Source organism: Brevibacterium aurantiacum, from assembly GCF_900169065.1.
Taxonomy (GTDB): Bacteria; Actinomycetota; Actinomycetes; order Actinomycetales; family Brevibacteriaceae; genus Brevibacterium; species Brevibacterium aurantiacum.
The window spans coordinates 55,093-112,763 of record NZ_FXZB01000013.1 but is presented as its reverse complement, the minus strand read 5'-3'; the positions used below and the strand labels follow the sequence as shown (position 1 = coordinate 112,763).

At 61.9% G+C, this 57,671-nt stretch carries 49 protein-coding genes and 1 other RNA gene (2 of these 50 only partly in view); 24 read left to right on the top strand and 26 right to left on the bottom strand.

Translation table 11 applies throughout. The features are described 5' to 3' along the window. Positions 1–1,235: the 5' portion of a uracil-xanthine permease family protein gene (locus BAUR9175_RS10670; RefSeq protein WP_371860659.1), read on the bottom strand. It extends 25 nt beyond the left edge of the window; only the first 1,235 of its 1,260 coding nucleotides appear in the window; the start codon lies at positions 1,233–1,235; its stop codon lies off the left edge, out of view. A 331-nt stretch (positions 1,236–1,566) separates the two neighbouring features. Here BAUR9175_RS10670 and bioB point away from each other — a divergent pair, with 331 nt between their 5' ends. Then, on the top strand, positions 1,567–2,622 hold the full coding sequence (bioB, locus tag BAUR9175_RS10665; protein WP_096158720.1) for a biotin synthase BioB: 1,056 nt from the start codon (positions 1,567–1,569) through the stop codon (positions 2,620–2,622). 44 nt (positions 2,623–2,666) lie between these two features. Here bioB and BAUR9175_RS10660 read toward each other — a convergent pair whose 3' ends face one another. After that, positions 2,667–4,208: a fatty acyl-CoA synthetase gene (locus BAUR9175_RS10660; protein ID WP_009885201.1), complete on the bottom strand. Its 1,542-nt coding sequence runs from the start codon at positions 4,206–4,208 to the stop codon at positions 2,667–2,669. A gap of 188 nt (positions 4,209–4,396) precedes the next feature. Between BAUR9175_RS10660 and BAUR9175_RS10655 the strand changes: the two genes are divergently transcribed. Further along, positions 4,397–5,230 (top strand): Nif3-like dinuclear metal center hexameric protein, encoded by an 834-nt coding sequence (locus tag BAUR9175_RS10655; protein WP_009885202.1) that lies wholly within the window; start codon positions 4,397–4,399, stop codon positions 5,228–5,230. A gap of 45 nt (positions 5,231–5,275) precedes the next feature. Continuing rightward, on the top strand, positions 5,276–6,004 hold the full coding sequence (locus tag BAUR9175_RS10650; RefSeq protein ID WP_096161985.1) for a zinc ribbon domain-containing protein: 729 nt from the start codon (positions 5,276–5,278) through the stop codon (positions 6,002–6,004). A gap of 66 nt (positions 6,005–6,070) precedes the next feature. Here the strand turns inward: BAUR9175_RS10650 and BAUR9175_RS10645 are convergent, their stop codons facing one another. Further along, a complete protein-coding gene (locus BAUR9175_RS10645) occupies positions 6,071–6,847 on the bottom strand; it encodes a YaaA family protein (RefSeq protein WP_165770290.1) in 777 nt (258 codons plus the stop codon). Between the two features lie 121 nt (positions 6,848–6,968). On the opposite strand from BAUR9175_RS10645, the gene rnpB reads away from it, so the two are divergent. Then, an RNA gene (gene rnpB / locus BAUR9175_RS10640) (RNase P RNA component class A) lies at positions 6,969–7,336 on the top strand. A gap of 46 nt (positions 7,337–7,382) precedes the next feature. On the opposite strand, the gene BAUR9175_RS10635 is transcribed toward rnpB, so the two are convergent. The 3 genes from BAUR9175_RS10635 to map are packed head-to-tail and all read right to left on the bottom strand — an operon-like array spanning position 7,383 to position 9,802. After that, complete coding sequence (locus BAUR9175_RS10635; protein ID WP_096166970.1) at positions 7,383–8,048, bottom strand: hypothetical protein; 666 nt, start codon at positions 8,046–8,048, stop codon at positions 7,383–7,385. 1 nt (position 8,049) lies between these two features. Continuing rightward, positions 8,050–8,883 (bottom strand): polyphosphate--glucose phosphotransferase, encoded by an 834-nt coding sequence (ppgK, locus tag BAUR9175_RS10630; RefSeq protein ID WP_096166969.1) that lies wholly within the window; start codon positions 8,881–8,883, stop codon positions 8,050–8,052. 10 nt (positions 8,884–8,893) lie between these two features. Continuing rightward, positions 8,894–9,802: a type I methionyl aminopeptidase gene (map, locus tag BAUR9175_RS10625; RefSeq protein ID WP_009885207.1), complete on the bottom strand. Its 909-nt coding sequence runs from the start codon at positions 9,800–9,802 to the stop codon at positions 8,894–8,896. A 138-nt stretch (positions 9,803–9,940) separates the two neighbouring features. Here map and BAUR9175_RS10620 point away from each other — a divergent pair, with 138 nt between their 5' ends. Beyond that, positions 9,941–10,666: a FadR/GntR family transcriptional regulator gene (locus tag BAUR9175_RS10620; RefSeq protein ID WP_009885208.1), complete on the top strand. Its 726-nt coding sequence runs from the start codon at positions 9,941–9,943 to the stop codon at positions 10,664–10,666. A 168-nt stretch (positions 10,667–10,834) separates the two neighbouring features. On the opposite strand, the gene ald is transcribed toward BAUR9175_RS10620, so the two are convergent. Beyond that, entirely contained in the window at positions 10,835–11,953 is a 1,119-nt protein-coding gene (gene ald, locus BAUR9175_RS10615; protein WP_009885209.1) for an alanine dehydrogenase, read from the bottom strand. 328 nt (positions 11,954–12,281) lie between these two features. On the opposite strand from ald, the gene BAUR9175_RS10610 reads away from it, so the two are divergent. From BAUR9175_RS10610 to BAUR9175_RS10600, 3 genes are read left to right on the top strand one after another with little or no spacing between them, the layout of a single operon-like run. Next, positions 12,282–12,485: a hypothetical protein gene (locus BAUR9175_RS10610; protein WP_009885210.1), complete on the top strand. Its 204-nt coding sequence runs from the start codon at positions 12,282–12,284 to the stop codon at positions 12,483–12,485. 3 nt (positions 12,486–12,488) lie between these two features. After that, positions 12,489–13,847, top strand: coding sequence for a type I glutamate--ammonia ligase (gene glnA / locus BAUR9175_RS10605; protein ID WP_009885211.1), 1,359 nt, complete (start codon positions 12,489–12,491; stop codon positions 13,845–13,847). A 4-nt stretch (positions 13,848–13,851) separates the two neighbouring features. Continuing rightward, a complete protein-coding gene (locus BAUR9175_RS10600) occupies positions 13,852–16,893 on the top strand; it encodes a bifunctional [glutamine synthetase] adenylyltransferase/[glutamine synthetase]-adenylyl-L-tyrosine phosphorylase (protein ID WP_069600123.1) in 3,042 nt (1,013 codons plus the stop codon). 9 nt (positions 16,894–16,902) lie between these two features. On the opposite strand, the gene BAUR9175_RS10595 is transcribed toward BAUR9175_RS10600, so the two are convergent. Next, a complete protein-coding gene (locus BAUR9175_RS10595; RefSeq protein WP_009884663.1) occupies positions 16,903–18,372 on the bottom strand; it encodes a mycothione reductase in 1,470 nt (489 codons plus the stop codon). Positions 18,373–18,530: 158 nt separating this feature from the next. After that, positions 18,531–19,955 (bottom strand): type I glutamate--ammonia ligase, encoded by a 1,425-nt coding sequence (glnA, locus tag BAUR9175_RS10590; protein ID WP_101583693.1) that lies wholly within the window; start codon positions 19,953–19,955, stop codon positions 18,531–18,533. Between the two features lie 143 nt (positions 19,956–20,098). Here glnA (BAUR9175_RS10590) and BAUR9175_RS10585 point away from each other — a divergent pair, with 143 nt between their 5' ends. Then, a complete protein-coding gene (locus tag BAUR9175_RS10585) occupies positions 20,099–20,539 on the top strand; it encodes an RDD family protein (RefSeq protein WP_009884661.1) in 441 nt (146 codons plus the stop codon). A 248-nt stretch (positions 20,540–20,787) separates the two neighbouring features. Here the strand turns inward: BAUR9175_RS10585 and BAUR9175_RS10580 are convergent, their stop codons facing one another. Genes BAUR9175_RS10580 through lipB form a run of 3 tightly spaced genes read right to left on the bottom strand, consistent with a single transcriptional unit; the run spans position 20,788 to position 23,276 of the window. Next, positions 20,788–21,519 (bottom strand): DUF4191 domain-containing protein, encoded by a 732-nt coding sequence (locus BAUR9175_RS10580; RefSeq protein ID WP_009884660.1) that lies wholly within the window; start codon positions 21,517–21,519, stop codon positions 20,788–20,790. Positions 21,520–21,574: 55 nt separating this feature from the next. Beyond that, on the bottom strand, positions 21,575–22,627 hold the full coding sequence (lipA, locus tag BAUR9175_RS10575; protein WP_009884659.1) for a lipoyl synthase: 1,053 nt from the start codon (positions 22,625–22,627) through the stop codon (positions 21,575–21,577). A gap of 10 nt (positions 22,628–22,637) precedes the next feature. Continuing rightward, entirely contained in the window at positions 22,638–23,276 is a 639-nt protein-coding gene (gene lipB / locus BAUR9175_RS10570) for a lipoyl(octanoyl) transferase LipB (protein ID WP_009884658.1), read from the bottom strand. A gap of 178 nt (positions 23,277–23,454) precedes the next feature. Here lipB and BAUR9175_RS10565 point away from each other — a divergent pair, with 178 nt between their 5' ends. Further along, complete coding sequence (locus BAUR9175_RS10565; RefSeq protein WP_009884657.1) at positions 23,455–24,978, top strand: hypothetical protein; 1,524 nt, start codon at positions 23,455–23,457, stop codon at positions 24,976–24,978. A gap of 112 nt (positions 24,979–25,090) precedes the next feature. Here the strand turns inward: BAUR9175_RS10565 and sucB are convergent, their stop codons facing one another. The 3 genes from sucB to BAUR9175_RS10550 form a co-directional block, all read right to left on the bottom strand. After that, positions 25,091–26,956, bottom strand: coding sequence for a 2-oxoglutarate dehydrogenase, E2 component, dihydrolipoamide succinyltransferase (sucB, locus tag BAUR9175_RS10560; RefSeq protein WP_009884656.1), 1,866 nt, complete (start codon positions 26,954–26,956; stop codon positions 25,091–25,093). A gap of 20 nt (positions 26,957–26,976) precedes the next feature. Further along, the gene (gene lpdA / locus BAUR9175_RS10555; RefSeq protein ID WP_009884655.1) at positions 26,977–28,365 is read right to left on the bottom strand and encodes a dihydrolipoyl dehydrogenase; all 1,389 of its coding nucleotides are present in this window, start codon (positions 28,363–28,365) and stop codon (positions 26,977–26,979) included. A gap of 152 nt (positions 28,366–28,517) precedes the next feature. Continuing rightward, positions 28,518–30,008 (bottom strand): leucyl aminopeptidase, encoded by a 1,491-nt coding sequence (locus BAUR9175_RS10550; RefSeq protein WP_069600142.1) that lies wholly within the window; start codon positions 30,006–30,008, stop codon positions 28,518–28,520. Positions 30,009–30,170: 162 nt separating this feature from the next. On the opposite strand from BAUR9175_RS10550, the gene BAUR9175_RS10545 reads away from it, so the two are divergent. Then, on the top strand, positions 30,171–31,277 hold the full coding sequence (locus BAUR9175_RS10545) for a quinone-dependent dihydroorotate dehydrogenase (RefSeq protein ID WP_009884653.1): 1,107 nt from the start codon (positions 30,171–30,173) through the stop codon (positions 31,275–31,277). Here the strand turns inward: BAUR9175_RS10545 and BAUR9175_RS10540 are convergent. Further along, positions 31,252–31,812: a DUF3043 domain-containing protein gene (locus BAUR9175_RS10540; protein ID WP_236850376.1), complete on the bottom strand. Its 561-nt coding sequence runs from the start codon at positions 31,810–31,812 to the stop codon at positions 31,252–31,254. The two genes, BAUR9175_RS10545 and BAUR9175_RS10540, sit on opposite strands and share 26 nt — an antisense overlap. Before the next feature lie 77 nt (positions 31,813–31,889). Between BAUR9175_RS10540 and BAUR9175_RS10535 the strand changes: the two genes are divergently transcribed. The 6 genes from BAUR9175_RS10535 (at position 31,890) to BAUR9175_RS10510 (ending at position 37,515) form a co-directional block, all read left to right on the top strand. Continuing rightward, positions 31,890–33,263: a dipeptidase gene (locus BAUR9175_RS10535; protein WP_009884651.1), complete on the top strand. Its 1,374-nt coding sequence runs from the start codon at positions 31,890–31,892 to the stop codon at positions 33,261–33,263. Between the two features lie 84 nt (positions 33,264–33,347). Continuing rightward, on the top strand, positions 33,348–33,701 hold the full coding sequence (locus BAUR9175_RS10530; protein ID WP_009884650.1) for a HesB/IscA family protein: 354 nt from the start codon (positions 33,348–33,350) through the stop codon (positions 33,699–33,701). A gap of 36 nt (positions 33,702–33,737) precedes the next feature. Beyond that, positions 33,738–34,442 carry a leucyl/phenylalanyl-tRNA--protein transferase gene (locus BAUR9175_RS10525; RefSeq protein ID WP_009884649.1) on the top strand — a complete coding sequence of 235 codons (705 nt, stop codon included), beginning with the start codon at positions 33,738–33,740 and terminating at the stop codon, positions 34,440–34,442. Positions 34,443–34,550: 108 nt separating this feature from the next. Further along, positions 34,551–35,423, top strand: coding sequence for an aa3-type cytochrome oxidase subunit II (gene ctaC / locus BAUR9175_RS10520; protein WP_009884648.1), 873 nt, complete (start codon positions 34,551–34,553; stop codon positions 35,421–35,423). After that, entirely contained in the window at positions 35,420–37,117 is a 1,698-nt protein-coding gene (ctaD, locus tag BAUR9175_RS10515; protein WP_069600143.1) for an aa3-type cytochrome oxidase subunit I, read from the top strand. Before ctaC ends, ctaD begins: the two co-directional genes overlap by 4 nt. After that, a complete protein-coding gene (locus tag BAUR9175_RS10510) occupies positions 37,114–37,515 on the top strand; it encodes a cytochrome c oxidase subunit 4 (protein ID WP_101583691.1) in 402 nt (133 codons plus the stop codon). The genes ctaD and BAUR9175_RS10510 overlap by 4 nt, the downstream gene beginning before the upstream one ends. A gap of 1,335 nt (positions 37,516–38,850) precedes the next feature. On the opposite strand, the gene qcrB is transcribed toward BAUR9175_RS10510, so the two are convergent. The 4 genes from qcrB to ctaE are packed head-to-tail and all read right to left on the bottom strand — an operon-like array spanning position 38,851 to position 43,083. Further along, positions 38,851–40,476 carry a cytochrome bc1 complex cytochrome b subunit gene (qcrB, locus tag BAUR9175_RS10500; protein ID WP_069600146.1) on the bottom strand — a complete coding sequence of 542 codons (1,626 nt, stop codon included), beginning with the start codon at positions 40,474–40,476 and terminating at the stop codon, positions 38,851–38,853. Next, positions 40,473–41,516, bottom strand: coding sequence for a cytochrome bc1 complex Rieske iron-sulfur subunit (gene qcrA, locus BAUR9175_RS10495; protein ID WP_009884641.1), 1,044 nt, complete (start codon positions 41,514–41,516; stop codon positions 40,473–40,475). The genes qcrB and qcrA overlap by 4 nt, the downstream gene beginning before the upstream one ends. A gap of 49 nt (positions 41,517–41,565) precedes the next feature. Further along, entirely contained in the window at positions 41,566–42,351 is a 786-nt protein-coding gene (gene qcrC / locus BAUR9175_RS10490; RefSeq protein WP_029417563.1) for a cytochrome bc1 complex diheme cytochrome c subunit, read from the bottom strand. Positions 42,352–42,408: 57 nt separating this feature from the next. Further along, entirely contained in the window at positions 42,409–43,083 is a 675-nt protein-coding gene (gene ctaE, locus BAUR9175_RS10485) for an aa3-type cytochrome oxidase subunit III (protein ID WP_439951946.1), read from the bottom strand. A gap of 180 nt (positions 43,084–43,263) precedes the next feature. Here ctaE and trpD point away from each other — a divergent pair, with 180 nt between their 5' ends. Then, complete coding sequence (gene trpD / locus BAUR9175_RS10480; protein ID WP_069600148.1) at positions 43,264–44,385, top strand: anthranilate phosphoribosyltransferase; 1,122 nt, start codon at positions 43,264–43,266, stop codon at positions 44,383–44,385. On the opposite strand, the gene BAUR9175_RS10475 is transcribed toward trpD, so the two are convergent. The 3 genes from BAUR9175_RS10475 to BAUR9175_RS10465 are packed head-to-tail and all read right to left on the bottom strand — an operon-like array spanning position 44,353 to position 47,401. Beyond that, a complete protein-coding gene (locus BAUR9175_RS10475; RefSeq protein WP_009884637.1) occupies positions 44,353–46,098 on the bottom strand; it encodes a DEDD exonuclease domain-containing protein in 1,746 nt (581 codons plus the stop codon). The genes trpD and BAUR9175_RS10475 overlap by 33 nt on opposite strands. A gap of 59 nt (positions 46,099–46,157) precedes the next feature. After that, a complete protein-coding gene (locus BAUR9175_RS10470; RefSeq protein ID WP_009884636.1) occupies positions 46,158–46,580 on the bottom strand; it encodes a hypothetical protein in 423 nt (140 codons plus the stop codon). Between the two features lie 29 nt (positions 46,581–46,609). Further along, entirely contained in the window at positions 46,610–47,401 is a 792-nt protein-coding gene (locus BAUR9175_RS10465; RefSeq protein ID WP_009884635.1) for an alpha/beta hydrolase, read from the bottom strand. A 67-nt stretch (positions 47,402–47,468) separates the two neighbouring features. Here BAUR9175_RS10465 and BAUR9175_RS10460 point away from each other — a divergent pair, with 67 nt between their 5' ends. Together BAUR9175_RS10460 and BAUR9175_RS10455 are read left to right on the top strand one after the other, a co-directional pair. After that, positions 47,469–48,266: a lysophospholipid acyltransferase family protein gene (locus tag BAUR9175_RS10460; protein ID WP_009884634.1), complete on the top strand. Its 798-nt coding sequence runs from the start codon at positions 47,469–47,471 to the stop codon at positions 48,264–48,266. A 240-nt stretch (positions 48,267–48,506) separates the two neighbouring features. Continuing rightward, on the top strand, positions 48,507–49,088 hold the full coding sequence (locus BAUR9175_RS10455; protein ID WP_009884633.1) for a MerR family transcriptional regulator: 582 nt from the start codon (positions 48,507–48,509) through the stop codon (positions 49,086–49,088). A gap of 294 nt (positions 49,089–49,382) precedes the next feature. Here BAUR9175_RS10455 and BAUR9175_RS10450 read toward each other — a convergent pair whose 3' ends face one another. Next, on the bottom strand, positions 49,383–50,195 hold the full coding sequence (locus BAUR9175_RS10450; protein ID WP_029417561.1) for a ParA family protein: 813 nt from the start codon (positions 50,193–50,195) through the stop codon (positions 49,383–49,385). Between the two features lie 174 nt (positions 50,196–50,369). Here BAUR9175_RS10450 and BAUR9175_RS10445 point away from each other — a divergent pair, with 174 nt between their 5' ends. From BAUR9175_RS10445 to BAUR9175_RS10435, 3 genes are read left to right on the top strand one after another with little or no spacing between them, the layout of a single operon-like run. Next, on the top strand, positions 50,370–53,771 hold the full coding sequence (locus BAUR9175_RS10445) for a pyruvate carboxylase (RefSeq protein WP_009884631.1): 3,402 nt from the start codon (positions 50,370–50,372) through the stop codon (positions 53,769–53,771). Next, positions 53,764–54,270 carry a peptide deformylase gene (locus BAUR9175_RS10440; RefSeq protein ID WP_009884630.1) on the top strand — a complete coding sequence of 169 codons (507 nt, stop codon included), beginning with the start codon at positions 53,764–53,766 and terminating at the stop codon, positions 54,268–54,270. Before BAUR9175_RS10445 ends, BAUR9175_RS10440 begins: the two co-directional genes overlap by 8 nt. A 41-nt stretch (positions 54,271–54,311) precedes the next feature. Then, complete coding sequence (locus BAUR9175_RS10435; RefSeq protein ID WP_009884629.1) at positions 54,312–55,166, top strand: 3-hydroxybutyryl-CoA dehydrogenase; 855 nt, start codon at positions 54,312–54,314, stop codon at positions 55,164–55,166. 96 nt (positions 55,167–55,262) lie between these two features. Here the strand turns inward: BAUR9175_RS10435 and BAUR9175_RS10430 are convergent, their stop codons facing one another. Beyond that, positions 55,263–56,522, bottom strand: coding sequence for an aspartate aminotransferase type Ic (locus BAUR9175_RS10430; RefSeq protein ID WP_101583688.1), 1,260 nt, complete (start codon positions 56,520–56,522; stop codon positions 55,263–55,265). A 135-nt stretch (positions 56,523–56,657) separates the two neighbouring features. Here BAUR9175_RS10430 and BAUR9175_RS10425 point away from each other — a divergent pair, with 135 nt between their 5' ends. Further along, positions 56,658–57,377 (top strand): class I SAM-dependent methyltransferase, encoded by a 720-nt coding sequence (locus BAUR9175_RS10425; protein ID WP_257944311.1) that lies wholly within the window; start codon positions 56,658–56,660, stop codon positions 57,375–57,377. A gap of 134 nt (positions 57,378–57,511) precedes the next feature. On the opposite strand, the gene BAUR9175_RS10420 is transcribed toward BAUR9175_RS10425, so the two are convergent. Continuing rightward, positions 57,512–57,671: the end of an Hsp20/alpha crystallin family protein gene (locus tag BAUR9175_RS10420; RefSeq protein WP_009884626.1), read on the bottom strand. Its footprint extends 305 nt past the window's final position; 160 of the gene's 465 nt are visible here — the last part of the coding sequence; its start codon lies off the right edge, out of view — the gene reads right to left on this strand; it ends in the stop codon at positions 57,512–57,514.

The window sequence follows — 57,671 nt, the reverse complement described above, 5'->3', positions numbered from 1 at the left end:
TTCTCATCATCGGGGGAAGAACCTCCGTGCCCGTCCAGGTTCTGGTCGGTGCCGCGCCATTTCGCGATGCCGCGCATGACCTGATAGATGATGATCGCCGAGGCTGATCCAAGTGCGATGCCTTCGAACTGAAGGTCACCGGGAGTCCAGGTGAAGTTGGCGATTGCCACGATCAGTGCCACCGCTGCCGTGTTGAGGTTGATGGGATTGGAGAAATCGACCTTGCTCTCCACCCAGATGCGCACGCCCAGCATTCCGATCATCCCGTAGAGCACGGTCGCGGCTCCGCCGAGGACCCCGGGTGGAATGGTTGCGATGATCTCCCCGAACTTCGGCAACAGGCTTAAGATCAGGGCGATGACGCCTGCACACAGGTAGGCGGCCGTTGAGAAGATGCGGGTCGCTGCCATGACTCCGATGTTCTCCGCATAGGTCGTCGTTCCCGAACCTCCGCCGGACCCGGCGAGGACCGTGGAGATACCATCAGCGAACAGCGTGCGGCCCGTGATCGAATCGAGGTCACGTCCGGTCATCGCCGACACCGATTTCACATGTCCGATGTTCTCGGCGATGAGGACGAAGACGACGGGGAGGAAGAGCCCCAGATAGCCCAGGTCGAATACGGGAGCGTGGAAGGCAGGTAGCCCTACCCAGTCGGCGGCGCCGACAGTCGAGAAGTCGATCTGCCCTTGCACCCATGCAGCGACGTAGCCGACGAGGACGCCGATGAGGATGGACAGTCGGCCGAGCATCCCGCGAAACAGCACGCTGGTGACCAGGATGGTGACGATCGTGATCACCGCAGTCAGAGGGGCCTCCTTCACCCAGTCCCACGCCGCCGGTGCGAGGTTGAGTCCGATGAGGGCGACGATGGCGCCGGTGACGACCGGGGGCATGGTGACCTCGATCCACCGCACTCCGGCGAAGTGGACGACGACGCCCACCAGCGCCAGAGTCACGCCCACGGAGATGATTCCGCCCTGTGCCAGTGCCATGGCATGGGAGTCGAGGTCCTCTCCCGAGGTGGCTGCGAATCCGGTCACGGCACCGATAGGCGCCAGCAGACCGAAGGACGATCCCAGGTACGAGGGCATCATGCCCTTGGTGATAAGCAGGAACAGCAGTGTTCCGATGGCGGTGAAGAACAGCGTCGTCGAGGGAGGGAACCCGGTCAGCAGCGGCACGAGGAATGTCGCGCCGAACATGGCGACCACGTGCTGAGCTCCGATTCCCACGGTCCGCGGCCAGCTCAGTCGCTCCTCGGGCAGAACGGCCTCACCGGGACGAATCGTCTTTCCATCCCCGTGCTGCCTCCAACCCACCTTGCCTTTGAAAGGACTGGATGCAGGTGTCGTCTCGTTGGGGGATGCCACCACTTGTCTCCTCATTCGTCCGCCCGAAGGCGGCGACGTCTGTTCGTCATGCGTTCTCTGCCGTGAGCAGTCTATTCGCTTTCGCCCACCCTGCATGAGCCTGCCCAGCCAAGCACCGCTACGCTATTGAACACTGTTCAGGAGCAGGTGCCTGCACCACACGCTCATCCGCCGTAAAGAGGAGACTGCACCGATGACCAGCTGGTTCGACTACCTTGCCGACTCGATACTCGATGGTGGCGTGATCACCGAGGAACAGGCGGTGGCAATACTGGCCACGCCCGATGCCGACCTCCTCGCACTCGTTGCCGCAGGATCCAGACTCAGACGCAGGCATTTCGGGATGACCATCAAGCTCAACTATCTGGTCAATCTCAAATCGGGTCTGTGCCCCGAAAGCTGCAGCTATTGCTCACAGGCACTTGGATCGGCGGCACCGATCCTGAAGTACTCGTGGTTGAAAACCGAAGAAGCGGTGAAGCAGGCAGATTTCGGGATCCGCGGGGGCGCCTCTCGGGTCTGCCTGGTCGCCAGTGGACGAGGACCAGGAAATCGAGACGTGGAACGCGTCAATGACATCGTCACACGACTCAAAGACGATCATCACGATCTCGAGGTCTGCGCATGCCTGGGAATCCTCAAGGATGGGCAGGCAGAATCTCTCGAAGAAGCCGGTGTCGATGCCTACAACCACAACATCAACACTGCTGAGTCGTTTCACGACACAATCGTGAAATCACACACCTACGCGGATAGGACCAACACGGTCGCCAAGGCGAAGACGGCCGGGCTCTCTCCGTGCAGCGGACTCATCGTCGGCATGGGCGAAAGCGACGAGCAGGTCGTCGAAGCCCTGTTCGCACTGCGCGAGCTCGACTCCGACTCCATCCCCATCAACTTCCTGGTCCCATTCGACGGAACGCCTATGGAGGGACAGTGGAATCTCACTCCCGCCCAATGCCTGCGAATCGTCGTCACAGCACGATTCGTCTGCCCCGACAAGGAGATCCGACTTGCCGGCGGGCGAGAGATCCACCTGCGGTCGCTGCAGGCCCAGGCACTGCACGTGGCGAACTCCATCTTCCTCGGCGACTACCTCACAGCGGAGGGGCAGGCTGCCGAGGACGACATTCCTCTCATCCGAGACAACGGGTTCACCATCATCGGCCAGGAGAAAGGTCCCAACGGCACACACACTCCCACGATCAGGGCACGGGGCGCGGGCACAGAGCAGGGTGCCAACGCATGACCGCGACCCTGCCGCCTGTACGCGGCAGGAACCTTCTATAAGCCTCAGGCCTCACGCAGCTGACGTTTGAGGATCTTGCCTGCCGAGTTCTTGGGCAGCTCGGTCACGAAGTCGACTCGCTTGGGGACCTTGAAGCCAGCGAGACGATCCTTGACATGGGCCAGCACATCCGCCTCGGTGATCTCGGGCTGCTCAGGCTTGGTCACGACGAAGGCGGTGACTGCCTCGATCCACTTCTCGTCGGCGACTCCGACGACCGCAACCTCGGCGACCTGGGGGAGTTCGAAGATCGCATCCTCGACCTGTCGGCTGGCGACGAGAACGCCGCCGGTGTTGATGACGTCCTTCACTCGGTCGATGACTTCGATGAAACCGGATTCGTCCACCGTCACGAGGTCTCCGGAATGGAACCAGCCGTTGTCGAAGGCCTCGGCGGTGGCCTCTGGCTTGTTCCAGTAGCCCTGGCACAGCTGCGGTGACCGGTAGAGGATCTCACCCTGCTCTCCTACTCCGACATCATTGCCCTCGCCGTCGACGACCCTGGTTTCGACGAAGAAGACGGACCGGCCGGCCGATGATGCGTGGTCATCGTGTTCCTCCGGCCTGAGGACCGTGCACAGCGGACCCATCTCGGACTGGCCGAAGCAGTTGTAGAAGCCGAGCTTGGGCAGACGCTGCCGCAGCTTCGCAAGCACCGGTCCGGGCATGATCGAGGCACCGTAGTAGGCCTTGCGCAGACTCTCCAAGTTACGGGTATCGAGGTCGGGACTGTTGGCCAGGGCAACCCATACCGTGGGGGCGGCGAAGAAGGAGTTGATCTCACGTTCTTCGAACAGCGCCAGCAGCTGGTCGGGGACCGGTGCGGGCACAACGATGTTGTGCGCGCCGATGGCCAGGAGCGGGATCAGGAAGACGTGCATCTGGGCCGAATGGTAGAGCGGCAGGGCGTGCACGACCCGGTCAGTGGGTGCGAAGTCGAGGCTCATCAGCGCCGACATGTATTCGTGGACGAGTGCCCGATGGGTCATGATCGCTCCCTTGGGCGCCGAGGTGGTGCCCGAGGTGTAGAGCAGCTGTGCGACGTCGGTGTCCACGACGTCGAATTCCCCGGTGCCGGCCGGCGCTGTGTCCGTGGCGGTGGCCGATTCCAGAAGTGTGGCGAAATCCTTGGACTGGACGCCCGCGCCGGTCGTGGTTGCTGCCACGGCGTCGAGAAGATCGGCATCGGCGAAGACGAGCTTTGCACCCGAGTTGTCCAGAATGTAGTCGAGTTCGTCGTTCTTGAGCTGGTAGTTCACCGGCACGTGGATGAGTCCCGCGCGTGCACATCCGAGGTAGAGGAGAAGGTAGAGATCGGAATTCTTCCCGTAGGCTGCGATGCGGTCGCCCTGCTGCACGCCGAGGCTCATAAGTTCACGTGCAACGGCCGTGACCGCGGTGTCCAGCGCGGAATAGGTCCAGATGCGATCACCGAACTCGACGGCGACATCGTTGCCGAAGCGTCCGGCGCTGCGACGCACGATGTCGGCAACGGTCGAGGAGAAGTGAAGATCGGGCGCTGGTGAATTCGTCTCATTGGTAGTCATGTGCCAAATCTATCGCCGAGCTCCCGTCAGATGTACCCCGGGTCACATTTTCTGGGAGCGTCTCAGGCAATTCTCTGCCACGAACCCCAGCTGAGGTGACGACGCCCGCGACCGGCCAGTGGTGCTCCGTGGTCGTCCGCCGGTCAGTACCGCCTGACCGAAATGTTCGGATGTAATACTGTGGTGGCATGAGATACCCGAAGGTCAGCGAATGTGTGGATGTGTTCGAAGCACTGTGGCCGACGGCCCTGGCGGAGAGTTGGGATTCGGTGGGTCTGGCTGTGGGTGATCCCGATGCGGAAGTGCGGTCGATCCTGCTCGCTCTCGACCCGATGGACGCGGTCATCGCCGAGGCGGTGGTCCTGGGATCTGACCTGGTGTTCAACCATCATCCGCTCATGCTCAAACCCGTGAAGTCGGTGAATGCGTCCACTCTCAAGGGCGGCGCCGTGCACACCCTGATCAGCAACGACATCGCGCTCTTCAACGCTCACACGAATGCGGACTCCGCACGTGGGGGAGTCTCCGACGTCCTCATCTCCCTGCTCGGCATCGACAACGCGCAGCCACTCGTCCCGCACGCCGAGGGGTCGCCCACCGGAATCGGACGAGTCGGTGACCTGCCGACGCCGACGCCTGTGCGCGATATCGCCCGCACCCTCTCGAACCGACTTCCACGGACAACGACCGGTGTGCGCATCGCCGGAGACCCGGCAGCCACAGTCACACGGGTCGCCGTCTGCGGTGGAGCAGGCGACTCCTTGTTCGACGAGGTTCGGGCCAGCGGCGCGGAGGTCTACATCACCGCCGACCTCCGCCACCATCCCGCGACCGAGGCTCGCGATACCGCAAACAGAAACGACGGCCGCCCACAACTCATCGATGTCTCCCACTGGGCTTCCGAGACAGTCTGGCTGACTGCGGCGGCCGAACAGTTGGAGACCGAATTCGCCGAGCGCGGGCTCAGCGTCGCCCTGCAGCATTCGGCGGTCAACACCGACCCCTGGGTCGAACGCTATTGACTCCCTGCCCACGCCCCCACACGCTTCGCTGACAAGGAACCGACAATGCTGATCACCGCCGAACAACGCACCGAACTCGAATCGCTCATCGAACTCGCCTCCCACGGACGTGCACTGCGACATGAACACGACAACCCGGCTCAAGCCTCGGCGCTGAAGGACCTGGTCTCCCAGCACAAGGAACTCGAAACCAAGAAGACAGAAGCCGCCGAGGTGGTGGAGAAGTTCCGCGCAGAGGTCGCCGAACATGCAGCAGCCATCGAGACTCAGAACTCTCAGATCGCGAAGAAGACCGTCGAACTCAACGACGGCACCGGCCTGACCAGCCGAGACCTTGTGAATCTGCAGAACGAGATCTCCGGTCACGAGGAACGAGTGTCGGAACTGGAAGAGGCTGAGCTCGGTTCGATGGAGGAACTCGAGTCCGCTGAGACTGCTCTGTCGGACGTTGAGTCCTCTCTCGCCGAGGTGATCGCATCGGGCCGTGCCACGCAGACGGCCATCAAGGACCGCAAAGCGGAGTTGGCCGCACAGCTGGAGGCCAACAGTGCTTCGGCTGCGAAGCTCAAATCCGATCTCCCCGATGCTCTGGTTCGTCAGTTCGACCAGAACGTCGCTCAGGGCGGACCTGGGGCCGCCGTGCTCAGTGGCCCGAATTGTCAGGCTTGTGGCCAGGAAATCAGCGGCATGGCGTGGAAGGGCATGCTGCTGGAGGACCCGAACCAGACCTACGAATGCGAAGAGTGCGAGGCTGTTCTGCTGCGCAAGGGCTGAGACGCACCTCCGCTGGCGACTCAGGCACGTTCCGCTCGAGCCGCTCGTCCCGGTCGAACCGCTCGCTCAGTCCCGCAGGATGATGGTCAGCGCCGCCGGTCGGTTCTTGGCATGCGGGGTGAACTCGACCTCGTAGGACTCTTCTGCTCGTGATACCAGATCTGCAGAGTTCGCCGGCAGCTCACGATCGTCTGCGAGCAATCGGCCGACGAGTTCGCCGCGATAGTACTTTGCCCAGTGAGAGACAACGCTGCGCTTGGCACCGGTGACCTTGACGGCTCCCAGGGTCACGACCTGCTCATGAGGGCCCGGCCAGGCGGCCCGGTAGTCACTGGAGCGGCAGTCGAGGATCACCTCGGCGGGGTCGACCGTGAAAGATTTGGCCAGAACAGGCTTCCACCAGGACGAGAGTTTGCCCAGGGTGCCCAGGTCCGTCTTCATCGCCAGTCGATAGGCAGGGATTGGATCGAGACCGTTGACCTGACCGAAGAGGGCAGAGAAGACGTGCACACTCCGCAGTCGCTGCGCCAGGGTTTCGTTCGTCGGAGCATCGGCGACGAGGTCGGGGGCGCCCATCGCCTCATAGAGGACACCTGAGTAGGTGAGCAGAGCAGGCGCGCAGGGCAGCGAGTCGAGGCTGACGTTGCGTTCGACATCGGCTGACAGTGAGGCACCCACGCCCAACTGCTTGAGAGCGTCCTTACGTTTGGAGACCCGCTGCAGGGCAGTGAGGACCTTCTTCCGCTGGGGATTGAGGTCGGGTGCCGAGAGTTCTGGCAGATCGAGCGGGGAGCCCGAAGTTGCGGGAGTCTTTCCCTCAGAGGGCGGCAGTAGGATCTTCACCTCACCATGGTAGGCCGCCAACGCTTCGGCCCCGATTCGCCGTCCACGTTAGTTTGATCACTCCCGGGACGAGGCCGCGACGAATGGTCCCGGCGTTGCGGGTAGACTCTTGAACTCGAGGACAGGTCACCAGACGGTCGCGGCTCTCTCACGAGGGCTGAGGAACGTCCGGGCTCCGCAGAGCAGGGATGGTGGGTAACACCCACCCGGGGCAACCCGCGGGCCAGTGCAACAGAAAGCAGACCGCCCAGTTTCGACTGGGTAAGGGTGAAACGGTGGTGTAAGAGACCACCAGGGTGTCGGGTGACCGGCGCCGCTGGGTAAACCCCATCCGGAGCAAGATCAGACAGACGACGTTCGAGGCTGCTCGCCGAGTCGTCGGGTGGATTGCTTGAGGCCGGTGGCAACATCGGTCCCAGATAGATGACCGTCCGTCGAGAAGGGTAACCGACTCGATGACAGAACCCGGCGTATCGGTGGCCTGTCCTCACACAAACATCGTCAGCGCATCAGCTCCGTCAGGGCATCAGCTCCGTCAGTCCATCATCCACGGTGCCGCGCCCCACCGATCTTCCCTGTATCTCCGGTTTCCGAAGAGCAGCAGCAGTGCGCACATGAGATAGACACCGGCGCTCAAGAGCACTCCCACGACGAGAATCGCGATATCGTCGGCGAAATCGATGCTTTCGGCCGGCTCGATGGGGGCATTGCCGTCGGCGCCGATGAGCACGCTGATCGTATCGCCCGTGTCGAACTCTTCGAACCCGTCCTTACCGCGATAGATCATCGGCTCCTCGATCGGTGATCCGTCGGTGTGCTGCAGGGTGTATTCGTGTGTGTAGACCTTCCGACCTCCTGGGTCGGTCGAGTCGTGAACCGTCTTGACCTCGGACGTATGGTCGACGACGACCACTTCAGTGAGTTCGCCGACGCGGCTGATGCCGAGGTCCTCGGCCAGCATGATCGATCCGAGTCCTGCCAGCGCGAATGCCGGCACCGCGAACCAGAGCACCCAACGCCGATCGAGGATCCGGCCGATGCCGACCAGGGCAACGAGGACTGAGCAGCACCCGATGATGATGCCGGCCAGCAGAAGGTTCGGCCAGAGGACGATGATCGCAGCGCCCACAGCCAGCAGAATCACCGTCGCGGCCATGACGATGAGCAGGCTGAGCTGACCGCGAAGACTGTGTGAGTCCATGCTACGAGCGGCTCTTCTTGACCTTCGCCTTGCCGTTGTTGATTGCGAGGATCGCGGCCCCGACGATGCCAGCGTTGTTGAACAGCTTGGCCGGCTTCATCTCGGCACGCGTCTTGATGTGATGGAGGAAGTCCGCATGCGACTTCGAGACTCCGCCGCCCACGAGGATGACGTCCGGGGACACGAGGAGCTCGATCTGCTGATAGTACTGCTGCAGCCGAGCCGCCCACTCCTCATAGCTGAGGTTCTCACGGACCTTGACGGACTCAGCGGCCTGAGTCTCCGCATCACGGCCGTTCATCTCGATGTGGCCCAACTCGGTGTAGGGCACCAGCCGTCCCTGCGTGAACAGTGCGGTGCCGATCCCGGTCCCCAGCGTCGTCATCAGGACGGTCTTCTTGCGATGCTTGCGTCCTGCGCCGAACACCATCTCGGCGAGGCCGGCGGCATCGGCGTCATTCATGATGAAGAAGCGACGACCTGTGTGTTCGGAGAGGATCTTGACGATGCTCGAACCGATCCACGACTGGTCGAGGTTCGCCGCGAAGTGCACCTCATCATCGAGGATGACGCCGGGGAAGCCGCACCCGATCGGCAGTGCGTCGAGCACTGCACGGTCGTCGACGATCTCAAGCTCGAGCGCCTTATCAGCCAGGTGTTCGAGGAGCTGCCCGATGGCCTCTGCCACAGCGGTCGGGGCGCTCGGCTTCGGGGTGAGCACTCGCACCCGCTTGAAGGCGAGGCTCCCCGTGGCCGTGTCGACGAGTGCGGCCTTGATTCCCGTGCCGCCGACGTCGACTCCGATGGCGAAGCGTCCCTGCGTATCGTCAGTCATGTCTGTCCTGTCAGTCTTCTCGGGCAATCGGTCCCTCGGCGATGGCGGTGTCCGCATCGGGGAGGGTGAGGATCTCGGCACCGGTCTCGGTGACGACAAGAGTGTGCTCGAACTGGGCGGAGCGCTTCCTGTCCTTTGTGACCACAGTCCAGGCGTCGTCCCAGACGTCCCAATCGACGGTTCCGAGGTTGAGCATCGGTTCGATGGTGAAGATCATTCCCGGTTCCATCACCTCGGCGTGGGCAGGTGCGGCGTCGTAGTGGGGGACGATGAGGCCGGAGTGGAACTCGCGGCCGACACCGTGCCCGCTGTAGTCGCGGACGACTCCGTACTCGAAGCGCTTCGCGTACTTCTCGATGACTCGTCCGATCACGTTGATCTCGCGGCCGGGTTTGACGGCTTTGATGCCGCGCATGGTGGCTTCCCACGTCCGTTCGACGAGGAGTCGGGACTCCTCGTCAACGTCTCCGGCGTAGAAGGTGTAGTTCGTGTCTCCGTGCATGCCGTCGATGTAGGCGGTGATGTCGACGTTGACGATGTCGCCGTCGGCGATGACCGTGGAATCGGGAATCCCGTGGCAGATGACCTCGTTGAGTGAGGTGCACACGGACTTCGGGAATCCCCGATAGCCCAGCGTCGACGGATAGGCCCCGTGGTCGCACATGTACTCATGGGCAACACGGTCGATGGCGTCGGTTGTGATCCCGGGCTCGATGATCTCGCCGACAGCAGCCAGAGCATTTGCTGCGATCCTGCCCGCAACGCGGACCTTTTCGATCTCCTCGGCTGAGTAGAAGTTGTTTCCCCGACCTTCGTCGGCATCGGCGCGTCCGACATATTCGGGTCGCGTGATGCTGCGGGGGGCTGGCAGTTCGGCAGAGATGGTGCCGGGCGTGAGCAGGCGAGGCGTATCAGTCATGGTGCCTTCGATTCTAGAGCGGTTGAACCCAGATATTCCACAATTGCGGTGCCTGTCGGTGCGGGCCTGCCGTGGGAGAGGATAATAGAGTGAAAGGAACGGCCAGCGAAGGCCACAATGTTGAGCAAAGGGGGAGTGATGAGCGAACGGGCAGATGTGACCGGTCCCGAATTCTCCGGACTCAGCGACGTGGTGAGCCTGACGAGTGCACCGCAGCAGATCGCAGACCACATCCTCTCCGGCATCGCCGTCGGTGCATTGCCCGAAGGCACGCTGCTGCCCGGGGAGAGAGCTCTGGCCGCCGATCTTCAGGTTTCACGCTCAAGTGTGCGTGCGGCGCTGCTGCGTTTGGAGCGCCTCGGTGTCGTCGAACGGCGGCGCGGACGCGGCGGCGGCACCTTCGTCTCCAACGCGGAACCGACTGCGCTGGCTCCCATGGCCGATCGCATCGGTGAGTTCCATGCCGAACGCAGAAATCTCCTCGATGCCCGCGCGGTCTTCCAGAACAGTCTGGCTGCGACTGCTGCACTGCGGCGAACCGATGAGGAGCTCACCGAGCTTCGGCAGTTGGCGCAGAGATACTCCGAACGCGCCGAGGCGGGGGTGGCCAGAACAGCTGACGCGCAGTTCCATTTCGCCATCGCTCGGGCCGGGCATAACCCGGAGCTCGTTCGCATGGCCATCGACATCGACACCAGGATCAACGCCGGGTTCCGTCACGATCCCTTCTCCCATGAACTCTTCGATCATGCCGTTGCCGATCACGCTGCCATCGTCGAGGCGATCGCTGGTCAGGACGCGCAGGCGGCGGGGAGGCTGTGTGAGGAGCACTTCCGGTCGACGACGATGCCCCCGCGCAGCTGAGACCAATCCAGCTCCGGTGCGGCTGACGCTTCCCGCATCCCCTGTGATCTCAGAGGTACCCCCTCACATCGAGGAGCGCCCCTTAACAACGCCGAAGGCCGACACCACAACGATGGTGTCGGCCTTCCGCGTGTGCGTTTCAGGTGATATTCACCGGAACGTGTGCGCTCAGTTCGCCAGGGCGTGTTCGACGGAGACTGCCTCGAGTCCGAAGGCCTCGGCGACGTTGTCATTGGTCACGTGTCCGTTGTGGATGTTGAGTCCACGGGCCAGTGCCGAATCCTTCGACAGGGCCGCGTGCCACCCCTGGTTGGCGATCTTGACCGCGAACGGCAGGGTCGCGTTCGTCAATGCCGCTGTGGCTGTGTTCGGTACCGCTCCGGGCATGTTCGCCACGCAGTAGTAGATCGAGTTGTGGACCTCGAACGTCGGATCGTCATGCGTCGTCGGTCGCGAGTTCTCGAAGCAGCCGCCCTGATCGATGGCGATATCGACGAGCACGGAACCTGGCTTCATGCCGGCTACCATCTCGTCGGTGACGAGCTTCGGCGCCTTCTTGCCCGGGATGAGGACCGAGCCGATGACCAGGTCTGCAGAGGCCAGGGACTTCGTGATCTCGTACTTGTTCGACACCTTGGTGGCGATGGCACCGGCAAAGGTCTCATCGATCTGGCGCAGTCGGGGGATGTTGATATCGATGACCTCGACTGCGGCGCCCAGGCCCAATGCCATGCGCGCGGCATTCGTGCCGGCGACGCCGGCACCGATGACGACGACGTTGGCCCGTTCTACTCCGGGGACTCCGGAGAGCAGGATCCCGCGCCCGCCCGAGGCCTTGAGCAGACTGTGGGCTCCGACCTGGGTGGAGAGTCGACCGGCGATCTCACTCATCGGAGCCAGCAGGGGAAGGCCTCCGGCGTCGGGCTGGACCGTCTCGTAGGCGATGGCTGTGGTGCCTGCGTTCATGAGCGCCTGAGTCAGCGCTTCATCTGCAGCCAGGTGCAGGTAGGTGAAGAGAATCAGATCCTTGCGCAGGAATCCGTATTCTTCGGCGATGGGCTCTTTGACCTTGAGGACCATGTCTCCGGCGGCCCAGGTGGTCTTCGCGTCGGGAGCGATGGTGGCGCCGGCTTCGGTGTACTCATCATCGGTGATGAATGATCCTTCGCCGGCACCGGCCTGAACTGTGACGTCGTGTCCGTGGGCAACGAGCTCGTGGACGCCGGCAGCGGTGATGGCGACGCGGAACTCGTTGTTCTTGACCTCTGTGGGCACTGAAATGCGCATAGCTTTCCTTCTCTCATGTTGCCCCATGGGCAGTTCCAGCCAGTTCGAACTGTGGCTGAGGATACATCTCACTGTATTCCTTAGAAGGTCTGGAGGGCAAACCTTTATATCCAGTATTCGTGACGAATTTTGCGGAATCGGTGGAAAATTGGTCGCCTTGATACGAAATGTTGAACTTTTGTCGCTGACCGACGCAATTAAGACGAACTTTTTGGAGGCACCGACCATCGGGCGACTGGCAGGGACGACCAAGTCATGGCGGCAACGGGCAGAACCGGTAAGCTGAAATCTGTCAGGGATTCACCACACCCGCGATGGAGGGCTCGACATGGGACTGTTCAAGGATATCGACGACGCTGATTCGAAGTACTACTTCAATCTCAAGACCAACAAGGTCGAACGCGGCCTGGTCAGCGATGCGGACCATCGCATGGGCCCCTATGAGACAGAGGAAGTGGCCCAAGCCGCCCTCGAGCGTGCTCAGGCTCGCAATGAGGAGTGGGAAGAAGACGACAAGAAGTGGAACGGCTGAGGAATGTCGCGTCAGGAAGAATTCGTTCTTCGCACCGTCGAGGATCGTGAAGTCCGCTTCATCCGGCTCTGGTTCACCGACGTCCTCGGGGGCCTGAAGTCCGTCGCGGTCGTTCCCGCAGAACTCGAGGGGGCGTTCTCCGAGGGGATCGGGTTCGACGGTTCCGCTGTCGAAGGACTCTCACGTGTCTATGAGGCCGATATGGTGCTCAAGCCGGACCCTTCGACCTTCTCGCTGCTGCCTTGGCGCGGAGAGAAGGAACCCACGGGGAGGATGTTCTGCGACATCCATGTGCCCGGGGGCGAGCCGGCGCAGGCCGATCCGCGCAATGTCCTCAAACGGACGCTGGCGAAGGCTGCCGAGAAGGGCTTCTCCTTCTATGTTCACCCGGAGATCGAGTTCTACCTCTTCCAGACGTCCAACCTCGATCCCGTCAGCGGCATCCTCGAGGGCACGACTCCCATCCCCGTCGACACCGCAGGGTACTTCGACCACGTCAACGGCGGGACAGCCAACGATTTCCGACGCTCGGCAGTCACCATGCTCGAAGCCATGGGGCTGTCCGTGGAGTTCTCACACCACGAGGCCGGACCAGGTCAGAACGAGATCGACCTGCGCTACGCAGACGCCCTGACCATGGCCGACAACATCATGACCTTCCGATCGGTGATCAAGGAGGTGGCGATCTCCCAGGGCGTGTACGCCTCGTTCATGCCCAAACCCCTCAATGATCATCCAGGCAGCGGAATGCACACACACGTCTCACTCTTCGAAGGTGAGAACAACGCCTTCTTCGAGCCCGGGGCCATGTACCAGCTGTCGAAGACCGGCAGGCAGTTCATCGCCGGAGTCCTCACCCACGCCGCGGAGATCACCGCGGTGACGAACCAGCATGTGAACTCCTACAAGCGACTGTGGACCGGTCATGAGGCCCCGTCCTATATCTCGTGGGGACATCGGAACCGGTCCGCGCTGGTCCGGGTGCCGCAGTACAACTCGGGCAAGTCCTCTTCGGCTCGCATCGAGTACCGGGCCCTTGACTCCTCGGCAAACCCGTATCTGTCCTATGCGCTCCTGCTCGCCGCGGGGCTCAAGGGCATCGAGGAGGACTACGAACTGCCAGAGGAGGCAGAGGACAACGTCTGGCAGCTCTCGGACACGGAACGCCGGGCCATGGGAATTCAGGCCCTGCCGACCAGTCTGTCGCACGCCTTGGAGATCATGGAGCAGTCCGATCTCGTTGCAGAGACCCTGGGCGAGGAGGTCTTCGATTTCTTCCTGCGCAACAAACGACAGGAATGGAATGACTACCGCGCTCAGGTGACGCCGTTCGAGCTCAGCAAACACTTCACCTCGATGTAGACCCATGGCACGAATCACTTCGCGCACCTCCGTCGTCTCCTCGTCAGCGGCCCGCTTCCTCGATGAGATCGATGAGCTCGTCGGCGAGCCTCTGGCCACCGATTCTCGGTTCATCGATCTCCTCGAAGCGACCCCGGATCCCCACGCGGCCGCACTGGGCCTGCTCCGGGTCCTGGAGGCGGCGGGGGAGTCGGCACCTCAGTTCCTGTCCGCCATCCGTTCCGGGGCCGGGGAGGATCTGGCTGAGGACGAACTCGACCGTGCGCTGCTGCGTCGAGTGCTGGCGGTCATGGGCACCTCAGAAGCGATGGTCGACCACCTCGTGCGGCATCCTGAGTCTCTGCCGCAGCTGGTGGAGCAGTCACCGTTCCTCATGATCTCCACCCCGGCGGCTTCGGCGGCAGCGCTGCGCAGAGATCTGCTGAGCGCCGTGGGCGCCGACCCTGATTCACCGGCGCCTACGGCGGACCACCTCGGCGATGAGGCGATCAAGGACCTTCGTCGCACCTATCGCGATGCCCAGCTGCGGCTGGTCGCCGATGATCTCGTCGCCGAGGCGCCCGAGGAGATCGTCGACCACGTGATGGCTGTGCTCTCTGACCTGGCGGCGGCGGCGATGGATGCCGCACTGGCCATCGCCCGGGCAGAGCTCGATCCTCAGGGCACGGTTCGCATTGCGGTGATCGCCCTGGGCAAGACTGGGGCTCGTGAACTCAACTATGTCTCAGACGTCGATGTGGTCTTCGTCCTCGACTCCTCGACGAACGATGAACAGCGCGAACTGGCCACTGAACTGGCCCAACGTATGCGCAGCATCCTCTCCGACGCCGGAGCAGAACCTGCCCTGTGGGAGGTCGATACCGCGCTGCGCCCCGAAGGCAAAGCGGGGGCATTGGTGCGCACCATGTCCGAGTTCACGCGCTACTACGCCGACATCGCAAAGAACTGGGAGTTCCAGGCTCTTCTCAAGGCACGGCCCGTGGCCGGTGATGTGGGAGTGGGCGAGGAGTTCGTCGAAACGCTCCTGCCGCTCGTGTGGGAGTCCGCCAGCAGGCAGGGATTCATCGACGGAATCCGTTCGATGCGTCGTCGTGTCGTGGATCTCATTCCCGCCGCCGAGGCGCCCAGGCAGATCAAGCTCGGACGTGGGGGACTGCGTGACGTGGAGTTCTCCGCGCAGCTGCTCCAACTCGTCCACGGGCGCACGGACGAGGAGATCCGGACTCCGAATACTCTCGTGGCGTTGGAGGAGTTGGGAGAGCACGGGTACATCGGAAAAGAGGATGCCTACGTCTTCTCCTCCGCCTACCGTTTCATGCGCGTGGTCGAACACCGGGTCCAGATTCCGCGGATGCTGCGCAATGCACTCATCCCCGACGACGATGAGAAGCTGCGCATTCTCGCGCGCTCGGTCTTCACCTCGGGTTCACGCACCGGCGCCCGGCTGGAGGACACCCGCAAGGACTACGCGAAACAGGTCACCCGCCTCCACGAGCAGATCTTCTACCGCCCCATCCTCGATGCGGCGGTCGGCGTCCACGGTGCCGTGGTCGATGCACACAATCGCGGCAGCAGCATGCAGGCTGCCGCCGATCGGCTCCAGGCATTCGGGTACCGCGACCCGCAGGGGGCTCTGGCCCACATCAAGGCGCTGACGTCTGGTATGTCGCGCACCGCGCTGGTCATCAAGCAGGTCCTGCCGGCGCTGCTGGACTGGTTCTCAGACGGTGTCAGTCCCGATGCCGCGCTGTTGGCATTTCGTCGGCTCACAGACTCACTGTCATCATCCGGTTGGTTCCTCAAGATGCTCCGGGACTCCGGACTGGCGGCGAAGTCCGTAGCGGAGGTCCTCTCGCTGTCCGGCTATGCCAGCGAACTGCTGCTGCGCCAGCCTGCCGCCGTTGCCTGGTTGGACAACTTCGACAACCTCAAGTCCCGCGATTCGAAGGCACTTGCCGCCGAGGTCGCAGGGCTGCTCAAACGGCATGGGGCAGCGTCGATCACACCGATACGCGAAACCTACAGTCGTGAACTTCTGCGCATCGCTCTGCGCGATGTCCTCGATGTCGGCGATCGAGCCGAAATCCCCGGCGATCTCTCTGCCCTGATGGATCTGACGGTCAGCGGTGCGCTGCAGGCCGTGCGGCTTGACCTCGATGGGCCAGAGACTCCGCCCTACGAGTTCGCGATCATCGCAATGGGCCGCTGGGGCGGAAATGAGATCGGGTACTTCTCCGATGCTGATGTGACCTTCGTCTTCCGCTCCGTCGGTGAGGAGCTGGGTGCCGAGGATAAGGCCAAGCTGAGCAAGCACGTCAACAAGGTTGCCCTCGGGTTGGGGAGCCGACTCAAGGCCAGCGATGCCGCGCAGGGTGTGGATCTCGACGCAGATCTGCGTCCGGAGGGCAAGAACGGGCCTTTGGTCCGTGCGCTCTCGTCCTACCGGGCCTACTATGCGAAGTGGTCCCAACCGTGGGAGGCGCAGGCGCTGCTGAGGGCGCGTCCGGTCGCCGGTGACTCCGGCCTCATCGAAGACTTCACGGAGCTGATCGATCCGCTGCGCTATCCGGTGGAGATGCCGACGAAGTCGCTGACGCAGGTTCGCACCCTCAAGGCACGGATGGAGGACGAGCGTCTGCCCCGCAATGCGGACAAACGTCGCCACCTCAAGCTCGGCCGAGGCAGCCTCTCCGACGTCGAGTGGACCGTCCAGCTCCTGCAGCTTCAGCACGCCCACAGGATTCCTGGCCTGCGCACGACATCGACGCTGACAGCCCTCAGTGTCGCAGCCGAGGAAGGGCTCATCCCCACGGATGATGCCGAGGAGCTGGCGGCCGCATGGCAGCTGGCCACCAACGTCCGCTCAGCCGTGATGCTGTATCGAGGGCGAACCGCCCAATCACTGCCGGAGGAGCACTTCGAGCTGGAGGCCACGGCCCGGCTGCTCGGATATCCGGCGGGTGGCGGTCACGAACTCGAAGACGACTATCTGCGCACCACCCGCCATGCCAGGAACATCATGGAGGAACACTTCTACGGCTTCTGACGCCCGTCCTCAGGCGTCGTTGAACTCCAGGCCCAGCAGCGCGTTCTCAACGACCTCAGGCAGAGCCGGATGAATCCAGTACTGTCCCTTGGCCACCTCGTCGGCTCGCTGGTCGAACGCCATCGCCTGGATCAGCGGCTGGATGATCATGGACGCTTCATGACCGACGATGTGCGCGCCCAGGATCTTGCGCGTTGCACGGTCGGCGACGATCTTCACGATCCCGGGGTCATCGGCCATCGCCCACCCGTAGGCCACGTCGGCATACTTCTGCACCTTCACGCTCACGTCATGGCCGGCCCGCCGGGCTTCCTCCTCGGTGATGCCGACATAGGCGACCTGCGGCGAGGTGAACACCGCACCGGGAACGGCGTGATGGTTGACCTCCCGCAGCTGCGCCTCGGCGCCGCTTCCCGGTGCACCGGCTGCCACGTCCACGGCCAGGTTGTCACCGACGACGGCAGCTTCGTGATTGGCGACGTGCTTGAGCTGGTGCGGCGAGCTGATGTCACCGAGGGCGAACACGCCGGGAACCGGACGGCCCTGGGACAGCACGCGCTGACGTGAGTCGACGCTGAGTCGCGCATCATCGAGGATGTCGAAACCGGCGTCGCCCACGCGCAGGCTCGTGGTGTTCGGTGTGCGCCCGGTGGCGATGAGAACCGCATCCGCGTCCAGCTGCGCAGGCAGATCGACATCGCCGAGGCGGCCGCTGGGTCGCAGTGTCACGCTCACCTGGTCGTTGTCGAAGCTGTAGGACGCCACCTCTGCTCCGCGGTGGACAGTATGGTTGCGTTCGAAGAGTTCGGTGAACTCCGTTGAGACTTCCTCATCGATGGTGCCGAGCAGACGTGGACCACGGGCGATCACGGTCACCTCGGTGCCGAGTCCGGCGAAGACGTGGGCGAACTCCATGGCGATGATGCCGGACCCGATGATGACCAGGCGTTCGGGTCTCTGGGGAATGCGCATGATCGAGTTGGAGGTGAAGACGGGGTAGCCATCGGTGTCCACCAGCTTCGGCTCGAGTCCTGTGGCCTCGGGGATGACGGGGGAGGCCCCGGCCGCGATGACGATTCGATCGGCTGTGATCGTCTCACCTGAGGCCGTTCGCACCGTTTTCTCTCCGACGAACTCGACGTGTTCGGCGACGACGCTCACATTGGGTTGCCGGTCGCCGCTGCGGTAGTCCCGACCTCCGGATTCGATGGCGTCGACCCGGTCGAAGATGCGTTTCTGCAGCGCGGGCCAATCCACGCCGTGAAAGTCGGTCGAGAGGTTGTAGCGGTTCGCCTCGGCTGCCTGTTCGGCGATTGTGGCGGGATAGACGAACATCTTCGTCGGTATGCATCCCACGTTGAGGCAGGTGCCGCCGAAGTGCCATTCTTCGGCAATCGCGACGTTGAGTCCGGAGAAGCGGTCGTCGAGGAACATGTTCCCCGACCCTGTGCCGATCAGTAGGAGATCGAAATGCGTCATTGTCCATCCCTGTATCAGTTGTGGTCACAATCGAATGCGGCCCTGGTCAGATGCACTGAAGGGCGCCACGGGTGAAACCCGTGACGCCCCCACTGTATTCCCTCAGTCCGTGGCTCACCTGCTCTGTGGCAGGAGCCGACTAGGTCTGGGGCCGTGGCTCAGAGTCCGTAGTAGAGCTCGAATTCTGTCGGAGTCGGACGCAGACGTGCAACGTCGATCTCGTTCTCCCGTTTGATCCGAATCCACGTCTCGATCAGGTCGGAGGTGAAGACGTCGCCCGCGGTGAGGAAGTCGTGGTCCTTTTCGAGCTCGATGAGCGCCTCATCGAGGGAGCCGGGGACCAGCTTGATGTCCTTGGCCTCCTCTGGTGGGAGCTCGTAGAGGTCCTTGTCGATGGGCTCCGGGGGCTCGATGCGATTGCGGATTCCGTCGAGGCCGGCCATCAGCTGGGCCGAGAAGGCCAAGTAGGGGTTGGACGACGGGTCCGGCACGCGGAACTCGAGACGCTTGGCCTTCGGCGAGCTGCCGGTGACCGGGATGCGGATCGCGGCGGAGCGGTTGCGAGCCGAGTAGACGAGGTTGACGGGAGCTTCGTATCCGGGCACGAGACGACGGTACGAGTTGATCGTCGGGTTGGTGAAGGCCAGCACTGCGCCTGCGTGTTCGATGAGGCCGCCGATGTACCAGCGAGCCAGATCGGAGAGCCCACCATAGCCGTTCTCGTCGTAGAACAGCGGTTCACCGTTCTTCCACAGCGACTGGTGGCAGTGCATGCCCGAACCGTTGTCATCGAAGAGCGGCTTGGGCATGAAGGTGGCCGATTTGCCGAGTTCGTAGGCGGTGTTCTTGATCACGTACTTGAAGTCGAGGAGCTGATCGCCGGCATGCTGCAGGGTCTTGAACTTGTAGTTGATCTCCTGCTGACCTGCGGTGCCGACCTCATGGTGGGCCCGCTCCATCTCGAAACCGATCTGCTCCAGCGTCAGCGACATCTGATCGCGGATGTCGGCGAACTTATCCTGGGGTGAGACAGGGAAGTATCCGCCCTTGAACGGGGTCTTGTAGCCGAGGTTGCCGCCGGGCTCGTCTTCGCCCGTGCTCCAGGCGGCTTCTTCAGAGTCGATCTTGTAGAAGCTGCTGCCCGGGGTGTTCTGGTAGCGGATGGAGTCGAAGAGGTAGAACTCCGCCTCGGCTCCGAAGAATACGGTGTCGGCGATTCCAGTGCTTTCGAGGTAGGCCTCGGCCTTGGCCGCAACCTGGCGCGGATCACGGGAGTAGGGCTCATCGGTGAAGGGATCGACGATTGAGTGAGTGATGACCAATGTTTTGGCCTCACGGAATGGGTCGATGTAGGCCGATGAGACATCGGCGAGCAGCTTCATATCCGACTCGTGAATACCCTGGAAGCCCGTGATTGAGGAACCGTCGAAGAGCAGCCCTTCGGTGATCTCTTCCGTGCCGTATGAGGCCGCTGGAAGGTTGAAATGCTGGACGACACCGGGGAGGTCGCAGAAGCGAACGTCAACGAATTTGACGTCGTTCTCCGAGATGTAGTTGACGAGTTCTTCAGCAGACGAGAACACTTAGTCTCCTAGTTAGGTTATGGTGGTCGTTTGTCTTGACCACCCCCAATCTTAGTTGCAAGCGGGTGAAGTGGTGATGTCGTCCGTGTTTCGGGCATGTTTCCTGAGGATTCGTCCAGGATCGACTTGGGTAAGCTGGGTCCGTGATTAATCGTGATGACCTCGGCTCCTGGCTTGAGGGACCCAAGATCGAACGAGAAGACGGAGACTGGCCTGGCCGGCGTTTGGGCTTGCCGGAGACCGGTTCTCATTCGGTGGCTCCGGCCTGGCGAAGGCTGCTGGGACTGATGGTCGATTGGTTCATGTGCCTGGCCATCGCCAATCTCATCGGTTCGTCCAATCCGTTCCTGGTACCCGGGCTCTTCGCCCTTGAGCATTTCCTGCTCGTGTCGACGCTCGGCTACACGGTGGGCCACCGGATCTTCGGCATCGAAGTCCGTCGCCTCGACGGTCATATGCCTGGGTTGGTCAAGACCCTCATCCGCACGGTTCTGGTCGTTCTCGTCATCCCCGCGCTGATCTTTAACCGCGACAATCGTGGTCTCCATGATCTGGCTGCCGGCACACTCATTCTCAAACGCTGAACAGTTGAGCCGCGGATTCGGTGACGAACAACCTCGGTGACGAACAACCTGGGTGACGACCTGGCTGGGGCGAGGACTGGATCGACCGAGAGCCGAAAGCAGTAAGCGCACCGTCCAGGTACGGCAGAGGGCACCGACTCATTCGAGTCGGTGCCCTCTGCTTTGTGTTCAAGACTTGAAGTCTTCGCGCAACCGGAGGACTGTCGTCCCCTGTGGCCGTCTGCTGGCTCAAGTCAGGCCAGGTTGGATCAGCGTCCGCGCATCGCCTTGTGATTCGGGCGAGCCTTGTTCGGATCGATGCCCTTCGGAATCGGGGGACGGGTGCCCTGAGTGCCGAGAGCAGCGAGGCGGTTTCGCACGGCCAGGACCTCGGTCTTATTGAGCTTACGAGGCAGCTTCTGCACGGCAGGAACGACCTGCTTCATCTTCAGCTGTCCCTCTTCGTTGCCACCCTGGAACGTATGGACCGGGACGTTGGGCAGAATGCGCTCGTGACGCTTCCTCTCCTTGGCCAGCAGTTTCGCACTGCGTCCCTTCGGTCCTTCGCTGAGCAGAACGACACCCGCACGACCCGTTGACCGAAACACGAGGTCACGGCTCTTCGGATCGATGGCGATGGGCTTGTCGTCCATCAGGTAACCGCGGCGGGCGGTGTTGAGGACGGCGCCGAAGGCTCCGGGCTGACCATCCATCTGTGCGAAGGCGGCAGTCTCAGCGAACCGACCGAGCATGAACATGCCGAGGAGCAGACCCACCATGAAGCCGAGGATCGTGGTGAAGACCGCTCCACCGAACAGAAGCCCGGCCAGCAGGCCGAGCAGTGTGCAGCCGAGGATCGCTGCGGCCAGCAGCCACGGAGTGGCCTTATTATGTTTGGCCGACAGCTCATAGACCTGCTTCATCTGCGCCAGACGGCCCGGCTTCTTGTTCGGGTCCTTGGGCTTCCGGCGGAAAAGTCCCTTGCGCGGTTCTTCGCTCATGCTCTCACTTGCTCTTGAATGGCGTGTCGACGTCGAGGCCGGGCCTCAAACGTTCTCATTGCTCAGCAGTCAAGTCTACCTCTTCGCCCGGACCGAATGTATCCACAACGGCCTGAGCCTCCTGCTTCGCGGGAGTGTGCTTGTCCAGGTGCGAGAGATGGGCTGGGATCTGCTGTCCCCGGTGGCGCATCGCGGTTGCCCACAGGCGGCCGGCACGGTACGAGGAACGCACCAGCGGACCAGACATGACACCCGAGAATCCGATCTCCTCCGCGGCATCGCGCAGCATGACGAAGTCGGCAGGTTTGACCCACCGCGTCACGGGGTGGTGGCGAGGCGAGGGACGCAGGTACTGGTTGATCGTGATGAGATCGCAACCTGCCTCGTGGAGGTCGCGCAGAGTTGCGATGATCTCGTCATTCGTCTCACCCATGCCCAACATCAGGTTGGACTTCGTGATCAGACCTGCATCGCGGGCCTGAGTGATCACGGACAGAGACCGTTCATAGCGAAATGCCGGACGGATGCGCTTGAAGATCCGGGGGACCGTCTCAACGTTGTGAGCCAGCACCTCAGGACGAGAGGAGAAGACTTCGGCGAGCTGATCCGGCTCGGCGTTGAAGTCCGGGATGAGGAGTTCGACACCGGTGCCGCTGCCGTCGGAGTAGTCGAGGTTGTGGATCTGGCGCACAGTCTCCGCGTAGAGCCATGCACCTCCGTCCTCAAGGTCGTCGCGGGCAACGCCGGTTATCGTTGAGTAGCGCAGTCCCATCTCGCTCACCGAGGCGGCCACACGACGGGGCTCGTCGGCATCGAAGTCGGCAGGCTTGCCGGTGTCGATCTGACAGAAGTCACAGCGCCTGGTGCACTGCTCGCCGCCGATGAGGAACGTCGCCTCACGGTCTTCCCAGCATTCGAAGATGTTGGGGCAGCCGGCTTCCTCGCAGACCGTGTGCAGCTCCTGCTTGCGGACCAGCGACTTCAGAGAGGTGTATTCGGGTCCGATATGGGCCTTCGCCTTGATCCAGGCGGGCTTGTCTTCGATTGGCGTCTCTGAGTTCCGTGCCTCGACACGGAGCATGCGGCGGCCTTCTGGCGCTATGGTCACGTCAATTCTCCTAGGCTGTGATGTGGTTGTGCAGGATCTCGTCAAGGCGGTTCGCGACATCCTCAGGTGTCACGTTGCGGCCGAGTTCTGCACTCATGGTCGTGGTGTCGGCGTCCGCGATACCGCAGGCGATGATCGATTCGTAGGCAGCCAGGTCGTTGCTGCAGTTGAGTGCCAGGCCGTGCATGGTGACACCTTCGTGGATGCGGATGCCGATGGCCCCGATCTTCCGGTCGCGGCGGGTTCCGTCTCCGAGGATCCAAACTCCTGCGCGTCCCTCAACGGTGGTGGCTTCGATGTCGTATTCGGCGAGGAGTTCGATCATCGAGTCCTCGAGCTGCGATACGAAGAGCCTGACCTCTTTGGGATCGTGGAGTTTGTACACGAGGTAGGCCACGAGCTGGCCCGGACCGTGCCAGGTGATCTTCCCTCCACGATCGACGTCGACGACCTCAGTGCCGTCGGTGGGTCTTTCATGGTCTTCCGTGCGTTTCCCGGCCGTGTAGACCGGTGGATGTTCGAGCAGGAGAACCGTAGATTCGCGATCTTCAGCGAGCACTTCTTCGTGGTATCTCTTCTGCAAGTCCCAGGTTCGCTGATAATCCGAATAGTCGGGCGCGAAACCCAGCGTTTCTGTGACCAGAGGCATGCACCCAGACTATGTCTCTTGTCCCGGGGGTTCAATTTCAGAGGAGATGAGCCTCGACACCTTTGCGCACCCCACGGCTATTGACATACGGACCAACATCAAACAGTATTAAATGCACACAAACGCTACTGAACGTTTCTGATGAAGCCACGCAATCCATCGACGGAGATGACGAACAATGACGTGGGAACTCCAATCACCGGTCTCTGATGACATCTACCGACTCGTGAACGAACAGGGCCGGACGCTGTGGGGAGTCGCCCATCGAGGCTTCGACGTCGATCACCCTCAGGCTCTCGGCTTCGTCGAAGTCGCTCTGCCCACCGGCCCCACCTCTCTTCTCCTCGTCGAACCATTCGCCGGCGGGTTCGTCCTCGATGCCGTCCGTTCCTACCAGGGACTGGTCGAGGGGGAGCTGCGTACGCTCTTCCTCGGGATCGTCGACGAACTGCTGTCCAGCAGCGATGCCCAGTCTCGGCTCTGCCTCGAATGCATCGGACTCGATGCCGATGGACACCCGCGGATCATTCCCGGAATCAGCCGTACCCAGTCATCATCGATGCGCTTCGCCGTCGGAGAGATGATCTATCACGCGGCGTACGGTCGTCCGTGGGCGCAGAGTCCACTGCCGGTCACCGTTGCACTCTCCGACTTCTCCCAGCCCGTTCAGACCTTGGTGGCGCAGCTGTTGGACGAATCAGTCTCGGATACCGGCCTGTCCGCCACCCTCGCCGAGGTGAGCGGAACTCTTCGTCGAACCGGGACACCGAGTGCCCTTCCGCTTTTGCCTGCCGAACGCGATCTCGATCCCGGGTTGGCGCTGACGGCTCGGCTGCGCGCGGCCAAGGCACCCGGCGCCGATACTCGTTCCGCGCCGAGAGCGCTGCCTGAGCCTCCCGCGCCCACCACGGATTCCACCCGGTCGGTTGAGACAGATGGCGCGGCTGGCCGCCTGCGAGCCGCCAGTCGCGACCACGCTCGCAGGAAGGGGCAGAGAACGCGTCGCAGCCGTCGGAGTCGAGGGAGTCCATCCTGGTTCAGGCTCGTCACCTCGTGGCTGGCAACGAACAGGTCCAGCTTGGTCAGACGACTGTCTGAAAGAGATCAAAGTGAGCGAGGGTGGAGGTTCGGCACACGCACCTGGGCCATCCTTGCTGTGAGCCTCACGGTCATCGGAGGCTTCGTCATGGTCAGGTCATGGAGTTCGGGGGATAGTCCTGCCTCAGTCAGTTCCACTCAGGGGACTGGTGCCGAAGCCGAGTCGAAGCCCTCCCACGAATCGACCCCGTCTCCTGCGGAGAGTCCGAATCGAGACTCGGACCTGGACCAGGGTGGTGTGGATCGGCTCTCCGAGACTCAGATTCTCGACCTCCTGGAGGATCTCTGTCAACGGCGCTCGGAGGCACTGAGCGCTGGGGACGACCAGGCCCTGGCGGCACTGACCGTTCCCGACTCGGCGGCCGCAGCCGCCGATGAACTGCTCGACCTGCAGGCCTTCGTCGGCAATGCCTACACGATCGAAGTCGATGACCTCGTCATCACCAAGCAGACAGAGACACGCATCCTCGTTGACGCGCAGATGTCGACGAAAGTGACCGTCGACGGCGAGATCTCAGACTTCGAGCCCACCCAGGTCGAGTTCGAGCTGGAGTCCCACACCGGCGAATGGAAGATCGGCACAGTCACCGAGATCGAAGACTGAACAGTCGCAGCCGCTGGGAACATGGAGACGGGCCGGTCACAACTGTGACCGGCCCTTCTCGCCCCTTTGGTGGGTCTCGCGACTCACCGAGAGAGACAGCTCATGAAGCGGCTCAGAGTTCGAGGTCCGCTTCGAAGTTTCCTTCTTCCAGACGAGCCTTGATCGTCTGCAGGAATCGTCCTGCATCCGCGCCATCGACCAACTGGTGGTTGTAGGTCAGCGGCAGGTAGACCATGTCACGGATGGCAATCGACTCTTCGCCGTCCTCAGTCTTGACGACGATCGGGCGACGCACGATCGTACCGGTGCCGAGAATACCCATCTGCGGCTGGTTGATGATCGGAGTGTCGAACAGTGCTCCCACCGAGCCGATGTTGGTGATGGTGAACGTTCCGCCGGACAGTTCATCAGGCATGATCTTGTTGTTGCGGGTGCGGTCCGCAACATCGTCAATGGACTTCGACAGCCCCGCGATACTCAGGTCACCCGCATCCTTGATCACAGGAACCAGGAGTCCGCGTGGGGTGTCCACTGCGATCGCCAGGTGCTCGTGGTCGAAGTACGAGATCTGCTGAGATTCCAGATCGTACTGTGCGTTGACCTTGGGGTGCTGCTTGAGAGCCTCGACGACTGCCTTGCCGAAGAACGGCAGGTAGGTCAGCTTCGAGCCGTGCTTGGACTGGAAGGCCTCTTTGTTGGCCTTGCGCAGCTTGACGACGCGGGTCATATCGACCTCGACCACCTGGGTGAGCTGAGCCGATACCTCGAGGGATTCGCTCATCCGCTTGGCGATGGTCTGGCGGATGCGAGAAGCCTTCTCCGTGGTGCCGCGAAGCTTGGCGGCCTCCTCGGGGATCTCGAGCTTGAACGGCTCCTTCGCGCCGCCGGCTGCTGGAGCAGCAGACCCTGCCGGAGCAGACGAACGGTTGGCCGCTGCGGCCACGACGTCCTGCTTGCGGATGCGTCCACCCACGCCGGTGCCGGTGACCGAGCTCAGATCGACACCCTCATCGCGTGCCAGGCGGCGCACGAGGGGAGTCACATATGCGGCATTCTCACCGACGGTGTCAGCAGCGGCAGGAGCCGATGCAGATCCTTCGGACTTCTCAGCAGGCTTCTTCTCGTCAGGCTTCGAAGCGGCCGGGGCAGAAGTCTCCTGCTTCGGTGCCTCTTCTGCAGGCTCAGACTTCTCGTCTTCGGCCGGAGCCTCTTCCTCAGCAGGCTCCTCAGCTGGTTCTTCGGCCGGCTCTTCCTCTGCATCAGAGGAAGACTCGGCTTCACCCGAACCGGAATCTGTCGATCCCGAGTCGGAGGACGAAGGAGCGCCGGAGCCGACGCGAGCCAATGGCTCGCCGACCTCGACTGTCTCGTCCTCTTCTGCGAGGTGTGCCTGCACGATGCCTGCCACGGGGGAGGGCACCTCGGTGTCGACCTTGTCGGTGGACACCTCGAGGAGAGGCTCGTCGACCTCAACCTCTTCGCCGACCTCCTTCAGCCAACGAGTCACAGTGCCTTCTGTCACGGACTCGCCCAGCGCCGGCATGGTGATCTCCGTGCCTTCGCCTTCGGAGCCTGACGAGGCCGGTGCTTCAGCTGCTGGTTCGTCTGCTGAGTCCGCGGATGATTCCTCGGCCGCCTCGGTCTCCTCTGCCTCTGCGGGCTCGGGAGCTTCGGCCGCTTCAGAAGAATCCTCGTCATCGGAGTCATCTTCCTCAGACGAGGCCGCGGAGTCCGATCCGCTGCCGTCGCCGATGTAGGCAAGGTCTCCACCGACTTCGACGACATCGTCCTCGTCGGCCAAGATCTTCTCCAGGACACCTGCGTACGGGCTGGGGATCTCCGTGTCGACCTTGTCGGTCGACACCTCGAGCAACGGCTCGTCTACTTCGATTTCTTCACCGACGGATTTCAGCCAGCGGGTGACTGTTCCTTCGGTCACCGACTCACCGAGAGCCGGCATCTGCACGGAATTCGACATGTCTTTCGTCTCCTCGGATCTTAAGAGTGGAAGTGCAGGGGTTTGCCGGCAAGGGCCAGGTGGGCCTCGCCGAGTGCTTCATTCTGCGTCGGGTGAGCGTGAATGAGTTGCGCAACTTCCTCTGGGAATGCCTCCCAGTTGACAATCAGTTGGGCTTCGCCTGCCTGTTCGCTCAGTCGAGCGCCGATGCCGTGGACGCCGACGACGGGTCCGTCCTTCTCACGGATGACCTTGACCAGACCCGTGGTATTCAGGATCACGGACTTGCCGTTGCCACCCAGGTTGTATTCGATGGATTCGACGCTGTCGGCTCCATACTGCTCTTCGGCCTGCTTGGACGAGAGTCCGACAGAGAAGATCTCGGGTTCGCAGTAGGTCACGCGAGGAATACCGGACTCCAAGACAGGAACCGGGTTGAGTCCAGCGATCTCCTCGGCGATGAAGATTCCCTGACCGAAGGCACGGTGGGCCAGCTGCAGGCCGGGAACGATGTCGCCGCAGGCGTAGATGTTGCCGACGCCGGTGTGGAGTCGCTCGTTGGCCAGGACGAATCCGCGGTCCATGGGGATGCCCTGCTCTTCGAAGCCGAAGCCGTCGGTGACCGGGCCACGGCCGACAGCTACGAGAAGGTACTCGGCTTCGAGGACCGAACCGTCTTCGAGAGTCACCTTGACTCCGTCGGCGGTCTCTTCGACGCCCTTGAACATGGTACCGAGCTTGAAGCCGATCTTGCGCTTCTTGAAGGCACGTTCGAGGTTCTTCGAGATCGTCTCGTCCTCGTTGGCCACGAGGTGCTTGAGTCCCTCAACGATGGTGACCTGGGCACCGAACGACGACCACACGCTGGCGAACTCGACGCCGATGACGCCGCCGCCGAGAACGATCGCCGAGCCGGGGACCTTGTCGAGCTCGAGAGCTTCAGTGCTCGTGATCACACGCTCGGTGATGTCGAGGCCGATGGTCTTCGACGTCGAACCCGTTGACAGGAGAACGTTGGTGCCGGTGACGGTGTGCTTGCCGTCTTCACCCTCGACCTCGACCGTATCCTTGCCGACGAGCTTGCCGGTGCCGAAGTACGTGTCGATTCCACGTGCCTTGACCAGACCCTGCAGGCCTTTGTAGTTACGAGAAATGACATTGTTCTTGTAGTCGAGAACTTTCTCGATGTCGATGCCCTTGAATTCGACCTCAATGCCGAAGTTGGACGATTCCTTCGCTGTGTCGGCGACTTCTGCAGCATGCAGAAGCGCCTTCGTCGGGACACAACCGCGGTGCAAGCATGTGCCGCCAACCTTGTCGCGTTCGATCAAAGCAACCTTCATGTCGAGCTCTGCAGCACGCAGCGCGGCAGCGTAGCCGCCGGTTCCGCCGCCCAGAACGACAAGGTCGTAGGTCAATGAGTCACTCACGGATTACTCCTCGTAGCTGTGAATAAGCCTGCCTTACGCAGCTTTCCTTCTATCTTTCCACTTTTCTCGCCAAGGGCGAAAGCACACGCTGTCTGTTTGGACACAGGTGGTGATGATCACGTCAAGATCGACAGTGTGTAGAAACTGTTGTGTCAGTTCACCTGCTTCGCTGCTTGGATGAGGGTCCGAACTGCCGCGCCGGTGGCGGCGACTGGGGTGTAGCCGAACGCGGACCCGGTGTTGAAGCTCGGTCCGGCGATGTCGATGTGGGCCCAGTTAGCGTCCTCGCTGACGAATTCTTGGAGGAATGCGGCGGCGGCGAGCATACCGCCGGGGCGCGGTCCGGAGTTCTTCAGGTCGGCTGCGTTGGAGTCGAAACCGGAGAGCATCTCTTCGGGGATCGGCATTGCCCACATCTCTTCGCCGGCTTCCGTCGCCGAGGCGGTCACGAGACTGCGTGCAGCCTCAGCACCCATGACGCCTGATGTCCGATTGCCCAAGGCCACGACCTGTGCTCCCGTCAGTGTGGCCACATCGATGAGCAGATCGGGATTCTCTGCGTCGGCGTCTGCCAATGCGTCGGCGAGAACCAATCGGCCCTCGGCATCGGTATTGGTGACTTCGACCGTCTTGCCGCTGCGCATATGCAGCACGTCGCTGGGTCGAGTGGCCGATGATCCCGGCATGTTCTCGGCCAGGGGCAGCCAGGCAGTCGCACGGACGGGCAGTCCCAGGTCTGCGATGGCGAACAGGGCCTGGACGACGGCTGCGGCGCCGGCCATGTCGGATTTCATGTCCTCCATGCTCGCTGCGGGCTTGAGGGAGATGCCGCCGGAGTCGAAGGTGATGCCCTTGCCGACGAAGCTCACGTGGCGTTCGGCGCCTTTGGGGGAGTACTCGACCTTGACCAGGCGCGGGCCGCGAGTTGAACCTTGGCCGACACCGGTGATTCCACCGTATCCACCGGCCTGGAGTTCCTTCTCGCCGAGGACGCTCACCTTGAGCTTGCGTTCCTTGCCCTGGTCCTTGACGCGCTGGGCGAAGGATTCGGGGTAGAGATCGAGGGGAGGGGTGTTGACGAGGTCTCGGGCCCGGTTCGTCGCTGCGGCGATGATCGCGCCGGTGGCGTGCGCGGCCGAGTGCTCCTTGCTCTTGGGCCCGAGGATGGTCACGGTGCCGGGCACCTTGTCTGAGTCCTCGCTGCGGTAGTCGATGAACCGGTAGGCACCGAGTGCGGCACCGACGGTGACAGCTTCGATGGCTTCGGCGCTCAGTGCCGGAAGGCCCACGGCGATCGAATCCACACCGTCGACGGCGCGCAGGGCATTGCCTGCGGCGCGACGCAGCACCTCGTGTGACTTTGCTGCGGCGTCAGTGCCGCGTGCTGTGGCGTCGAAGTCACCGAGTCCGACTAAGAGGATGCTTGTGGCGGAGAACCCTTTGGGAGCGGCGACGCGGGCCGTGGATCCGGCCTTGCCGGAGAATTCGATGGCCCGAGCCACGTCTTCCAAGGCTGTTCGTGCGGACTTTGCGGTCTCGAGCCCGAGAACCTTGTCGTCGGCGACTCCCAGCACCAGAACGGAAGCGGTGGCTTTCACGAGGGTGGTCGAAGAGTAGCCGGTGGGCGTGGATGCACTGGGCATATATTCCCTTTCATTGTCTTTGAACGTTGAATCGATCCTAATGCCATTTCGCGGGGGATGGATAAACGGCGACCGTTCTGAGCAGGGATCTGCGTGAATTCCTGATGTCAGCCAACTATCCCGTCTGACGTTCGGGTCACCGCCTGGCATATTCTGGTGGGTGTGTACTCACTTATCTTCAAACTCTTCTTCGCCCCTATGGATGCCGAACGTGCACATCATGTGTCGTTCACAGCGCTGAAAATCCTCGACTCCGTCCCCGGTCTGGGCCGTCTGCTGCGTCTGGTCCTAGCCCGCGGCACTCGAGACGAGGTGAATGTCCTGGGTCTGCGGTTCCCCAACCGCCTCGGGCTTGCTGCCGGCTTCGACAAGAACGGTGAGGGGATTCGCGCGCTCTCGGCGCTGGGCTTCGGCCACATCGAGGTCGGCACCATCACCGCTCATTCTCAGCCCGGCAACGACAAGCCTCGACTGTTTCGACTGCGCAACAATATTGCGCTGCTCAATCGGATGGGCTTCAACAATCAGGGCGCCCGGCAGGCCGCATTCAACATCGAGGGGCAACGGAAGTCCATTGCCTCCCTACCCGCGAGACAGCGACCGCTCATCGGGATCAACATCGGCAAGACCAAGGTCGTCGACGCCGCCGATGCGGTCGAGGACTATGCGAGTTCAGCGCGGTTCTGTGCACCTCTGGCTGACTACCTCGTCATCAATGTCAGTTCACCCAACACTCCGGGGCTGCGTGACCTGCAGTCCGTGTCTAGCCTGGAACCCATCATCGACGCCGTGCGCTCTGCCGCCGCCGAGGTGGTCCCAGCTCCGCGCTCCACGCTCGGTCATGTGCCCCTGTTGGTGAAGATCGCCCCCGACCTCAGCGACGAAGACGTCATCGATATCTGTGAACTGGCCATGCGCGCAGGAGTCGACGGCCTCATCACCACCAACACCACGATTGATCGGGACGTGCTCACCGGTCGGGAGGCTGACTTCGCCCGCAGTCAGGCCGGAGGCATCTCGGGCCGACCATTGGCCCCTCGGTCGATGGAGGTTCTGCGCTTGGTCAAAGCCACCGTGGGTGAGCGCCTCAGCATCATCTCGGTCGGGGGAATCGTCGATGCCAACGACATCAGCGCCCGGCTTGCGGCGGGCGCTGATCTGGTTCAATCCTATTCGGAGATGATCTATTCCGGTCCGTTCTGGCCAGGACGGATCATCCGTGGAGCAAGGTCGAGAACTCTGCTCACTCGGGGTACTGGCGGCGCTTGACCTGTGGCTTGGGCATGCGCAGCGGCCGAATCTGGACGCTGCGCATGATCGCGTAGAACGCCAGGCCTCGTTCGACGGTTCCGAACTTGGCGCGCAGCCGGCCCTTGAGGATGTAGTTGACGATGACACCGTCGAGGATGACCAGCGCCAACAGGCCCCAGACCGCGTAGGTGAAGTACTGCTGAATGGCCACGGGCTGGGTGAACGCCACAACCAGGATCAGAATAGCGGCAGGGATGAACAGCTCTCCGATCGAGAATCGGGCGTCGATGTAGTCGCGGACGTAACGACGCTGAGGCCCCTTGTCACGGCGAGTCAGGTACTGCTCTTCGCCGTTCATCATGCCGATGCGGGCACGGTCACGGTCCTTGCGCGTCTGCTCCTTGGCCCGCTGGTTCGCCACCTTGCGATCCTTCGACACCAGTGGCTGCTTACGCACCGATTCCTGTTGGCTGCGCTTAGGCGTCGGCCGTCCTTTCTTCTGCTCAGCCTCACGCTGCGGGGCAGCATCAGGGCGTGAACCGTCATTGTTCACCGGTCGATTGTCGGAGGATTGCGCATCCTCATGAGTTTTTTTGCTTCCGAACACCTAATGAATACTACCTTTGGAGAATGAGCGAATCGACTTCAGCACTTGACAGTGCCCAATTGCATGCCGAACTCGACACTATTTTCGACGAGGTCATCGACAAACTGACTGATCTTGTGGCGATCCCCTCGGTCGCGTGGCCGAGCTTCGATCCCGCACACGTACGAGCCAGCGCCGAAGCAGTCGCCAGCCTCGCCCGCGACCTCGGGCTCGACGTCGAAATCCTGACAGCAGCTCAGGAAGACGGAACCGAGGGCTATCCGGCTGTGGTCGCCTCGGTCCCGGCACCTGCTGGAGCCCCGACTGTGCTGCTCTACGCCCACCACGACGTTCAGCCTCCAGGCAAGTCTGAGGCCTGGACTACCGACCCCTTCACAGCCACCAGAACGGGGGACCGGCTCTATGGCCGTGGCGCCGCGGATGACAAGGCCGGCATCATGGTCCACCTCACTGCACTTCGTCTCCTGTCGGACCGCCTCGGCGTAGGTGTGACTCTCTTCATCGAAGGTGAGGAAGAGGCCGGCAGCCCCAGCTTCCGCAACTTCCTCGAGACCTACCAGGACAAACTCGCCGCAGATGTCATCGTCGTGGCAGATTCCGGCAACTGGGCGGCGGGCACACCGGCCCTGACGACGAGTCTGCGCGGAATGTGCGCGGTCGAATTTGAGATCTCCACGCTTGATCACGCCGTGCATTCGGGCATGTACGGAGGCATCGTCCCCGATGCGATGCTGGCGATGACTCGCGTGTTGAGCAGCCTCCATGATGAGAACGGCTCGGTTGCCGTCAGCGGGCTGAAGTCGCAGGCCCAGAGCGAGATCGACTACGAGGAGTCGACGATCCGGGACGACTCCGGTGTCCTCGACTCGACTGCGCTCATCGGCACAGGATCATTGGCTTCGCGTCTCTGGACGCAGCCGTCGATCACCGTCATCGGTCTCGACATCCCTGACGTCGATGTGTCGTCGAATACTCTCCAGTCGAGCCTGCGGGCGAAGTTGTCGATTCGACTGGCACCCGGTGACACTCCGGACAATGCCGTCGAAGCAGTCGAGAGGCACCTGCGTGAGAATCTTCCCTTCGGTGCCGAACTGACCATCGGAGACACGGAGGGCGGCAGCCCGTGGCAAGCCGATATGAGTGATCCTGTGGTGCAGACCGCACAGCAGGCGCTCACCGAGGCCTGGGGGCAGGATTCTGTGACCATGGGCATCGGCGGCTCGATCCCGTTCATCGCCGATCTCCTCGACGTGTTCCCTCAGGCATCTATCTTGGTCACCGGAGTCGAGGACCCGGACGCCAGGGCACACAGCGCCAATGAGTCGCTGTATCTGCCCGATTTCAAGGCGGCCATCGTCGCAGAGGCACTCCTTCTTCAGAAATTGGCACACGGATGAGGGTTGTTGGGGAATAGGTTCGCTGACTATTACGTTGTCCGCGGTGTAGCCTGGAGACAGGCAGGATCGAAATAAGGAGTAACCATGACTGTGACGAACGAAGCGATGGCCACGCACGAGGTCGAACTGTCGAGCACGGCAGCCGAGAAGGTGCGCAGCCTGTTGCAGCAGGAAGGTCGCGATGACCTTCGTCTGCGTGTGGCCGTTCAGCCCGGCGGCTGCTCCGGCCTGATCTACCAGCTCTACTTCGACGAGCGCCAGCTCGACGGTGACGCTGTCCGTGACTTCGACGGCGTCGAGGTCATCGTTGATCGGATGAGCGTGCCCTACCTCGGCGGTTCGACCATCGATTTCGCCGACACCATTGAGAAGCAGGGATTCACGATCGACAATCCGAATGCCGGGGGATCCTGCGCATGCGGTGACTCGTTCCACTGATGCCGAACCGCTGAAACAGACCTGAAAGTCACTGAGATGGACCTGGAAGATCTGCGCGCCGTGTCATACACGGCAACGCAGGCCCAGGTCCTCTCTTCGTATCGGGCCGGACTGTTCCCGATGGGAATCGGCAGTGGCGGCACCGGTCGCATGGGCTGGTGGGGTCCGCGGCGTCGCGGGGTCCTCCTCCCCGGAGATCTCAAAGTCAGCAAGAGCCTGCGCAAATCGATGCGCCATTTCGAATGCAGCGTCAACACAGGCTTCGAACACGTCATCCGGGCTTGTGCTGACCCCAGCAGGCCCGGCAGTTGGATCACCGAAGACATCATCAGCCTCTACCTGGGTCTCCACAAAGACGGGTGGGCCCATTCGGTGGAGATCAGATCCGAAGGCATCCTCGTCGGGGGTCTCTACGGCGTCGCCATGGGGTCGTTCTTCGCCGGAGAATCGATGTTCCATACACGGCGCGATGCTTCCAAAGCCGCACTCGTCCACCTGGTCTCTCTCTTCGACGAAACCCTTGACAATCATCCCTCGGAGCCCGGGGCGAAGAACGCTGTCTCGAGCGCTCCCACCTCGATTGATAATGACGATGACCACCACAGATGGCTCATCGATACACAGTGGCAGACCTCACACCTGGCCAGTCTCGGCGTGTCGGAGATCAGCGGTCTCGAGTACTCCACTCGGCTAGATTCCGCTCTCCGCGGGGATCGTTGTCAGGTTATTCTCAACAAATGATCATTTGCATGTGAATTTCTACCGCTTGTAGCGGTACTCTGGTAACTGACATAGTAAGAATTCGTCTTTGGGGCACCCCGAGGCGAATAAGGTTGTGAAAGGCTGCACGTGGATTCTCCGAATCAGGCAGGACCGGGAAGGTCCTGGGCGAAGCGGCTCGGCACTCTGGGCGCCGTCGCTGTACTGGCGTTGCTGTCCGGCTGCACGAAAGAGCAGGTCTCCACAGGATTCTTCCCCGCCGAATCGAAGGGCGCCACCAACCACACCGAGGCCTACACCTCCCTGTGGAACGGTGCATGGATCGCCCTGCTGATCGTGGGGCTGATCGTGTGGGGACTCATTCTGTGGTCGATGGTCGCCTACCGCCGCCGCAAGAACGATCGCGGACTGCCTGTGCAGCTGCGCTACAGTATGCCGATCGAAATCCTGTTCACGGTCACTCCAGTCATCCTGGTCCTGGGATTCTTCTTCCAGAGCGTTCAGGTCATGGAGAAGACAACTGACGACACCACTCCAGGTGAGCAGGTCATCGAAGTCGCTGCCAAACAATGGGCATGGGACTTCAACTACGTCAATCAAGACGTGTACTTCGCGGGTACGCAGGTCCCACTCGACGGCTCTGAGAAGCCGGGGGAGGAGGCACCAACCCTCTACCTCCCGGTCGACACCGACCTCGAGATCAAGCTGCGTTCACGCGACGTCATCCACTCGTTCTGGGTTCCCGCTTTCCTCGAGAAGCGCGACATGATTCCTGGTCACGACCAGAGTCTGCATCTGCGCGCCGAGAAAGAAGGCGAGTACGTGGGCAAGTGCGCAGAGTTGTGCGGTGAATACCACTCGGAAATGCTCTTCAATGTGAAGGTCGTCTCCAAGGCCGAGTTTGAGGACTACACCAAGTCACTCGCCGACGAAGGCAACAAGGGCCAGCTCGGTCCTGAGTACGATCGCAACTGGTACCCGAAAGAAGGTGCTGAAAAATGACCGCAACGATGAATCAGGCGGCCATTGACGCCCCCGTTGTTCCTCGGAGCAAGGGAAAGATCATCGTCGACTGGATCACGTCGACCGACCATAAGACGATCGGGTACATGTACCTGATCGCGTCGTTCCTCTTCTTCTGCGTCGGCGGCGTCATGGCGCTCATCATCCGCCTCGAGCTCTTCGATCCGGGTATGCAGATCATTGAGACCAAGGAGCAGTACAACCAGCTGTTCACGATGCACGGCACGCTGATGCTGCTGATGTTCGCGACACCGCTGTTCTCCGGCTTCGCCAATGTGATCATGCCGCTGCAGATCGGCGCACCCGACGTGGCGTTCCCTCGTCTGAATGCCTTCGCATTCTGGATGTACCTCTTCGGCTCTCTGATCGCCGTCTCCGGCTTCCTCACCCCTCAGGGTGCAGCCTCGTTCGGATGGACCGCGTACGCGCCTCTGAGCAATACGACGTTCACACCGGGAGCCGGCGGAAACCTCTGGGTTCTCGGCTTGGCTCTGCAGGGAATCGGAACGATCCTCGGATCGGTCAACTTCATCACCACCATCATCACGATGCGTGCCCCGGGTATGACCATGTTCCGTATGCCGATCTTCACCTGGAACACCCTGATCACCGGCATCCTCGTCCTCATGGCCTTCCAGCCTCTCGCCGCCGCTCTGCTTGTCTTGGGAGCTGACCGCGTATTGGGATCCCATGTCTTCAGCCCCGGCAACGGGGGACCGATTCTCTGGCAGCACTTATTCTGGTTCTTCGGGCACCCGGAGGTCTACGTGATCGCGTTGCCGTTCTTCGGCATCGTCACCGAGATCTTCCCTGTCTTCAGCCGCAAGCCTGTCTTCGGCTACAAGGAACTGGTCTTCGCGACGATTTCGATTGCCGCCCTGTCGGTGACCGTGTGGGCACACCACATGTATGTCACAGGCGTCGTGGCACTGCCGTTCTTCGCTTTCATGACGATGCTCATCGCGATTCCGACAGGTGTGAAGTTCTTCAACTGGGTGGGCACGATGTGGCGAGGGTCGATCACCTTCGAGACTCCGATGGTCTGGTCCATCGGGTTCCTCGTCACGTTCCTCTTCGGTGGTCTCACCGGCGTCATTTTGGCCAGTCCCGCGCTTGACCAGCAGGTGTCGGACTCCTACTTCGTCGTTGCTCACTTCCACTACGTGATCTTCGGCACCGTCGTGTTCGCGATGTTCGCCGGATTCTACTTCTGGTGGCCGAAGTGGACCGGCAAGATGCTCAACGAGAAGCTCGGCCACATCCACTTCTGGATGCTGTTCATCGGCTTCCACGCCACCTTCCTCGTCCAGCACTGGCTCGGCGTCGACGGAATGCCTCGTCGTTACGCGGACTACCTGCCGCAGGATGGCTTCACGTGGATGAACCAGGTGTCCACGGTCGGCGCAATGGTCCTCGGCCTGTCCATGGTTCCGTTCTTCTGGAACGTATGGATCACCTCGCGCAATGCGCCGAAGGTCACCGTCGACGATCCTTGGGGCTACGGCGGTTCGCTGGAGTGGGCAACTTCCTGCCCACCTCCACGCCACAACTTCACTTCGCTGCCACGCATCCGTTCGGAGCGTCCGGCATTCGATGTGAACCATCCGGAGCTGCTCGAATACGCCGGACACGGCACTGCTGAACCGCAACTCACAGGAGGTAACGTCAAGTGAAATCCTCGATCTATGTCTTCGTGTTGTGCGCGATCTTCTTCGCGGCCGTCGGAGTTGCCTATGGCCTCTACACCGACTTCACTGAGCTCGTCGGTTTCCCGGCACTGCTCCTCGTCGGTGCGATGTCTCTGATGATCGGTGTGTACCTGTGGTTGACCGATCGTCGTGTCGGTCGTCAGCCCTCGGACAACGAGCACGCTGAGATCTCAGACGCCGACGCCGACTACGGCTTCTTCAGCCCTTGGAGCTGGTGGCCGATCGTTTGCGCCGGTGCTGCGGCAGTGGCTTTCTACGGTATCGCTATGGGTTGGTGGATCTTCCCATTCGGTGCTGTGCTCGGCCTCGTCGCTCTCGTCGGACTGTCGTTCGAGCACGATCGTGGGGATCACGCCCACTGATTCGCTGCTGAGCGAACACTGATTGAAAATCACGTTGATGGCCCGGACTCGTTTGAGTCCGGGCCATCAACCTATTCAACGAACGACATGGCAAGCCTGTGCTCAAGTCGAGCCACCGAATACTTCCGCGGCCTCGGTGAGCTCCTTGTGGTCTGACTCGTTGCTCTTAGCCGTCCGCCTTCGACCCCCGCCCTCTGCCGGGACATGGTCGACCGAGCTCACGTGTGCTTCCATCGAACAGTTCCGGCGGACCGAGGCCAAGTCGGCGTGCCCTTCAGCGGCGAAGCGGAGCGTTACCAGGCGGATCCTGCCAGCATGCTGCATCTTCGGCGATCAGGAGCGCTTGCAGGGCTCTGAAGTGTCCGTGCTGGACCTGTGACCAACTTCAACGCCTTGATCACTTGTAGCTCCTGGAGTGTGTCTGTTCGGAGCAGGTCTGGCCGCTATGCCAACTGCCGGGAGTCCCCGGTTGGGTCCACCTGTTCGCTTTCATCAGTTGCCAGCGCCTGAAACTGTCTTTGTCGCTCAGATATGATGGGGGAGTTCCTCGGACGCGCAAAAGCGGAATGCCATTCGCGAGGAGGTCCCCACGCGCCCAGCGATACTTCGTACCGTCATGACCTCAAGGTCCCGGTAAGAAACCATGGCTGATACCTGGCGCGCTCATGCTGGTTGGGGCAGTGGCTGTTCACCTCAATCGACAGCGCATCTTGGAACAGCCGAACTCATCGCGGCGATCCAGAGGATCTTCAGCGTCTGTCTGGCGACGGTGATGGATGGTCTGCCGGCGGAATCGTTGGCCTGCACTCGTCAGTACGCGGCAACGTTGCGCATAAGCACTCTACGGTCACCCCACGGACAGGTCATATTCGCCCAGGGACAGCCGATTGGCAGAGGATTGAACCCGCCATCGTCGTGACCGTGACCCTCGTTGCCGTCGCCGTCGTACCTGCCCAATTCATCAAATCCCGGAAACAGACCCGACTCCACGCCGCCGCGATTTCATTCTTCCAATCCAAACCAGGGGAGTGTGGGCTGACAGCCATAGAAGACCGCACCTGGCAGGAGCGGATGACACCAGCACGGTTGAGATCGAGAAGTGAGATCTGCGAATCGCACCACTCTCAGGTACCAATACTTGACCACCACGGCGAAGGCAGGAAATTCGTGACCGGGGTTCGACAGACACTCGCAAGGCCGACGGGGTCAGTCCGATCAGCTCGAACAGTCAACTGTGCACTGAAACAACATGACGGAAGGGCCCAACAATAGATGTTGGGCCCTTCCGTCATAGCGCTGGCTTATCAAGTTCGCGAGAGCTGAACTCCAGGTCGATCAGTAGCCGATCTTCTTGTGAGTGTTCGACTCCACCGAATCATGATCGTGATGCGATGCTTCGAGCTCCTGCTTGGTCACTGGCGCGACACGGTCTTCGAAGAAGAACCTGGAGAGCTTCGCACGGAACTTCTCAAGTCCGGTGATCTTGCCTTCCGCATTCGGCTCTGCCGGCGTGTACGACGGCGACTCGAACGCTGTCAGCTTCCACAGTTTATGTGGTGGCAGCGCTTCGTGACGCTCAAGGAACTCGCCATGGGGGAGACGGATGATGTTCGCTGTCTCCCGACCGTGCAGCGCGATCTCACGATCCTTGCGCTGCAGACCGATGCACATTCGCTTCGTGATCATGTAGCCGATGATCGGACCGACGAAGAACACTATGCGGAAGATGTAGATCATGTCGTTGAGCGACATCTGGAAGAACACCGCAATGATGTCACCCGAGGCAGCGGCCCACATGTTGCAATAGAAGATGATGCCTGCAACACCGATGGCAGTACGCGTGGGGTTGTTGCGAGGACGATCGAGGATGTGGTGTTCACGCTTGTCCTTGAGCAACCAGGACTCGAAGAACGGATAGATGAACATCGCACCGAAGACGCCGCCCATGACAACCACCGCACTGTTGATATTCAGTGAGATCGGCCAGCCGGCAATGTAGAACTCGAGCCAACCGGGAACGATGCGCAGGAAGCCGTCTGCCCAACCGATGTACCAGTCAGGCTGCGTGCCTGCAGACACCGGCGACGGGTCGTACGGGCCGTAATTCCAGATCGGGTTGATCGTGAAGAGGGCTGAGATGAGTGCCACCAGGCCGAAGATGAGGAAGAAGAATCCTCCACCCTTGGCTGCGAATGTCGGCAGAACCGGCTCGCCGACGACGTTCTTCTCTGTGTTGCCTGCACCTGGGTACTGCGTGTGCTTGTGCACGACGACGAACACCAGGTGGATGCCGATCAGAGCGATCAGCAGCGCAGGAACGATCATGATGTGCAACGAATAGAGCCTGGCCACGATGTCAGTGCCTGGGAACTCGCCGCCGAAGATGAAGAACGAAAGATATGTTCCGACCAGTGGCAGCGATTTCACGATGCCGTCGATGATTCGCAGACCGTTTCCTGAGAGCAGATCATCGGGCAGCGAGTAACCGGTGAAGCCGGCCGCCATACCCATGATGACCAGGAGCACACCGACGATCCAGTTGAGCTCACGAGGGCGACGGAACGCGCCGGTGAAGAACACGCGCAGCATGTGGATGCTCAGCGCAGCGACGAACAGCAGGGCACCCCAGTGGTGCATCTGACGGATGAACAGGCCACCGCGGATCTCGAATGAGATCGCCAGGGTCGAGTTGTACGCCTCTGAGATCTCGACGCCACGCAGCGGCGCCCAGGGACCTTCATAGTGCATCTCACCCATTGCAGGGGTGAAGAAGAAGGTCAGGAACGTTCCGGAGAGGATAACGATGACGAAGCTGTAGAGAGCGACCTCACCGAGCATGAACGACCAGTGGGAAGGAAAGATCTTGCGTCCGAACTCGCGGACGAGGACTGAAGCCCCGACTCGAGTTTCGGCGAAGTTCGCGGCCTTCCCGATGGTTGTTGTGGGTTGTGTAGTACTCATGGGTGATTGATCTCCCAGAACGTAGGTCCGACGGGCTCAGGGAAGTCCGACTGTGCGACCAGATATCCTTCGCTGTCGACCGAGATGGGCAGCTGCGGCAGTGGACGCTTGGCCGGGCCGAAGATGACCTTGCAGTGTTCGGTCACATCGAAGGTCGACTGGTGGCACGGGCAGAGCAGGTGGTGTGTCTGGTGCTCATACAGTGCGACGGGGCAACCGACGTGGGTGCAGATCTTGGAATATGCGACGATGCCGTCGTGTGACCAATCCTTGCGATCCGGATCTTCTCTGAGTTCCTTGGGATCGATGCGCATGAGCAGAACGGCGGCTTTTGCCTTCTCCTCCAACGGGTGTTCGGCGTTCTCTTCATCGCCGATGCCGGATGGCAACACGTGGTAAGCCGAACCGATGGTGACGTCGTCTGCCTTGATGGGGCGTTCCGATTCCACCGATGGAATGCCGCCCGGATCCTGGATCAGGCGAATGCCCTTGCCCCAGAGGGTGTTGAACATCTTGTCTCCGGGCAGTGGGCCAAGGTCGCGGAAGACGAGGACTGCGGGCAGGGGAGCGATGGCCAGCGCCGCGATCAGCGTGTTGCGCAGAAGCGGACGACGGGCGATGCCTGACTCTTCCTTCGCCTGATGCAGAATCTCAAGGGCAACTGCCTGATCCTCTTCGCTGCCGCCGATGTCGTGACGCTCATCGATTCCCTCGTGATCGCTCATGAGGTTCTTGGCCCACAGCACTGCACCGGCGCCGATGGAGAACATGGCTACTGCCGCACCAAGGCCGATGGAGGTGTTGTGAAGACGGATGCTCTGCATCGTCTCACCCGGTGTGAACAGGAAATAAGCGACAATGAACCAGATGGTTCCGACCATCGACAGGACGAACCAAGCCGCCACCTGGCGCTCAGCTACCTTCGCGGCCTTCGGATCGCGATCAGCGACTCGCGGCTTATGTTCCGGCAGCCCCGGGTTCGTGAACCCATTCAACTCCTCGAGCTGGCTGCCGCCGCCGAAGTGGTCTTTCGAGGTCATTGAATTCCCCGTCTTTTCTCGTGGTGGTTACTGAACGACATTGACTGACTCACTTTGCCCTGGATGACAGCCATACTGTCAGTCCGATGACCGCGCTGAGCCCGAAGAACCAGATGAAGAGTCCTTCTGCCACGGGTCCCAGCGATCCCAGCTTGAAGCCACCGGGCGATGGGGTTTCCGAGACCTCTTTGACATAGGCGATCACGTCGCGCTTGTCATCAGGAGTCAGGTTTGCGTCGTTGAAGATTGGCATGTTCTGCGGACCGGTCTGCATTGCCTCGTAAAGGTGCTTCTCGGAGACGTCCGACAGGTTCGGAGCGTACTTGCCGCGGGTGAGCGCACCGCCGGCGCCGACCACGTTGTGGCACATGGCGCAGTTGGTGCGGAAGAGGCCACCGCCGGCTGCGGGGTCACCCTTGGATGCGTCGAGGTTCTCTTCCTCAGGAACGGCAGGGCCGGGGCCCAGCGAAGCAACGTAGGCCGCGAGCTGAGCGGTCTGCTCCTCATCGAACTGAGGTTCCTTGGTACGTGCCTGCGGCCCATTGGCCTGCAGCGGCATACGACCGGTTCCGACCTGGAAGTCGACGGCAGCTGCGCCGACGCCGATGAGACCCGGTCCGGCCTTCGAACCCTCGCCGCTGAGACCGTGGCATGTTGCACAGTTCGCTGCGAAGAGCTTTTTGCCTTCCTCGACGTCCGAGGCGCTGGCGGTCTCCGCCTGGGCGCTCGAAGTCTGAGTGAAGAGTGCGTAGGCTCCGCCAGTCAGCAGCAGTGCCACCAAGAGCAGCACAACCAGTGCCATTGGGTGCCTGCGGCGATCTGCTAAAAGCTTCACGTGATCGTCCTTTGCTTTAAATGTTGTGAGTCCGAATGGCCGAGCATCTCGAGCCGACTATTGAAGGAGGTAGATGACTCCGAAGAGACCAACCCAGACAACGTCGACGAAGTGCCAGTAGTAGGACACGCAAATCGCGAATGTGGCGTCATGGTGACCGAACTTCTTGGCTCCGTATGCTCGTCCGATCACAAGCAGGAAGCAGATGAGTCCGATGGTCACGTGAATACCGTGGAACCCAGTGGTCAGGTAGAAGACGGAACCATAGCCATCGCTGTTGATGGCGATGCCTTCGCTGACCAGGGTGGCGTATTCCATGACCTGGCCGGAGACGAAGACCGCGCCCAGCAGGAAGGTGAGGTAGAACCACTCAACCATTCCCCATTTGGCGACGTTGAACAGAGAACCCGTCCGGCGAGGCCGGAACTTCTCCGCTGCGAAGACGCCCAGCTGGCAGGTGAATGAAGACGACACCAGGATCAGCGTGTTGCCGAGCGCATATGGGATGTCGAGAACCTCAGTCTGGGTCTCCCATAATTCCGGCACAACGGATCGAATGGTGAAGTACATGGCGAAGAGCGCGGCAAAGAACATCAGGTCGCTCGCGAGGAACACGATGAAGCCCACCGTGGTCACATTCGGACGATTGACAACCGGATGTGCTGGCGCTGTTTGAGATGCAGTGGCAGTTGACACAACCCCATTATTACTCGTCTCGGGGTAAGTTTTCATCTTTTACCCAGCTTTCGGTGAATATTTTTCTACACGGTGTAGCGAAAACGTTGATTTGGTGCCGGAATCTCGTATTCGGATCACCTGGCCCCCGCGTGTCGAAGACAGGATAGGATGCCGCAGGTAAGTTCCATCTCGTAGTCAGAGGTGGTGGCAGCACCTTAAGGAGAGTTCATTCGGATGACGGAGACACCGCGTACGACACCCCCGGAAACACAGGATTCCGGGACCCGAACCACATCTGAGGGCGCCACCTACAATTGGCCCGATCTCCTGATGAACCTCATGCACCAGCAGGACCTTGATGAGTCCGCTGCGGCGTGGGCAATGGACCAGATCATGTCCGGGCAGACACCCGATGTGACAATGGCCGCATTCCTCGTGGCACACCATACGAAGGGCGAGACCGTATCGGAGATTGCGGGTTTGGTCTCGGCCATGATGGATCACGCCGTGCCGTTGCCGGGCCTCGAAGATTCCGTTGACATCGTCGGCACCGGTGGAGATCGCGCGAAGACTGCCAACATATCCTCGACCGCGGCGATGATCATCTCTGCCTCGGGGCAGCGCGTCGTCAAGCACGGCAACCGTGCGACGTCCTCAGCCTCCGGCTCCGCAGATGTTCTCGAAGCCCTTGGCGTTCGCTTCGACATCACGCCGGAACAGACCGGGATCATCGCAAAGGAAGTCGGCCTGGCATTCTGCTTCGCCAACGTCTTCCACCCCTCCATGCAGTTCGTGTCGGCTGTGCGTCGGCAGATCAGTGTGCCGACTGCGTTCAATATCCTCGGCCCACTGACGAACCCGGCTCGTGCCCGTCACACCGCGATCGGCGTGGCTGACGCGCAGATGGCTCCTCTAGTCGTGGGCACCTTGGCCAAGCGGGGGCATCAGGCGATTGTGTTCCGGTCCCGAGACGGACTGGACGAACTGAGCAACACCGACGTCAACGATGTGTGGGAAGTCCGCCATGGCGAGGTCGAGCACATGACCTTCGATGCTCTGGATCTGGGCTTCGATCGTGTGACGAAGAATGATCTGCGTGGCGGTGGCCCCGATGAGAATGCCGAGATCACCCGATCGGTGCTCAACGGTGAGAAATCAGCGGTGCGAGACATCGTGCTGATCAATACCGCAGCGGCACTGGTCGCGGCCGATGAGTCCTCGGTGGGGAGCTTGACCGAGCGGATGGCGGCAAAACTCGTCATTGCGGAAAAGACCGTTGACGCCGGCCTCGGTGCACAGAAGCTCGATCAGCTGATCGAGGTCTCACACAGGGTCGCTGAGACGAACCGTCCCTGACTCCTGCGCATGGTAGTTGGCACCAGCGCGGGGGAGCGACCACGCCCCCTGCGCTGATGTCAGCGTGGCTGACTGCAGCCACTGGGACAGCAGCCGGGTCTCCTCTGGGAGAGAATCGGTGTCGGCTGGAAGACGACCTGGAGCAGGCACCCATTCTGCGGTCGCTGCGATGGCGGCGAATGACTCGTCAATCGCCTGCGAGCCACGGACGTGCGAGGCTGCGGCCAATTTTCCGTGACGGATCACGGCGAGATCGATCCCACCCTCGGGTCCCGGGGCGTGCGCAAGGATCTCAGGGACAGCCCGCAGCGCCTGAACCGATTCGGCCCGAGCCGCACACGAGAGCGCCGAGCGCATAGCGTCGCGCACCTCAGCGGCGGTCTCGTACCTCGCTTCGTCAGCCAGCCGCGACATTCGCTGAGTGCACAGACTGCGCAGAGAAGTGAAGTCTCCGGCCATGACCTCGAACAGTGCGGCGATGTCATCCAGGTAGGCCTGCCTGTCCAGCACCCCGGCACAGGGTCCTCCGCACTGACCGACTTGGGAGCTCACACACGGACGGTGAGAGGCGAGGTTGGAGGCAGTGATCTTCGCTGTGCATCGTTTGACCGGGTAGAGGGTATCGAGAAGTTCCTTCACCGCTTGTGCTGTCTTGCGTGATCGGAACGGGCCGAGCGGAGTTGCGGGTGACTTCTCCAATGCCGTGTTCGCCCGGACCACTGACAGACGTGGATATTCCTCATCGCTGAGAACGATCCAGGAATTGCGTTCAGGGTTCTTCGAGCGACGGTTGTACGGCGGGGCGAGTTCGCCGATCAGGCGGATCTCTCTGACTTCGGCTTCGAGGGCATGCGCGCACGGCAGGCAGCTGACTTCTTGGGCAGCAGTGATCATCTCAGCCATTCGGCCTCGGTTCTCCGAGGCATTGAAGTAGCCTCGGACGCGCCGGGCCATGTTCCCGGACTTCCCGATGTAGAGGACACGGCGAGTTCCATCGAGGAACATGTAGACACCCGGCTCAGCCGGAACTCCCTTAGCCAGGTGCGACTTGGCCTGGCGTTTCGCCCACCCTGCCTGGCGTACCGTGGCCAACTCTTCGAGCGTTGTGATGCCGTAGCCTCCGAACCGTTCGAGGACCCGGTGCAGCACCTCTCCCGTGGCCTTGGCATCGGACAGCGCACGGTGGTCGGGTGAGACCTCGGTTCCGAAATGAGCGGCGAGGGTCGACAGTTTGTGATTGCGCACCTCGTCTCGACTCACCACTCGCCGAGACAGAGTGACGGTGTCGAGGACTGTCGGCTGGGGCCAGTGGTAGTCGAGCTTTTCACAGGCCGAGCGGATGAATCCGATATCGAAGGGGGCATTGTGGGCGACCAGTACCGCGCCGACGCAGAATTCCAGAAAGCTGGGGAGGACCGAACGAATGGACGGTGCATCGTCGACCATGGCGTGTGTGATGCCGGTCAACCGTGCCACGAAGGGACTGATCACCGATTCTTCGGGCTTGACCAGAGACTGAAACTCGCCGAGGACCTCACCGCCGCGCGTCTTCACCGCACCGATCTCAGTGATCTCCGACTTTCCTGCGGTCGTGCCTGTCGTCTCTAAGTCCACGATGACGAAAGTGACCTCATGGAGCGGTGTGCCAAGGGCATCGAAGGACAGCTGGGAGGATTCGATTGCTGTCGGAGTTCGGTCGAATGGGGCAGACATGCGCCCCAGTATTTCACCCACCACTGACACCGGGGGAGACCCGAGGTGCGAAGCCGTGATCAGACCGAGGCACCGTTGTCCCCGTCGGACGAACGGTTCGTGGGGAGATGGAAGAAGAGCCCGACTGCCCCGCCGAGACCGACGGCGATGCCGACCAACAGAAACCACCCGGGCAGAGGTCGGAAGAAGATCACGCCGAGGAGCAACAGCAGCACGGCACCGAACGTGGCGACGACGGAGAGCATCAGAGTCGGTGAGGCTGTGCGCCAACCGATCGGCGCGGCAGGGCCGGGTTCCCACCCTTCATCCTCTTCGAGTCGTTCCCTGACCTCGTCGGCAGGCATATCGCCCATCATCGCGCTGGGTTCGGCAATCTGGTTGACGAGATCTTCCCAGTGACTGTCACTGATGCGTGAGGAATCGCCGAGCTGCTCCGATTCTGGAACCTCGTTACGCCAGTCCTCGTTCTTCTCGTCGTCCATGTTCTCTATCAGCAATCCTGTCGACTTCTCTATTCCCGGTCTCCCGGGGTACCAGCCGTTGCGCCACCGGCGGATGTCACCTTCTCAAGGATCACCTCGGCGATGGTGTCCGCGTCGTTGTCCAAGGTGGCTACGTGACGTGACCGACGCAGGGCACGGATCGCAGGAGCCGTGGGCAGACGTGAGCGCAGGGTCCTGAGGGTGAGTGGGCCGACGACGCCGTCACTGCCGGAGATGAAGAGCGTGACCGGGCATTCGACCCGCCATAGGTCGTTGCGAAGCTTCGACTGCGCCGAGGCGAATGATGCGATGGCAGCGACAGGCGTCCGGTCGTAGGCATATTCGCAGCGATCCGGATGTGCGATGTCTCCGCCGATCGCCGGCACCGAGGCGACGAAATGTTTGAGGACCGGAAGAAGTGGAGTCAGCGGGGAGTCGATGTACAGGGCCGGATTGATGAGGACGAGTTCAGTAGGAGGCGAATCGTCGGCACCCAATGCCAAGGCCAAGGCCCCACCCATGGACAAACCAGCGACCACTACCCGAGAGTGAGTCTGCGACAGCGCCGACAACTCCGCCTTCGCAGCGTCGAGCCAATCAGACCACTTCGTGGCATTGAGATCCTGCCAACGGGTGCCGTGTCCGGGAAGCAACGGCACGCTGACGCTGACTCCGTGATCGCTGAGGGCACGGGCAATGGGAAACCACGCGGCCGGAGAACCGGTGATTCCGTGGAGAAACAGCACGGCAGACTCCGAGTCCGGAGCGATCTGCCGGTAAGGTGCAGTCGGCACCGATTGTGGTGAGTAGTCGATCTCCATAGCATCAGCATGGCATGAATGTGCGGTGATGGTGTCGATATATGATGTCCGAGAACGACAAAGAGTCGTGACAGGGAAGGTGCTCGTGTTCTACTGGTTTCTCAAGCGAGTCGTGGCCGGACCCATTCTGCGGATCCTCTTCCGCCCCTGGGTGCGCGGACTGGACAACCTCCCGTCCGATGGGCCTGCGATCATCGCGGGAAATCACAACCATTTCATGGATTCGATCTTCGTCCCCCTGCTCGCCCCCAGGCCAGTCGTCTACCTGGCGAAGAAGGACTACTTCACCGGACGCGGACTCAAAGGCACCGTCACACGGTGGTTCTTCAAACTCAACAACCAGCTGCCGATGGACAGAGCCGGGGGATCCGGTTCGCAGGCGTCCCTCGAGTCCGGACTCAAGGTGCTGCGCGAGGGTAACTCCCTGGGCATCTATCCTGAGGGAACTCGCTCACCGGATGGCAAGCTCTACCGCGGCCGGACCGGCGTGGCCCGGCTGGTTCTCGAGTCGGGTGCTCCGGTGATTCCCGTCGCGATCATCGGCACCGACAAGATCCAGCCCGCAGGCCGACTGATCCCGAAGTTCCGGCGCGTCGGAATCGTCTTCGGATCGTCGATGGACTTCTCCAAGTACGAGGGGCTCCCAACCGACCGCTTCCTCCTGCGCTCCGTCACCGACGAGATCATGTACGAGATCATGCGGCTGTCCGGGCAGGAATACGTCGACAAATACGCTTCGACCGTCAAGACCAAGCTCCTCACCAGCTCCAAACCGAAGAAGGCAGACGAGCCCAAACCGGACGATGAGCAGACACAGGAATCAGCCGAGGCCGAGAACCACAAGGCCCGGCCAGAATCCGAGTGATCGGGTACGTCTGCTGGGTCTCGGGCTGTCCGAACGGCACTCATTCGGGTGTTCGAATACTGCGATAACGGCGACACGCAAAAATTGTTACCTTGAGGTGTTTGTCCTGGAAGGCCGGGAAGAATAGCTTGGAGATGTTGAATCCCACTGTAGGTTCGCTGAGAAGAGAGCTAGAATCGAAATGTTCTCTGCCCTTCAAAGCGACCTCGCTTCCCCCAGGGACTATAAGGAGGAGTCGGTGTGAACCGCTCAAGTCATGAAAGCGTCGAGCCGACGCCAATACCGCCAGCCGCTCAGGGACTGTTGTTCGACGACGATCTGCCTGTCCTCGATGAAGAGGCCGGCTACCGTGGTCCCACTGTGTGCAAGGTCGTCGGCATCAGCTACCGCCGACTCGATTACTGGGCACGCACCGACCTGGTGACCCCGTCGATTCGCAATGCAACCGGATCAGGCAGCCAGCGGCTCTACAGCTTCCGTGACATCCTCGTCCTCAAGATCGTCAAGCGACTCCTCGACACCGGCGTCGGGCTGCAGTCGATCCGCACGGCAGTCGACCACCTGCGTTCGCGTGGAGTTCGGGATCTCTCACAGATCACCCTGATGTCTGATGGAGCCAGCGTCTTCGAATGCACTTCACCCGATGAGGTCGTCGACCTCCTGCAGGGCGGACAGGGCGTCTTCGGCATCGCCGTCGGTCGTGTCTGGAACGAAGTCGAAGGCAGTCTCTCCGAACTGCCCAGCGAACGGCTTCCCGAAGATGACTCAGCCATCGTCGAGATGGACGAGCTCGCCCAACGACGGGCTCAGAAACTCGGCTGAACAGGTTGCTCGCCCGGATACCGGGCAGTCCCAGATAGGGACACCATGGGGGGATTGATGAGTGTGGCCCGTCCGAAAGGACGGGCCACACTCATATTCAATGACAGGTTCGGCAGTGGCGCTCTGCCTCAGCATCGTCCAGGCGTCGCGGTACGAACTGGGCGCTGCGGTGGGATCTGCACGCGGCACTGGGATCTGGGCGCTGCGGTTGTGGTCTCGCTGTCCCGGAAAAGCATCAGGTGCAGCTGAACTCAGTCAGCTGCACCTGATTGCACTATCTCGGACTTACCGGACCTACTGCTTCGGGGTTTTGCGCGAGCGGATGTTCTCCGAACGTAGGGCACGCTCCAGCAGCGCGTCGAACGACGTCGCCACCTCTTCTGCCGGCTTTCCAGGCCAGGAGTGGATCGGACGCGCCGACCCCTGGGCCTGCTGCATCACTGCGCGTTCGGCCAGTGGGGGATTGAGAACCAGTGGCCCGAACATCTCCCGCATCTCTGAAATCCGATAGTCATGCTCGTTGGACCCGGCACGCACCCGGTTGACGACAAGACCCAGCGGCTGGATATCCGAGGTGCCACGCTGGCGCAGCTCGTCGGCGGCCCGCAGTGCGCGATCGGCTGCGGCGACCGAGAACAGACTGGGCTCAGTCACCACGGCCACCCGACTGCTGGCCGTCCACGCGGTGCGCGTGAGCCCGTTGAGACTCGGCGGACAGTCGATGAGCACGAGACGATAGCCCTTGGCCACCCGACTCAGTGCGTCTTCGAGGCGCCGGAGGTACCTCTCAGACAGCGAAGGTCGATCGAACTCCGCAGCCCTGGGGGAGCCGGAGATCACGTCGAGGTGTCCGAGCTTATCGCCCACCCACCCGGAGGGGATGATCGCCTCGGACAGGATTTTCTGGGACTTAGGAGCAGCGAGAACATCGGCGATGTCGACGCGCGTCGACGTCGGGACATCAAGGCCGGTCGAGGAATCCGCTTGCGGATCCATGTCGACGACCAAGGTCGGAATTCCCCGGTTGTATGCGGCCGAGGCAAGACCGAGTGTCACGGACGTCTTACCGACTCCGCCTTTGAGGCTGCTGATACTTAGGACAAGCACCCTCCTACGTTAACGTATCCGGCTGGGCTGAGCCGTCACGACCACGCCGGGCGTGGCAGTCGAGTAAAAATGGGACCCCCTGATTCGAGTGGCCTGGGTCACTGAGTAGAGTAGTTCTTCGACAGCCCGTCGACTATCGCCTACGAGCGATCGATACAGAAGTGAGAGACACAGATGTTCTCTAAAGTTCTTGTGGCAAATCGTGGAGAGATTGCCGTTCGCGCGTTCAGAGCAGCGTACGAACTCGGCGCCTCCACTGTCGCTGTTTTCCCCTATGAGGATCGGAACTCCGAACACCGCATGAAAGCCGACGAGGCCTACATGATCGGCCAAGAAGGCCATCCAGTCCGTGCCTACCTCAGCGTCGAAGAGATGCTGCGCGTCGCGAAGGAATCCGGAGCCGACGCCATCTACCCCGGCTACGGCTTCCTGTCGGAGAATCCCGACCTGGCACGAGCCTGCCATGAGGCAGGAATCACCTTCATCGGCCCCAAGGCCGATGTACTCGAACTCGCCGGCAACAAGGTGCAGGCTCTGACAGCCGCACGCAATGCCGGGATTCCCGTACTCGATTCGACCCGTCCCTCTGCTGACATCGCGCAGCTGTTGGCCGACGCGGAATCCATGGAGTACCCACTCTTCGTCAAGGCTGTGGCCGGAGGCGGAGGACGCGGAATGCGCCGCGTCGGCGAAGCCTCGCAACTGGAGGACGCACTCAAAGCCGCCATGCGCGAAGCCGAGGGTGCCTTCGGAGATCCCACGGTCTTCATCGAGCAGGCCGTGCAGCGGCCGCGCCACATCGAGGTCCAGGTCCTTGCCGACAATGACTCGAATGCGATCCACCTCTTCGAACGCGACTGCTCGGTCCAGCGTCGCCACCAGAAGGTCGTCGAACTTGCACCGGCTCCGAACCTGGACCCGGCCATCGCTGACGCGCTTCACGCCGACGCCCTCAAGTTCGCCAAGGCGCTGGGCTACCAGAACGCCGGAACCGTTGAGTTCCTCCTCGAAACCGACGGCCCCCGCAAGGGCCAGCACGTCTTCATCGAGATGAACCCGCGCATCCAGGTTGAGCACACGGTCACCGAGGAGATCACGGACGTCGACCTGGTCGCCTCCCAGATGCGCGTCGCGTCGGGGGAGACCCTGGCTGAGATCGGCCTGACTCAGGAAGACATGCGGATCAAGGGTGCTGCCCTCCAGTGCCGCATCACCACCGAGGATCCGGCAAATGCCTTCCGTCCCGACACCGGAACCATCACCGCCTACCGCTCTGCCGGCGGCGCAGGTGTCCGACTCGACGGAGGAACCGTCCACGCCGGTGCCGCCGTCAGCGCCCACTTCGACTCGATGCTGGTCAAGCTCACCTGCCGTGGTCGCGACTTCGAACAGGCGATCTCACGTGCCCGACGGGCCCTGGCCGAGTTCAGGATCCGCGGCGTATCGTCGAACATCGGCTTCCTGCGAGCGGTGCTCGAAGATGACTCGTTCATCGCCGGTGACCTGGCAACATCATTCATCGAAGAGCGGCCCCATCTGCTCGACGCCCGTGTCAGCGCGGACCGTGGTTCGAAGATCCTCGACTACCTGGCCGACGTCACCGTCAACCGTCCTCACGGCGAACCCAGCGTGCGCATTCGCCCCGGTGAGAAGCTGCCCGAGATCGACCTCGGCGCGGATCCCGCACCGGGCAGCCGTGACCGTCTCCTCGAGGCCGGTCCCTCCGGCTTCGCCCAGTCGCTGCGCAATCAGACACCATTGGCTGTCACCGACACCACGTTCCGCGACGCTCACCAGTCCCTGCTGGCCACCCGGGTCCGCTCCCGTGACCTGCTGGCCGTCGCCGGACACGTCGCCCGGATGACGCCGGAGCTGCTGAGCATCGAAGCCTGGGGAGGTGCCACCTACGATGTGGCGCTGCGTTTCCTCGGTGAGGATCCCTGGGAACGGCTGACCGCTCTGCGCTCGGCAGTGCCCAACATCAACCTCCAGATGCTCCTGCGCGGTCGCAACACCGTCGGCTACACCCCGTACCCGACTCAGGTCACTGACGCCTTCGTCGATGAGGCGGCACGCACCGGCATCGACATCTTCCGCATCTTCGACGCCCTCAACGACGTCGAGCAGATGCGCCCGGCCATCGAAGCGGTTCGTTCCACGAACACCACAGTCGCCGAGGTTGCCCTGTGCTACACCTCCGACATCCTCGATCCGCGTGAAGAGCTCTACACGCTCGACTACTACCTCAAGCTGGCTGAGCAGATCGTCGGTGCCGGAGCACATGTGCTCGCGATCAAGGACATGGCCGGGCTCCTGCGCCCCGCCGCCGCGACGAAACTCGTCACAGCACTGCGGGAGAACTTCGATCTCCCGGTCCACGTCCACACCCACGACACCGCGGGCGGTCAGCTGGCCACTCTCTACGCTGCCGCGGCAGCCGGAGCAGACGCCGTCGACGCCGCCTCGGCGGCCATGGCCGGCACCACGAGCCAGCCGAGCCTGTCCGCGCTGGTGGCAGCGTTTGAAAACACCGAACGCGACACTCAGATCAGCCTCAACGCTGTCAGCGATCTCGAGCCCTACTGGGAATCAGTCCGCAAGGTCTACGCACCCTTCGAGTCCGGTCTGGCCGGACCGACCGGACGTGTCTACCGACATGAGATCCCGGGCGGACAGCTGTCCAACCTGCGCCAGCAGGCTGTGGCACTGGGACTGGGGGAGCGATTCGAAGAGATCGAGCGCATGTACGCCGCAGCCGATGCCATCCTCGGCCACCTCGTCAAGGTCACTCCCTCGTCGAAGGTCGTCGGTGACCTCGCGCTCCACCTCGTGGGCGCCGGTGTCGATCCTCAGGAGTTCGCCGAGAACCCGGACAAGTTCGACATCCCGGACTCGGTGATCGGATTCCTCAACGGCGACCTCGGCGACCCTCCAGGCGGATGGCCTGAGCCGTTCCGCACAAAGGCTCTGGCAGGCCGCAGGCACAATGCTGTCTCCGAAGACCTCGCAACCGAGGACGCGGCAGCGCTGGAGACCCCCGGCACCGAGCGGCAGGCGAAACTCAATTCGCTTCTGTTCCCTGGACCGACGAAGGAATTCCAGCAGATGCGGGCCAACTACGGTGATCTCTCCGTTGTCGAGACCTCGGAATACCTCTACGGTCTGACCGCGGGGGAGGAACACGCCGTCGAACTGTCCAAGGGCAAGGACCTCCTCATCGGTGTCCAGGCCATCAGCGGCACCGACGAACGCGGCATGCGCTCGGTGATGTTCACTCTCAACGGCCAGCTGCGTCCACTGCAGGTTCGCGATCGTGCCGTCGAAAGCGACGTCAAGACCGCGGAGAAGGCCGATCCGACGAACTCCGGTCACGTGGCCAGCCCGTTCGCCGGTGTGGTCACCCTGCAGGTTGCCGAGGGCGACACGGTCGAGGCCGGCGCTACGGTTGCCACGATCGAGGCGATGAAGATGGAGGCTTCCATCACCACTCAGACGGGCGGCACCGTCTCACGTATCGCCATCGGCAACGTCCAGCAGCTCGAAGGCGGCGACCTCGTCGTGGTCATCGATGGCTGAACGCGACATCCGTCTCTGGGGTGATCCGGTGCTGCGCAGTCCGTGCGCACCGGTCACCGTCTTCGACGAAGGGCTCAGAGCATTGGCCCAAGACCTCGTGGACACATCTCTGCCGGAGGGCCGGGCCGCTGTGGCGGCACCGCAGATCGGCGTCGGCGTACGGGCATTCGGATATGATCTCGACGGCCGCACGGGGTATGTCATCAACCCCGAGGTCGTCGAGGTCGGCGGGGAGCTGCGCGACATCGAAGAAGGCTGCCTGTCTGTCCCCGGGCTGTTCTTCCCCACACCGCGCTACGAGTTCGCTCGTGTGCGCGGTGTGGATGCGGAGAACTCGCCCGTGGAGATCTCCGGCACCGAGGTCTTCGCCCAGATGCTTCAGCACGAGGTCGCTCACCTTGATGGTCAGGTCTACGTCCAGACCCTTCCCAAGGAGCGTCGCCGAGAGGCGATGAAGGCCATCCGCGGCTCAGACTGGTTCCTCGCCAGGCAGCCGTAACCAACAACGACGAATCACCACTTCAACAGAAGGAGCACCAGATGAGCATTCAACGCACTGCAGTCATCGGAAGCGGACTCATGGGAGCAGGCATCGCCGAGGTGCTCGCGAAGTCAGGTCTCGACGTCATCGTCCGTGAGATCAACGACGAGGCCTCGGCAGCTGGTCGTGCTCGTATCGAGAAGTCCCTGGCCCGTGCGGTGGAAAAGGGCAAGCTCGATGCCCAGGCCCGTGACGAGGCGATGGGCAGGCTGCGATTCACCACCGACATCGGCGAACTCGCCGATCGTCAGCTGGTCATCGAGGCCGCAAGTGAGAACGAGGACATCAAGAAGTCGATCTTCGCCGAACTCGACAAGGTCGTGACCGACCCCGATGCGATCCTCGCCTCCAACACCTCGTCGATGCCGATCATCCGGTTTGCACAGTCGACGTCACGTCCGGAGCGTGTGCTCGGGGTTCACTTCTTCAACCCGGCACCGGTCCAGCCCCTGGTTGAGATCGTCTCCTCCGTGCTCACCGCCGATTCGGTGCGTGATTCGGTCACGGAGTTCGTCGCCGAGGTGCTGGGCAAGAACCCGATCCAGGCGCAGGACCGTCCCGGGTTCATCGTCAATGCACTGCTTATCCCGTACCTGTGCAGTGCCATCCGCATGCTCGAGGCCGGGTTCGCCACCAAGGAAGACATCGACGCCGGAATGGTGGGCGGCTGCGCGCACCCGATGGGGCCGATCAAGCTTGCCGACATGGTGGGACTCGACACCTGCCTGTACGCGGCTGAGAGCATCTACAGGGAGACCGGAGATCCTGCGGCCAAACCTCCAGTGCTGCTCTCGCGCATGGTTGATGGCGGCCTGCTCGGAGTCAAGTCCGGCCGCGGCTTCTACGAGTACTGAGGCCCAAAGGCACCAAGACAGACAAAGAACTCCTGGTCGGTGATTTCACCGACCAGGAGTTCTTGTATTCAGGCTGCGTACCGCGAAACGCAGGCTTCAGCCCGCGAGGAGCTTCTCGTAGCTGGCGAGTTTCACACAGGCCACGAGGCCCTGCGCAGCCAGTTCCACATCTTCGACTGTCGGCATGGTGGGGGCGATGCGGATGACGTTGTTGTGCGGATCCAAACCATAGGGATGGGTGGCACCGGCCGGGGTCAGCTTGACCCCCGCCTCGGCGGCCAGCTTCACGATCCGGTCCGCGGTGCCCTCCAAGGTGGTCAGCGTGATGAAGTATCCACCGTCTGGGTGGGTCCATTGCGCCAGGTCGGTGCCGCCCAGTTCCCGTTCCAAGGTATCGAGCACTGCGTCGAATTTCGGTGCGATGATCTTCGCGTGCTGGCGCATGTGCTCCTCGACGCCCTCCGGGGTGGAGAAGAAACGCAGGTGACGCAGCTGGTTGACCTTGTCGGGACCGATGGAGATCTTTGCGAGATTCGACCGGATCCAATCACTGGTCTCGGGACCCGCACCGAAGAAGGAGACTCCGGCACCGGCGTGGGTGATCTTCGACGTCGAGGCGAAGATCCAGGGGCGTTCCGGGTGTCCGGCCTTGGTGCAGATGTCGAGGATGTCGAGGACCTCGGGATGCTCGTCCCGGAGGTGGTGGAGACCGTAGGCGTTGTCCCACAGCAGCGTGAAGTCGGGTGCCGCGGCAGGCATCGCCGCGAGCTCCTTCGCTCGCTCCTCGGTGATGGTGATGCCTGTCGGGTTCGAGTACATGGGCACCAACCACATGCCTTTGACCGTTTCATCCTCTGCCAGACGCTGGGCCTCGGCGACGACCGGGCCCTGTGAGTCCATGGGGATGCTGAGGAGTTCGAAGCCCAGCGACTCGGCCAGCGTGAAATGGCGGTCGTAACCGGGGACCGGGCAGATGAGCTTGTGAGGCCCCTGGCCCCAGGGTCGTGAGTCACCGACGGTTCCGTGCATGAGAGCAAAGGTCAGAGCCTGGGCCATGAGGGTCAGAGAGGCGTTGCCGCCGGCCAGCAACTGGTTCGAAGGGATCTTGAGCAGCGGTGAGAAGAGCTCACGCAGCTCGACGATTCCGTCCAGACCGCCATAGTTGCGGGTATCGACTCCGCTGGGAGTCATGACGTCATCGGGTGTCACCGCAGTCAGAAGGTCTGCCGCCAGGTCGAGTTGCGCGCTTGCCGGCTTGCCTCGGGTGATATCGAGTTTCAACCCGCGGGAAGCGAATTCCTCATAGGCGCCGGAGGCGCTCTCCAGCTCTGCCTGCAGCTCGGACGTGGGGGACATCGATGCTCCTTGTCACTGTTGTTTGACCGGTACCTCTATCCTAGTCACTTCCTGAGTTCGGCGCGGGCGCCACCCATCGGCGACGAGTTAGAGTTGACCTCGATCATTGAACTTTGCGAATCGGGGTGGGCAGCTGTGAGACCACGCGCGCGATCGGCCCATGGGCGCAGCTTCGGTCGACTGGCCGACGTCTACGATGAAGTGCGCCCACGCTATCCAGATGCGGCCATCGACCTTGCGGGCTCTGAGTGGAGCGAACTCGACGTCTGCGATCTGGGTGCGGGGACGGGCATCCTCAGTCGTGCACTGCTCGACCGCGGAGCCAAGGTCATCGCCGTCGATCCCGACGAAGAGGCCCTGGAGAGCAATCCTGCGCGCAGCAGCGGCGGCAGCGCAGAAGACACCCTGTTGCCGGATGACTGCGTCGATGTCGTGACCGTGGCACAGGCCTGGCACTGGTTCGACGAAGCCGCCGCGGCGGTTGAGATCTCGCGCATCCTGCGACCGGGGGGTCGGCTGCTCATCCTCATCAACCAACTCGACGTGCGTGTCGACTGGGTGCTGCGCCTGAGTCGGATCATGCACGCCGGGGACGTGTACCGTCCCGCGTACCGCCCGAACCCGGCCGGGTTCGAGCCCGTCGCCCATGAGCTGGTCGAGTTCTCCACCCCACTCACCGTGGATGGCATCGTGGATCTGGCCAGGACCCGTTCCTATTGGCTGCGCTCGAACCAGACGACCAGGGCCCGGGTCGAGGCGAATCTGCGTGAGTACTTCACCCTTGAGCACCCTATCGACGGAGCGCTGGAGCTGCCCTACATGTGCCTGGCGTATGTGCTTAAGTCGGTTGCCTGACGGTTCGCCAAGCTGCCTGGTCGGTCCCACACTCAACGCAAAGAAGCGGGCCGCACCATGGGTGCGGCCCGCTTCTCACGGTCGAGTCCTTCGCAACGGAGCGTTGTGTCCGTCGTGACGGCGCAGACTGTCGATCAGGCGCCGGCCGGATCCTCATCACGGACCGGAGAGGTTTCGACAACCTCGGTGGCTCTGGTCGGGTTGGAGTGCGAGACATTGATCTTGCGGGGCCGAGCTTCCTCTGCCACAGGGATGGTCAAGGTCAGCACGCCGTCCTGGTAGTCAGCCTGGATC

Coding starts and splice junctions, on each gene's coding strand:
- bioB (WP_096158720.1), top strand. CDS start 1,567: ATGACCAGCTGGTTCGACTACCTTGCCGACTCGATACTCGATGGTGGC.
- BAUR9175_RS10660 (WP_009885201.1), bottom strand. CDS start 4,208: ATGACTACCAATGAGACGAATTCACCAGCGCCCGATCTTCACTTCTCC.
- BAUR9175_RS10655 (WP_009885202.1), top strand. CDS start 4,397: ATGAGATACCCGAAGGTCAGCGAATGTGTGGATGTGTTCGAAGCACTG.
- BAUR9175_RS10650 (WP_096161985.1), top strand. CDS start 5,276: ATGCTGATCACCGCCGAACAACGCACCGAACTCGAATCGCTCATCGAA.
- BAUR9175_RS10635 (WP_096166970.1), bottom strand. CDS start 8,048: ATGGACTCACACAGTCTTCGCGGTCAGCTCAGCCTGCTCATCGTCATG.
- ppgK (WP_096166969.1), bottom strand. CDS start 8,883: ATGACTGACGATACGCAGGGACGCTTCGCCATCGGAGTCGACGTCGGC.
- map (WP_009885207.1), bottom strand. CDS start 9,802: ATGACTGATACGCCTCGCCTGCTCACGCCCGGCACCATCTCTGCCGAA.
- BAUR9175_RS10620 (WP_009885208.1), top strand. CDS start 9,941: ATGAGCGAACGGGCAGATGTGACCGGTCCCGAATTCTCCGGACTCAGC.
- ald (WP_009885209.1), bottom strand. CDS start 11,953: ATGCGCATTTCAGTGCCCACAGAGGTCAAGAACAACGAGTTCCGCGTC.
- BAUR9175_RS10610 (WP_009885210.1), top strand. CDS start 12,282: ATGGGACTGTTCAAGGATATCGACGACGCTGATTCGAAGTACTACTTC.
- glnA (WP_009885211.1), top strand. CDS start 12,489: ATGTCGCGTCAGGAAGAATTCGTTCTTCGCACCGTCGAGGATCGTGAA.
- BAUR9175_RS10600 (WP_069600123.1), top strand. CDS start 13,852: ATGGCACGAATCACTTCGCGCACCTCCGTCGTCTCCTCGTCAGCGGCC.
- BAUR9175_RS10595 (WP_009884663.1), bottom strand. CDS start 18,372: ATGACGCATTTCGATCTCCTACTGATCGGCACAGGGTCGGGGAACATG.
- BAUR9175_RS10580 (WP_009884660.1), bottom strand. CDS start 21,519: ATGAGCGAAGAACCGCGCAAGGGACTTTTCCGCCGGAAGCCCAAGGAC.
- lipB (WP_009884658.1), bottom strand. CDS start 23,276: ATGCCTCTGGTCACAGAAACGCTGGGTTTCGCGCCCGACTATTCGGAT.
- BAUR9175_RS10565 (WP_009884657.1), top strand. CDS start 23,455: ATGACGTGGGAACTCCAATCACCGGTCTCTGATGACATCTACCGACTC.
- sucB (WP_009884656.1), bottom strand. CDS start 26,956: ATGTCGAATTCCGTGCAGATGCCGGCTCTCGGTGAGTCGGTGACCGAA.
- BAUR9175_RS10550 (WP_069600142.1), bottom strand. CDS start 30,008: ATGCCCAGTGCATCCACGCCCACCGGCTACTCTTCGACCACCCTCGTG.
- BAUR9175_RS10535 (WP_009884651.1), top strand. CDS start 31,890: ATGAGCGAATCGACTTCAGCACTTGACAGTGCCCAATTGCATGCCGAA.
- BAUR9175_RS10530 (WP_009884650.1), top strand. CDS start 33,348: ATGACTGTGACGAACGAAGCGATGGCCACGCACGAGGTCGAACTGTCG.
- BAUR9175_RS10525 (WP_009884649.1), top strand. CDS start 33,738: ATGGACCTGGAAGATCTGCGCGCCGTGTCATACACGGCAACGCAGGCC.
- ctaD (WP_069600143.1), top strand. CDS start 35,420: ATGACCGCAACGATGAATCAGGCGGCCATTGACGCCCCCGTTGTTCCT.
- qcrB (WP_069600146.1), bottom strand. CDS start 40,476: ATGAGTACTACACAACCCACAACAACCATCGGGAAGGCCGCGAACTTC.
- qcrA (WP_009884641.1), bottom strand. CDS start 41,516: ATGACCTCGAAAGACCACTTCGGCGGCGGCAGCCAGCTCGAGGAGTTG.
- ctaE (WP_439951946.1), bottom strand. CDS start 43,083: ATGAAAACTTACCCCGAGACGAGTAATAATGGGGTTGTGTCAACTGCC.
- trpD (WP_069600148.1), top strand. CDS start 43,264: ATGACGGAGACACCGCGTACGACACCCCCGGAAACACAGGATTCCGGG.
- BAUR9175_RS10475 (WP_009884637.1), bottom strand. CDS start 46,098: ATGTCTGCCCCATTCGACCGAACTCCGACAGCAATCGAATCCTCCCAG.
- BAUR9175_RS10470 (WP_009884636.1), bottom strand. CDS start 46,580: ATGGACGACGAGAAGAACGAGGACTGGCGTAACGAGGTTCCAGAATCG.
- BAUR9175_RS10465 (WP_009884635.1), bottom strand. CDS start 47,401: ATGGAGATCGACTACTCACCACAATCGGTGCCGACTGCACCTTACCGG.
- BAUR9175_RS10445 (WP_009884631.1), top strand. CDS start 50,370: ATGTTCTCTAAAGTTCTTGTGGCAAATCGTGGAGAGATTGCCGTTCGC.
- BAUR9175_RS10440 (WP_009884630.1), top strand. CDS start 53,764: ATGGCTGAACGCGACATCCGTCTCTGGGGTGATCCGGTGCTGCGCAGT.
- BAUR9175_RS10435 (WP_009884629.1), top strand. CDS start 54,312: ATGAGCATTCAACGCACTGCAGTCATCGGAAGCGGACTCATGGGAGCA.
- BAUR9175_RS10430 (WP_101583688.1), bottom strand. CDS start 56,522: ATGTCCCCCACGTCCGAGCTGCAGGCAGAGCTGGAGAGCGCCTCCGGC.